The 57,671-nt window shown below is 52.0% G+C and carries 42 protein-coding genes, 4 tRNA genes and 3 rRNA genes (2 of these 49 cut by a window edge); 45 read left to right on the top strand and 4 right to left on the bottom strand.

All coding sequences use genetic code 11. The features are described 5' to 3' along the window. The 3 genes in view from trkA to P159_RS0103670 are tightly spaced (at most 17 nt apart) and all read left to right on the top strand, a layout consistent with a single transcriptional unit that may run on beyond the window. Positions 1-1,308, top strand: the 3' portion of a protein-coding gene (gene trkA / locus P159_RS0103680) for a Trk system potassium transporter TrkA (RefSeq protein ID WP_029541527.1). 36 nt of this gene lie to the left of the window's left edge; only the last 1,308 of its 1,344 coding nucleotides appear in the window; its start codon lies off the left edge, out of view; its stop codon occupies positions 1,306-1,308. Positions 1,309-1,325: 17 nt separating this feature from the next. Further along, positions 1,326-2,780: a potassium transporter TrkG gene (locus tag P159_RS0103675; RefSeq protein WP_029541525.1), complete on the top strand. Its 1,455-nt coding sequence runs from the start codon at positions 1,326-1,328 to the stop codon at positions 2,778-2,780. Between the two features lies 1 nt (position 2,781). Further along, positions 2,782-4,233, top strand: coding sequence for a potassium transporter TrkG (locus P159_RS0103670; RefSeq protein ID WP_029541523.1), 1,452 nt, complete (start codon positions 2,782-2,784; stop codon positions 4,231-4,233). A 532-nt stretch (positions 4,234-4,765) separates the two neighbouring features. Here P159_RS0103670 and P159_RS21115 read toward each other — a convergent pair. Further along, positions 4,766-4,915: a hypothetical protein gene (locus P159_RS21115; protein ID WP_318253505.1), complete on the bottom strand. Its 150-nt coding sequence runs from the start codon at positions 4,913-4,915 to the stop codon at positions 4,766-4,768. Here P159_RS21115 and P159_RS21110 point away from each other — a divergent pair. From P159_RS21110 to P159_RS0103615, 8 genes are all read left to right on the top strand, one after another. Beyond that, positions 4,860-6,638 (top strand): flagellin, encoded by a 1,779-nt coding sequence (locus P159_RS21110; RefSeq protein WP_318253491.1) that lies wholly within the window; start codon positions 4,860-4,862, stop codon positions 6,636-6,638. The two genes, P159_RS21115 and P159_RS21110, sit on opposite strands and share 56 nt — an antisense overlap. Before the next feature lie 325 nt (positions 6,639-6,963). Next, positions 6,964-8,193, top strand: a complete 1,230-nt coding sequence (locus P159_RS0103650) for a glycosyltransferase (RefSeq protein WP_185753591.1) — start codon at positions 6,964-6,966, stop codon at positions 8,191-8,193. An 11-nt stretch (positions 8,194-8,204) separates the two neighbouring features. Continuing rightward, positions 8,205-9,392, top strand: coding sequence for a glycosyltransferase family 8 protein (locus P159_RS0103645; RefSeq protein WP_029541519.1), 1,188 nt, complete (start codon positions 8,205-8,207; stop codon positions 9,390-9,392). Between the two features lie 46 nt (positions 9,393-9,438). Further along, complete coding sequence (locus P159_RS0103640) at positions 9,439-10,158, top strand: methyltransferase domain-containing protein (protein WP_029541517.1); 720 nt, start codon at positions 9,439-9,441, stop codon at positions 10,156-10,158. Positions 10,159-10,664: 506 nt separating this feature from the next. Next, positions 10,665-11,531 (top strand): AmmeMemoRadiSam system radical SAM enzyme, encoded by an 867-nt coding sequence (gene amrS / locus P159_RS0103630; RefSeq protein WP_029541513.1) that lies wholly within the window; start codon positions 10,665-10,667, stop codon positions 11,529-11,531. Positions 11,532-11,625: 94 nt separating this feature from the next. Further along, positions 11,626-13,674, top strand: a complete 2,049-nt coding sequence (locus P159_RS0103625; RefSeq protein WP_029541512.1) for a methyl-accepting chemotaxis protein — start codon at positions 11,626-11,628, stop codon at positions 13,672-13,674. A gap of 163 nt (positions 13,675-13,837) precedes the next feature. Beyond that, positions 13,838-14,809 carry a bile acid:sodium symporter family protein gene (locus P159_RS0103620; protein ID WP_029541510.1) on the top strand — a complete coding sequence of 324 codons (972 nt, stop codon included), beginning with the start codon at positions 13,838-13,840 and terminating at the stop codon, positions 14,807-14,809. 196 nt (positions 14,810-15,005) lie between these two features. Beyond that, positions 15,006-15,082, top strand: a tRNA-Arg gene (locus P159_RS0103615). A 155-nt stretch (positions 15,083-15,237) separates the two neighbouring features. Here P159_RS0103615 and P159_RS20460 read toward each other — a convergent pair. Further along, the gene (locus P159_RS20460) at positions 15,238-15,705 is read right to left on the bottom strand and encodes a hypothetical protein (RefSeq protein WP_185753590.1); all 468 of its coding nucleotides are present in this window, start codon (positions 15,703-15,705) and stop codon (positions 15,238-15,240) included. A 377-nt stretch (positions 15,706-16,082) separates the two neighbouring features. On the opposite strand from P159_RS20460, the gene P159_RS0103605 reads away from it, so the two are divergent. The 24 genes from P159_RS0103605 (at position 16,083) to P159_RS0103490 (ending at position 42,991) form a co-directional block, all read left to right on the top strand. Continuing rightward, a complete protein-coding gene (locus tag P159_RS0103605) occupies positions 16,083-16,685 on the top strand; it encodes an IS607 family transposase (RefSeq protein ID WP_029541504.1) in 603 nt (200 codons plus the stop codon). Next, positions 16,669-17,931 (top strand): RNA-guided endonuclease TnpB family protein, encoded by a 1,263-nt coding sequence (locus tag P159_RS0103600; protein ID WP_029541502.1) that lies wholly within the window; start codon positions 16,669-16,671, stop codon positions 17,929-17,931. The genes P159_RS0103605 and P159_RS0103600 overlap by 17 nt, the downstream gene beginning before the upstream one ends. 126 nt (positions 17,932-18,057) lie before the next feature. Beyond that, positions 18,058-18,840 carry a glutamate racemase gene (murI, locus tag P159_RS0103595; protein ID WP_029541499.1) on the top strand — a complete coding sequence of 261 codons (783 nt, stop codon included), beginning with the start codon at positions 18,058-18,060 and terminating at the stop codon, positions 18,838-18,840. A 55-nt stretch (positions 18,841-18,895) separates the two neighbouring features. Further along, positions 18,896-19,324: a thioesterase family protein gene (locus P159_RS0103590; protein ID WP_029541496.1), complete on the top strand. Its 429-nt coding sequence runs from the start codon at positions 18,896-18,898 to the stop codon at positions 19,322-19,324. A 3-nt stretch (positions 19,325-19,327) separates the two neighbouring features. After that, on the top strand, positions 19,328-19,873 hold the full coding sequence (locus tag P159_RS0103585; protein WP_029541493.1) for a hypothetical protein: 546 nt from the start codon (positions 19,328-19,330) through the stop codon (positions 19,871-19,873). A gap of 13 nt (positions 19,874-19,886) precedes the next feature. Beyond that, positions 19,887-20,549, top strand: a complete 663-nt coding sequence (locus P159_RS0103580) for a hypothetical protein (RefSeq protein WP_029541491.1) — start codon at positions 19,887-19,889, stop codon at positions 20,547-20,549. 63 nt (positions 20,550-20,612) lie between these two features. Further along, positions 20,613-21,359 (top strand): ribonuclease PH, encoded by a 747-nt coding sequence (gene rph, locus P159_RS0103575; protein WP_029541488.1) that lies wholly within the window; start codon positions 20,613-20,615, stop codon positions 21,357-21,359. 173 nt (positions 21,360-21,532) lie between these two features. Next, positions 21,533-22,138: an XTP/dITP diphosphatase gene (locus P159_RS0103570; RefSeq protein ID WP_029541485.1), complete on the top strand. Its 606-nt coding sequence runs from the start codon at positions 21,533-21,535 to the stop codon at positions 22,136-22,138. Next, a complete protein-coding gene (locus P159_RS0103565; RefSeq protein ID WP_029541482.1) occupies positions 22,135-22,653 on the top strand; it encodes a YfcE family phosphodiesterase in 519 nt (172 codons plus the stop codon). The genes P159_RS0103570 and P159_RS0103565 overlap by 4 nt, the downstream gene beginning before the upstream one ends. 245 nt (positions 22,654-22,898) lie before the next feature. Beyond that, on the top strand, positions 22,899-23,741 hold the full coding sequence (locus tag P159_RS0103560) for a fumarate hydratase (protein ID WP_029541480.1): 843 nt from the start codon (positions 22,899-22,901) through the stop codon (positions 23,739-23,741). A gap of 18 nt (positions 23,742-23,759) precedes the next feature. Next, complete coding sequence (locus P159_RS0103555; protein ID WP_029541477.1) at positions 23,760-24,326, top strand: Fe-S-containing hydro-lyase; 567 nt, start codon at positions 23,760-23,762, stop codon at positions 24,324-24,326. A gap of 110 nt (positions 24,327-24,436) precedes the next feature. Beyond that, positions 24,437-25,063, top strand: a complete 627-nt coding sequence (locus tag P159_RS0103550; RefSeq protein WP_029541474.1) for a succinate dehydrogenase — start codon at positions 24,437-24,439, stop codon at positions 25,061-25,063. A gap of 12 nt (positions 25,064-25,075) precedes the next feature. Next, positions 25,076-26,905: a succinate dehydrogenase flavoprotein subunit gene (gene sdhA / locus P159_RS0103545; protein WP_029541473.1), complete on the top strand. Its 1,830-nt coding sequence runs from the start codon at positions 25,076-25,078 to the stop codon at positions 26,903-26,905. A gap of 187 nt (positions 26,906-27,092) precedes the next feature. Continuing rightward, a complete protein-coding gene (sdhB, locus tag P159_RS0103540; protein WP_029541471.1) occupies positions 27,093-27,845 on the top strand; it encodes a succinate dehydrogenase iron-sulfur subunit in 753 nt (250 codons plus the stop codon). A 131-nt stretch (positions 27,846-27,976) separates the two neighbouring features. Beyond that, entirely contained in the window at positions 27,977-29,704 is a 1,728-nt protein-coding gene (locus tag P159_RS0103535) for a GGDEF and EAL domain-containing protein (RefSeq protein ID WP_029541468.1), read from the top strand. A 364-nt stretch (positions 29,705-30,068) separates the two neighbouring features. Beyond that, positions 30,069-30,728 carry an SIMPL domain-containing protein gene (locus tag P159_RS0103530; RefSeq protein ID WP_185753589.1) on the top strand — a complete coding sequence of 220 codons (660 nt, stop codon included), beginning with the start codon at positions 30,069-30,071 and terminating at the stop codon, positions 30,726-30,728. Positions 30,729-30,929: 201 nt separating this feature from the next. After that, positions 30,930-35,441, top strand: coding sequence for an AAA domain-containing protein (locus P159_RS0103525; RefSeq protein ID WP_029541463.1), 4,512 nt, complete (start codon positions 30,930-30,932; stop codon positions 35,439-35,441). 554 nt (positions 35,442-35,995) lie between these two features. After that, a 16S ribosomal RNA gene (locus P159_RS18305) occupies positions 35,996-37,558 on the top strand. Positions 37,559-37,759: 201 nt separating this feature from the next. Next, positions 37,760-40,679, top strand: a 23S ribosomal RNA gene (locus tag P159_RS0103515). 183 nt (positions 40,680-40,862) lie between these two features. Next, a 5S ribosomal RNA gene (gene rrf / locus P159_RS0103510) occupies positions 40,863-40,979 on the top strand. The 16S, 23S and 5S rRNA genes sit together here with 3 tRNA genes alongside, the layout of an rRNA operon. Before the next feature lie 6 nt (positions 40,980-40,985). Then, positions 40,986-41,061: transfer RNA gene (locus P159_RS0103505), tRNA-His, on the top strand. Between the two features lie 6 nt (positions 41,062-41,067). Further along, positions 41,068-41,143: transfer RNA gene (locus P159_RS0103500), tRNA-Trp, on the top strand. Between the two features lie 15 nt (positions 41,144-41,158). Next, positions 41,159-41,249 (top strand) — tRNA-Ser (locus tag P159_RS0103495). Between the two features lie 68 nt (positions 41,250-41,317). Then, on the top strand, positions 41,318-42,991 hold the full coding sequence (locus P159_RS0103490) for an AAA family ATPase (RefSeq protein ID WP_037376947.1): 1,674 nt from the start codon (positions 41,318-41,320) through the stop codon (positions 42,989-42,991). 490 nt (positions 42,992-43,481) lie between these two features. Here P159_RS0103490 and P159_RS18300 read toward each other — a convergent pair whose 3' ends face one another. Together P159_RS18300 and P159_RS20455 are read right to left on the bottom strand one after the other, a co-directional pair. Continuing rightward, positions 43,482-44,717 carry a transposase gene (locus P159_RS18300; RefSeq protein WP_072004098.1) on the bottom strand — a complete coding sequence of 412 codons (1,236 nt, stop codon included), beginning with the start codon at positions 44,715-44,717 and terminating at the stop codon, positions 43,482-43,484. Beyond that, a complete protein-coding gene (locus P159_RS20455) occupies positions 44,665-44,922 on the bottom strand; it encodes a hypothetical protein (protein ID WP_051650084.1) in 258 nt (85 codons plus the stop codon). Before P159_RS20455 ends, P159_RS18300 begins: the two co-directional genes overlap by 53 nt. A gap of 189 nt (positions 44,923-45,111) precedes the next feature. On the opposite strand from P159_RS20455, the gene P159_RS0103480 reads away from it, so the two are divergent. The 10 genes from P159_RS0103480 to P159_RS18295 form a co-directional block, all read left to right on the top strand. Beyond that, complete coding sequence (locus P159_RS0103480; protein WP_029541458.1) at positions 45,112-47,049, top strand: hypothetical protein; 1,938 nt, start codon at positions 45,112-45,114, stop codon at positions 47,047-47,049. A gap of 2 nt (positions 47,050-47,051) precedes the next feature. Then, on the top strand, positions 47,052-48,011 hold the full coding sequence (locus tag P159_RS0103475; RefSeq protein ID WP_029541455.1) for a glycosyltransferase family 2 protein: 960 nt from the start codon (positions 47,052-47,054) through the stop codon (positions 48,009-48,011). Positions 48,012-48,055: 44 nt separating this feature from the next. Continuing rightward, positions 48,056-49,720 carry a hypothetical protein gene (locus P159_RS0103470; protein ID WP_029541453.1) on the top strand — a complete coding sequence of 555 codons (1,665 nt, stop codon included), beginning with the start codon at positions 48,056-48,058 and terminating at the stop codon, positions 49,718-49,720. 260 nt (positions 49,721-49,980) lie between these two features. Beyond that, positions 49,981-51,453, top strand: coding sequence for an undecaprenyl-phosphate galactose phosphotransferase WbaP (gene wbaP, locus P159_RS0103465; RefSeq protein WP_318253490.1), 1,473 nt, complete (start codon positions 49,981-49,983; stop codon positions 51,451-51,453). 138 nt (positions 51,454-51,591) lie between these two features. Next, complete coding sequence (locus P159_RS0103460) at positions 51,592-52,956, top strand: mannose-1-phosphate guanylyltransferase/mannose-6-phosphate isomerase (protein ID WP_029541449.1); 1,365 nt, start codon at positions 51,592-51,594, stop codon at positions 52,954-52,956. After that, entirely contained in the window at positions 52,946-54,061 is a 1,116-nt protein-coding gene (locus tag P159_RS0103455; protein WP_318253489.1) for a glycosyltransferase family 4 protein, read from the top strand. The genes P159_RS0103460 and P159_RS0103455 overlap by 11 nt, the downstream gene beginning before the upstream one ends. Before the next feature lie 13 nt (positions 54,062-54,074). Beyond that, the gene (locus P159_RS0103450) at positions 54,075-55,148 is read left to right on the top strand and encodes a glycosyltransferase family 1 protein (RefSeq protein WP_318253503.1); all 1,074 of its coding nucleotides are present in this window, start codon (positions 54,075-54,077) and stop codon (positions 55,146-55,148) included. Then, entirely contained in the window at positions 55,142-55,930 is a 789-nt protein-coding gene (locus P159_RS0103445; RefSeq protein ID WP_029541444.1) for an ABC transporter permease, read from the top strand. The genes P159_RS0103450 and P159_RS0103445 overlap by 7 nt, the downstream gene beginning before the upstream one ends. Next, the gene (locus tag P159_RS0103440; RefSeq protein WP_029541441.1) at positions 55,927-57,159 is read left to right on the top strand and encodes an ABC transporter ATP-binding protein; all 1,233 of its coding nucleotides are present in this window, start codon (positions 55,927-55,929) and stop codon (positions 57,157-57,159) included. The genes P159_RS0103445 and P159_RS0103440 overlap by 4 nt, the downstream gene beginning before the upstream one ends. Positions 57,160-57,172: 13 nt before the next feature. Beyond that, positions 57,173-57,671, top strand: partial view of an FkbM family methyltransferase gene (locus P159_RS18295; RefSeq protein WP_037376858.1) — the 5' end (the start) only. Its footprint extends 608 nt past the window's final position; the window shows 499 of its 1,107 coding nt (coding positions 1-499); its start codon is at positions 57,173-57,175; its stop codon lies beyond the right edge, outside the window.

The following is a 57,671-nucleotide window of genomic DNA, read 5'->3' as shown; positions in this document are numbered from 1 at the left end:
TATAGCATTGCCGAATTGCTTTCTAAGGAACAGTTTGAAGTAGTGGTCATAGATGTGGATGAGGCCCAGCTGGAGGCGGTGAAGAACACGCTGGATGTGCTGACTATCGCGGCGAGCGGTGCCAGCCCTGTCACCATGGCTGACCCGGATGTGAAGGGGGCGGATATCCTCATTGCCGTCACCGCTTCTGACGAGGTGAATATGGTGGCCTGCATCCTGGCCAAGAAGCACGGCATCACCCATACGGTGGCCCGCATCCGGGATATGCAGTTCGTCAGCGAGGGCAAGGACTATCTCAAGGAAAACTTCGATATTGACCTTATCCTGAATCCGGAGCAGATTACGGCAAACGAAATCAACCGCATCCTCATGACCCCGGCGGCCCTGGATGTGGAAGATTTTGCCAGCGGCAAGATACGCCTTTTCGAGACGAAGGTGCCAAGGAAGTCCAAATTTGCCAATGTGAAGTTCAAGGATATAAAACTGCCCCCCGGGGTGCTGGCGGGCATGATTTTCCGCGATCACCGCATGATCATCCCCCATGGCGATGACAGCCTGCAGCCCCATGACAATGCCTACTTCATCGGCATTCCCGAAGAAATAGAGAAATTCAGTCTGAACTTCGTGCAGCGCAATGCCCGCAAGCTCCACCGGGTCATGATCATCGGCGCAGGCCGCACCGGGCGCCTCCTGGCAGAGTCCTTCGACAAGCAGGGAGTAGAGGTGAAGATCATTGATCAGGACAGGGAGCGCTGTCGCATGGTGGCTTCCCATATGAATAAAGGCATGGCTATATGCGGAGATGGCACGGATCTGGACCTCCTCACTGAGGAAGGTGTGCAGGATGCAGATGTGATGGTGTGCTTGACTGAGGATGACAAGCTGAACCTGATGATGGCGCTGCTGGCAAGGCACCTGTCCGGCAACAAGACCCGCACGGTGGTGAAGGTGTCCCGCAATGAATATATCGAGCTGATGGAGAAAGTGGGCGTGGATATAGCCCTTTCCTCACGGTTGCTGTCAGCCAGCGAGGTGTTGGCCTTTGCCAGGCGAGGCGGCGTGGTGTCTGTGTCGCTTCTCGAAGGTGCCAAGGCAGAGGCAGTGGAGGTCATTGTGCAGCCCGGCGCCCCGGTGGCGGGCAAACCCCTGATGAAGGCCAGCCTGCCTAAAGAATGCCTGGTGTGTGCCTATGTGCGGAGCGAAGAAGCCAGCATTCCGAATGGCCATACCATACTGCAGCCCGGGGACAGGGTGATACTCTTTATACAGACGAAGTTTGCCCAAGAGGTCATGAAGTATTTTAAATAGCAGAGGGGAGGGGGAACATGGAACTTTTCTGGCATCTTATGAGCCGCATGAGCCAGATTTTTTTCTTTGCACTTATCCTGCCCTTTTTGCTGGCCTGCAGGCTCAAGGAGTGGGAGCCGGCGGGGGCGATCTTCATCACGGGTTTCCTTGCGGCAGCGGCGGCCTGGGAATTTGCCCTCAGGGCCCGCAGGCGGGAGCGCAGGGGGCAGATGTCCCTGAAAGAAGGGGCCATGTTCATGGTGATAGTGTGGTTTTTCCTGGGGATTTTGGGCATGATGCCCTTCTTGCTTTCGGGAATAACCCATAGCATCCCGGCGGCTTTTTTGGAAAGCATCTCGGCCCTCACCACTACGGGGCTGCCTGCCGTCACTGCCACCCGTGAGGGCTGGCCCTGGTCCCTCCTGCTCTGGCATGCCATCATGAGCTGGCTGGGGGGCTTTGGCTTCGTGGTGATACTGGTCACGGTCATGCCCCAGGTCAGCGGCTGCTTTGGCGTGACTTTGTCAGCCCGGCAGATGATATCTTTCAGCCCCATCTGGCAGAGGATGCGGACGTCTATCCGCCAGGGGGCGGCGGTGTACGGGCTTTTGACAGCTTTGGCAGTGCTGGCCTATTACCTGGCGGGGCTGTCTTTCGGCCGTTCTCTTGTCACGGCCATGCTGACCATTTCCTCCGGAGCTGATGCCTGGACTTTGGACTTCAGCAATATGCCCAATTCTGTCTGGATGGCAGCGGGGACAGTGATGTTTTTGGGAAGCCTGAACCTCCTGCTCTTATGGAAAAGCTGGAAGCGGCGCAGCCTCAGGATGCTGGTGCATGATACGGAACTGCAGTTTTTCCTGCTGGTGCTTTTGGGGGCAACGACTTTGATTGTGGTGAACCTCAGCGGCACAGGCATGTTCAAGCCTGGCGAGGCTTTGAAGGTTGGTTTTTTCCAGGTGCTTTCCTTCATCTCCACTTCGGGGCTGGCTGTGAATCCTTTCTGGGAGTGGCCGGGCTTTGAAAAATATGTGCTGCTGATGGTGTGCTTTGCCGGGGGGTGCATGGGCTCCCCCACGGGTGGCCTCAAGATGGTGCGCCTGCTGGTGCTGAACCGCCTGCTGGATGCAGGCCTGAAGAATTCACTGCACCCCAATATGGTGCCGGTGGTGAAGCTGGACGGCCTGGCCGTGGAGGAAAAAGTGGTGGGACGCATCCTGTCCTTTTTCTTTCTCTACATGGTGACCTTCGCTCTGTTTGCCCTGCTGCTTTCTATCTCCGGCATCAGTCTCCTGCAGTCAGCAGGCTATGCCGCAGCCTGCCTTACCAGCAACAGCTCAGCGGCCCTTCTCTACGGCGGCCCCGGGGCGGCGGCGCTGCCAGGCTGGAGCCAGCTCCTGATGGCTCTCCTGATGATAATGGGGCGGATAGAGGTGTTTTCGTTTATCTTGCTGGCTGGGTTTACGGTAGAATCCATGAGGGAGAAGTGGTAATTTGAAACAACAAATAATCTTCTACGTCCTCAGCCGCATGATCTTCGCGGAGGCAGTCGTCTTATTATTCCCCATGGCCATTGCCTGGTACAACCGTGACCACAATGTGGTGAGCTTCCTGATGGCTTCCGTCCTTGCGGGCACCGTGGCCCTGGTGCTGCGTTCCCGCACAAAGATTGCAGCGGAAAAGCTGACCCTCAAGGAGGGCATTGCCATCACGGGGCTGGCCTGGGTGGTGACTACCTTTCTGGGGATGCTTCCCTATGTCAGCGGCGGGTATCTGAATCCTTTGGATGCCTTCTTTGAAAGCATTTCCGGCTTCACCACCACGGGAGCCACTACCTTCACCAGCCTGGCTGACCTGCCCCAGAGCATTCTTTTATGGCGAGCCATGACCAACTGGCTGGGGGGCCTGGGTATCATCGTCATCTTTATCGCGCTTCTCCCCCAGGCAGGGGCAAGCACGGTGAATATGTACCGCGCCGAGGGTGCGGGGCCTACTGATGACCGTGTGCTGCCCAAGCTGCGGGATATGACGAAAGCACTTTTCATCATTTATATATCTTTTACAGGGGCGGCGGCCTGCCTTTACCTGATAGGCGGCCTGGACCTTTTCCAATCCCTGGTCCATGCTATGGCTACCGTGGCTGGGGGCGGCTTTTCCTCCTATGATGACAGCGCCATGCACTTTGACAGCGTGTGGCTGGAGGGCTGGATGGCCTTTTTCATGGCGGTGGCGGGAGGCAGTTTCGGCCTTTACTACCGGGCCTGGCACAAGGGCCTGCACCTACTCTGGCGGGACACGGAGTTCCGTGCTTATGTGTGCTGGCTGGCGGGCTGTTCCGTCCTCATAGCTCTGGTGCTGATGATGGAGCTGGGCTATACTCCGGGCTATGCCCTGCGCTTGTCCACCTTCCAGGTCAGCTCTGTGGCTACTACGGGTTTTGTGTCCACGGACTTCGACCTGTGGCCGGAGTTCACCAAGGGCCTGCTGATCCTACTGATGATCGTGGGGGGCTGCGGCGGCTCCACCGCCAGCGGCCTCAAGGTGGCCAGGATGGTGGTGCTGTTCAAGAGCACCTGGAATATCGTCCATCAGAAACTCTCCCCCCGGCGAGTAACCCCTGTGCGGCTGGGAAGCGCGAGAGTCGACGAAACCCAGGTGCTGCGCATCGGTCAGTATTTCTTCCTTTACATGGTGTGCCTGGCCCTCTGCACACTCTTCATGACCTGGGACGGTATAGGCACCTTCGACTCCTTCGGCATAGCCGTGGCCACCCTGGGCAACGTAGGCCCCGGCTTCGGGGTTATCGGGGCAACACAGACGTATGCGGGACTATCGGACTTCGCCAAGGTGACCCTCTGCGTCTTTATGCTTCTGGGGAGGCTGGAGATACTGACCTTGCTGGTCATGCTCCGGCCCAACTTTTGGAGAGGGGAGAGGTATTGGTGAGGAGTGTCTGCCTGCGGGCCCTTTGCTATTGAATTTCAAATCTGACTATGCTATACTTGTCTTAGGCAAACGCGAGGAAACATATAAACACAAACAGGAAGCCCCCGGAAGGACTGCTACTCCAACCGGGGGCTTCTTGCATACTTACGGCTATGCCGGACCGGGCTTAGCTACCCATGATTAACGTGATGGCAAGGTCTAAGCACTTGACGAGGTAGTAGGCAACTACGCTCGCCATGACCGCCAGCACAAAGTCGCGAGAAAACATACAACACACCTCCCTCCCATAAGGGGCTCCAAAGAGGCTTTGGGCAACGATTATATTATGAATCATTTGTTCTCTGACCGTCAAGCAAAATATATTTGAGAAATTTTTCTCCTCCCTCTTAAGAAATCCCAAAAACTTACGATATATAGGATAGAAATATATGTCAGATAAGGGCGGCGGGGCTTCCACCGCCCTTTAAGGGCAAGGCTGCATGAGCCTCGGGTCCGCAGGGACAGCAGGGCCGGGGCCACTGAGAATGTTTGACTAGGCGGCCCTGTGGCTGCCCACCAGGGAGGATGTGTCAACAATGGCAATGGTTGTAAAGAACAACATGTCGGCGGTGAACACGCTCAACACATTGAACGCGAACTCCGCCGCGCTGGCGAAAAGCCTGAAGAAGGTCTCCAGCGGCATGAAGATAAACTCTGCCGCAGATGACGCCTCGGGCTACGCCATTTCTGAACGCATGAGGGTCATGGTGCGCTCTCTGGACCAGGCGGACCAGAATGCGCAGAATGGCCAGAGTATGATGAAAGTGGCAGAGGGTGCGGTAAGCTCCACCGTGGATATCCTCAAGACCATGAAGGAAAAGGCTATCAATGCCGCCAACGATAGCAACACAGATTCCGACCGCGCTGCCATCCAGAAGGAACTTGACCAGTCCATAGACCAGATTGATGATAATGCACTTATCACCTACAATGGGAAGACGCTGGTGGACGGCAGCAAGATGGCTAAGGGGTCGGCGACCAAGACGTCTATGACCAATCAGAGCCTGCATGAGGACACCAATGGCGCTACCAAGCTGATAGATCTGCAGAACCGCAATGGTGAGAGGCTCAATATTCAGACCACTGATACGCTGACAATTTCTTATGTCATTCAAGGGCGCAATTATAGTGTGGATATTGATATTGATAAAAATACCACATTGGACAGTGCATTGATTGAGGCTAGTGAGCCGTATACTAGGAATAGTCCCGCGGCGGCTTCGGCTTATAGCGTGTATGATTCGTCCAAAGCGCAGGCTAATTCGATTTATTCTTCTTCGTATAGTCAAGCTGGTAGTACGTACGCCTCGTCTGTTGCCAATGCATCGTCTACCTACAATGGTGTCGTGCAGAATACGGTGAGTACGATGAATTCTGCATATGCTGCTATGTCTACTAACAATTCGTTGTACGACTCGGCTTATTCGGTGTGGCATAGTCAAAATCCAAATGCGAGTATTACTGATATTTTGAACTGGGCAGCATCGCCTACTGGTGGATCTACATACAATGCAAACTATAATTCAGCATCTGCAGTGTATGCATCTGCTGTGAGCGCATACTCATCAACAGAGGCATCGGCTTCTGCGGTTATGTCTTCCAGCATATCTTCGGCGGCTACAGTAAGGAATTCCGCGTACAGTTCAGCTTCTACAGTTCTTTCCGTAGCCCTTTCCACCGCTGCTTCCACTCTTGGCGAGGCCGTAGGCGAGTTGATACCTTATAAGCTAAGCGTAGATGCCAGCGACGTAGTAGGCAAGGCTGCGTCTGGTGACACGGTTTACACCGCTAACCGTGAGAAGGCCATCACCATCACTTCTGGTTCTGCTGGTACCAGATTCCAGATTTCCGGCATCACGTTCAGTGTGAAGGATTCGAAGGGCCAGGTAAAGAAGTCCGTCAACGCCGTGCTGGATGATTTTAACGAATCCGTGAGGGCGGTCAATAAATCCAATGACAATGCCATCACCCTCCAGGTAGGCACCAAGGCGAATCAGTCCATTCGCATAGGTCTTACGGATATGCGCACCGAGGCTTTGGGGTTGAAAGCTTCTACGGGTGAAACCATCAGCGTTGCAACCCAGAAGAATGCGAATGCTGCTATCAACGTGCTGGACAATGCTTTGCAGAAAGCTCTCGACCAGCAGACTGATATTGGTGCTGTCCAAGCTCGCCTGGAAATGACTTCAGCAAATCTCGTTCTCTCCAGTCAGAATGTCCAAGCCTCCGAATCTACCATTCGTGATGCAGACATGGCCAAGGAAATGACCGAGTACACCAAGAATAACGTCCTCCTGCAAGCCGCCCAAAGTATGCTGGCCCAAGCCAATCAGTCCAGCTCCAGCGTGCTGAGCCTGTTGCAGTAAGAAGGATTTGTGATGTTTCGTAACCCAGCCTCCCCCCGTTTACGGGGGGCGCGTAGCGCGGGAGTCCGGTGGACTCCTTGGAGGGGGACCGCCAAAGGTGGTGGAAGGGGTGCGAGTCATCGGATAAGTAAATATTTAGCAAGAAAAGTCTCCATACAAAGGGAGGCTTTTCTTGTTTTATGGCGTATTATACTATTAGAGAAGTCTCCCCCGTAAACGGGGGAGGCTAAATCGTGAAGCTGTGTTTGATTACTAAAAGCGGGGTGGGATAATGAATCGCAAGCGGATTGGGGAGGATGCGCGGATGGTGCATGTCTCCTATGCTATGACGGATAAGAACGGTACATATAGCAAATATATTGGCGCTTCTATGTGCTCCCTTTTTGAGCGCACGGATTCCTGGGTTACCATACATCTTTTGCATGACGATACCCTTACGGAAAAGAACCGCAATTACTTTGTCGAACTGACTCGTACTTATGGCCAGCAGATTTTCTTTTACAACGTAGCAGAGGAATGCAAGGATCTATTGGCTGAGGCCAGAGAAATCTTTAAGCGAGCTGTAGATACGGATTACTACACCCCAGCAGCGCTATATCGTCTTTTGGCCCCTATTTTGTTGCCCCAAGATGTGAAACGTCTTATTTATCTTGATGCTGATACCATTGTCAACATGGATATCAGAAAGTTCTGGGAGGTTTTTCTTGATGGCAACCCTTTGGGGGCTGTGACTGAGCGTACATTGATGGAGCATTATCAGAAGCAGATAGACAGGTCAATTGACGAAAAACTCTATCTGTTCAAAAACAGCTGGACGGATTTTGATACCTGCTTCAACTCTGGTGTACTGATTATGGACTTGGAGAAGATGCGTAATATGGGGGAAATTCTTCTGCCGGGACTGCGGTTCATTGTGCAGCACGAGGAAGAATGTCGCTTCTTCGATCAGGATATTTTGAACTATTTCTTTGCTAGAGATTTCCTACATCTTCCTTGGAATTATAATATTCTTCAATCCTGGGACAGGGAGTGGGGGAGCCCGGAACCTGTAGAAGGTATCTATCACTATATGGGGCGCACTTTAAGGTATAATTATGAAGAGCCGCGTGATAGAATTTTTTATGAAGCTTTCGTCAAAACCCCTTGGTGTGATGCTGAATTTATTTGCAAGAGCTACGCTGTCACCAGGAATATTTTGGCAGGTGAACTGAATAAGTGTGTTGAGAGAAATCGTAAGGCTTCAGCGGCCTGGGCCAGGAGTAAACGGGTTTTTGTGGGGCCAAAGAAAGATGAGAAGCAGCTTCGGGAGATGTTTATGCTGTCTGATGAAGAACCATATTTGGCTATGGATGATGGCTGGAAGAAAGGTTTGAATCTTCCATACGAATTGGGAACACATATTTATGTGTTTTTTATGAACAGCTTCCCAGAATTGAAGGTAAAATTAGATGAGGCAGGCTGGAAGGAATGGGAAGATTATATTGATGGCAAGTCCATTATCATTCCTCATCCTACCAGACTATTAGACGAGTATCGAATCTTCCTTGTTATGTGAGGTGGCTGAAGATGATACATGTTTGCTATGCAGTTTCAGATAAAAAAGGGACATATACCAAGTTTGTTGGAGCATCTATATGTTCCATATTTGAGCATACCAAGGAATGGGTGACGGTGCACTTTTTGCATGACTATACTCTTTCGACTGATAATCGTCGTTATTTGATGCAGATGGTGCGGGATTATGGTCAGCAGATAGTGTTTTATGATTTCGAGAGACTGTATAAAAAACGTTTCGCAGATCTGAAAGATGATTTTGAATGGCTGAAACAGCATTTGAAGCCAGGGGTCAGCTTGGCTACGTGGTATCGTCTTTTAATAGGTGAAGCTTTGGAGCGAGTTGACAGGGTAATTTATCTTGATGGTGATACAATTGTTAATATGGATATAAAGGAGCTTTGGGAGGAAGAAACGGGTAAAAATGGATTGGCTGCCGCCCCTGATACAATCATACAGCAGGAACATTACAGTGTGATGGTAAAAAGAGGCCTTTATCCTGAAGAGCGGTATTTTAATGCAGGTGTATTATTGCTTGATTTGGAAAAGTTTAGAAAAGAAGAAAATGTTTTGGAGCGTGGCCTGAAATTCCTCCGTAAGAAGAAATTGGTGGACTATTTGGATCAGGATGTGCTGAATTATTTCTTTGGCAAGGATTGCCGTATATTGCCAGAGAAATACAATACGCTGGTAATGCAGGAATTTGCTGATAGGCGGGAGAATGTGGAGGAACGCATCTATCACTATGCCGGACAGCGCTATGCCATAGATGCAGTAAATAATTTCCATCGTCTGTTTTTGGAGCATCTTGCTAAGACACCTTGGTGCAATGCGGATTTTTTAGCTAATATAGCTCGGCATATACATCAGTCTAGTCGTTCATTGCTGCTTGGCTATGCTAACTTTATTGCCGGTATGCATCGTGTTGTTGTAAGTGAAGAATCTGAAAAAGAGAAACTCACTAAAATGATGATGTTGAAAGATAAGGAGAAGTTCCTCACTTTGAAGGAGTTTGATAAACAGGGATTGCGCTTAGAGCCAGATGAAATACTTCTTTTCTTTATCAAGCCGGAAGCATTTGAGAATATAAAAAAACACTTGGAAGAGTGTGGCTGTATCGAAGGTGTTCACTTTATGAACGGCAATATATTCCTCTATCGTGATGGTGGGCAGGATGCGAAGATTTTGCGAGAGGCTTGAAGGATGCTCCTAAATTTATGTGACTTAAGAGAGGACGATGATTCCAGTGGATAATACTCCTTATGATGAAAACTTTTATCGTGCTCAAAAGGACGGTTCCTATCGCTCAGCAGAACTGACAATACCTGTACTCTTCAACTATATTCCAAAGCCAAAGACAGTAGTAGACGTTGGCTGCGGTCTGGGCACATGGCTGTCTGTGTTCAAACAGCATGGGGCAGAAGTAGCGGGGGTGGATGGTTCCTATGTCCAAAAGGATATGCTCTATATCGACAAGGAAGAATTCTTCGAGGCCGACTTGGAAAATGAATCCATCACCAATGGTGGTCAGCGCTTCGACCTGGCTGTGAGCCTGGAAGTGGCGGAGCACCTTTCTGCCAAACGTGCTCCTACTTTTATCCATGATTTGACTGCCCTTTCCGATATGGTTTTCTTTTCCGCTGCCGTGCCCCTGCAGGGGGGCACGAACCATATCAACGAGCAATGGCAGTCTTACTGGGCCAAGTTCTTTGCAGATGAAAACTACGTCTGCCTGGATTGCATCCGTCCGCAGATTTGGGGAGAGAATGAGATAAAGGTGGAATACAAGCAGAATATCCTGCTGTATGTGAAGGAGTCTGCCCTGAGCAACTATCCTCGCCTGCTGGAATTCTACCTGGCCCGCCGTCACGACAAGCAGCACTTGGACATGATCCATCCGGATAACTGGCTGGGAGTGGTGCATTATATGCACGAATTGATGCGGAAGCAACAAGGGCTGCAATAGCAAGGATAAAAGCAGTACTGTGGGGGGCGGCTGGTTTCGCTTTCTTATGTTTTCAACTCACCTATTACTGTGACAGCCACCAGGAGGCTGGAATACTGCGGGAGTCGTGAGGGGATAAGAAAAGCCACCCTGGACGGGTGGCCATGTTTGTTCAGCAAGATGCTCCATATTCATATATGGCATCACTTGGCAGGTCGATATCTTCGCTCCAATATACGCAGGTGCGACTTTCATCTAAATGCACATTTTTGAAAAGGCCATACTCAGTCATCAACGGGCGATATGTGGGAAGTGTATTTATGTCATCCTTCACATCGTATATGACATCTTTCCCGTCGTCAAAAATTACATGTAGCGTAAAGTCTTCGCAGGGTTGCAGATATTTTATACGGGGAATCATTGTATTCGCCTCCCTTACTTCAATGGTGGAAGTTTGCGTATATATTCGTGGTCTAATGTTATCATAATTTACTGAATTTGTCATTAGGTCTGTAGGAGGATGCACCATGCTTGATAATAAACTCACCTGCCGCCTCTGCCACCACGCCTGCCAGCTGTCAGATGGCGACACGGGCTTTTGCAGGGCCCGGGGGAATCGTGGAGGGCGGCTGGCTTCGCTTTCTTATGGTCTGCTGACTTCGGTGGCCTTGGACCCTATAGAGAAGAAGCCCCTTTACCACTTTTATCCCGGCAGTCGGATTCTTTCCGTGGGCAGCTTTGGGTGCAATCTGGCCTGTCCTTTCTGTCAGAACTACAGCATTTCCCAGGCGGGGGAGACTGACCTTTGCTATGAGGATGAGGGGGCGGGGCTGAGAGTTTATCGGCTGCCGCCGGAGGACTTGGTAGAGCTGGCTTTGGATACGCAGGAGAGGCATGGGAATATTGGCGTGGCCTTCACCTATAATGAGCCTTTGATGAATTACGAATATGTGCGGGACAGTGCAAGGCTGTTGAAAGAGGCGGGGCTGAAAGTCGTGCTGGTGACAAATGGGACGCTTTCCACAGGGCCCTTGGGGAGGCTCCTGCCGCTGGTAGATGCCTTGAATATCGACCTCAAGGGCTTTACGCCGGAATTTTACCAGTGGGTGAGGGGAGACTTTGAGCTGGTGCGCACGAATATACGCGCCGCTCATGAGGCAGGATGCCATGTGGAGGTCACGACGCTGGTGATACCGGGGCACAATGACAGCCCGGAGGAAATGGAAAGGGAGGCAGAGTGGCTGGCTTCTCTTTCTCCGGAAATTCCTCTGCACCTGTCCCGCTATTTCCCACGGTTCCATTTGCATGAGCCTGCCACTCCCGTAGAAACGTTGGTGCGCTTACAGGGAATAGCGGAAAAGCATTTGCGATATGTGCATCTGGGGAATGTGTGAGCGCAGAAAAATTAATATTTATTCCAGCAGGTATTTCCCCAAGGGATTTCGAATAGTACAGGCATTGGAGATTATTGAGAGGGAGGGTGTTTCTATGGCTGGAATCAACGTGAAATCCATAGGAGGACCAAAGACAGTGAAGGCCGAAATCCTGGCTTTCGTGCTGCCGGTGGTCATAGTTGGTCTCCTGCTACTTTCAGGCATTATTTTCAAGTACACCAGTTCTGCCTTTGAGGAACAGCTGGTGGCCGGCTCCGAGAAGACTACCGCCGAAGTGGCGGATGGTGTCTCTGACTGGATGGCGGCCCGCATGCTGGAAACCCAGATGACGGCCAATTCTCTGGCAGCCAGGGGGCTGCCTGCAACTCAGGCAGAGCTTATTGCCAACAATGAGCTGCGCCTGAAACTGATGGAGAAAATCTATCCTGGCGTCTACGACAGCGTCAGCTGGGGGCCCTTTGACGGTTCCGGCCTGCTGCATGGCTGGACCAAGGCTGGCTACAAGGAAATGCACAATGCCGACAAGGCCTGGTACAAGGAAACCATGAAGGGGGAGAAGGACTCCTTTATGGCGCCTCCTGTCATTTCCCAGGCTACTGGCAAGATCATAGTGAACTCTATCGCTCTGGCCAAGAATCCTTCCGGCCAGAATGTGGCCATGGTGCTGGCAGCTGTTTATGTGGATGCCGCCCGGGAGAAGGTGGGGGCCTTTAAGATTGGCAGCCAGGGCTACAGCTATCTGGTGGCACAGGATGGCACTTATATCGTCAATCCCAATGAAGAAGCCATCATGAAGGAGAAAATCACCGATGAAAAGGATCCGGCTCTGAGAGAGCTGGGCCAGAAGATGACTGCGGGAGAAGAAGGCTGGCTGAAGTTCACCCGGGCAGACGGGGAGAATATGATTGCCTTCTATGCTCCCGTGAAGGCCACGGGCTGGAGCATGGCAGCCGTCGCCTATGAGTCTGAGCTTTTTGCGCCTGTTTACAGCCTGCTGAAGATTGTGGCAGGCCTGTCCATTATCATTTTGGTGGTCATTTCCCTGGGCATTGTCATGACGGTGAACAAGGTCATGGCACCCCTGGGGGCTATGGTGGATGAGCTGAAGCTGCTGGCTTCCGGCAACTTTGAAGACCGTCCTGCCAAGGTCGTAGTGGAAAATGAATTGGGCATCCTGGCTCAGGCGGTGCGTGATATGCGCCAGAGCGTGGCCAAGGTCATGCGCTCTGTTCATGATTTCTCCCAGAATCTGGCTGCTTCCTCAGAGGAGCTCAATGCTACCACTGAGCAGTCCGCCCAGGCCTCTGATCAGGTGGCCAATTCCATTGTGCGGGTGGCTCAGGGCACCAACGAGCAGCTGGGAGCTGTAAGCTCCACCACCGAGGCTATCGAGCGCCTCAGCGGTACCATCCAGACAGTGTCCGGCGAGGCAAGCGCCGCCGCTGGCGAAGGCCGTCAGGCAGCAGAGATTGCCCGGGACGGCGGCAGGACCCTGGAGGAAGCCATCACCCAGATCAAGCATATCGAGGCCAGCAGTCTGGAGTCCATGAAAGTGGTGAAGGCTTTGGGCGAAAGGTCTTCGGAAATTGTGGCAATCGTTGAGACCATCACCGGCATTGCCGAGCAGACCAACCTCCTGTCCCTGAATGCAGCCATTGAGGCCGCAAGAGCAGGTGAGCAGGGCCGGGGCTTTGCGGTGGTGGCAGAGGAAGTCCGCAAGCTGGCTGAGTCCTCCCGTGAGGCAGCCCAGCAGATTGCAGATCTCTTGAAAGCTGTGGGCAGCGATATCGACAATGCCATCAGTGGCATGGAAGCGGGCAACGCCGAGGTGCAGAAAGGCGCCGCCAACATCATTTCCATGGGAGATTCCTTCCGCAAGATCATCGAGCTGGTGGAGAATGTCTCCGGCCAGATTCAGGAAATCAGCACGGATATCACCGGTATGGCCAGGAATGGCGAAGAGATTGTGGGCCATGTGCGCACCATCGATGCCGCCAGCCGCAGCGCCGCTGAGGAGTCTCAGACGGTATCTGCCGCTACGGAAGAGCAGAGCGCTTCCGTGCAGGAAATCGCCAACGCCAGCCGCAGCCTGGCCAAGATGGCCACGGATCTGCAGGCAGAGGTGCAGAAGTTCAAACTTTGATATTGATTACAGTCAGGGGAGGCCGCAAGGCCTCCTTTTTCATGTATGAACACAAATATCTTCTGCTTCAGAACTTGACAAAGTTACACGTGGGGTGTATCATACAAAACATCGTCGGATAAATATCTGTCCGTGTATGAAAAACATTTTGGAGGGATTTATTATGGAGAGAATGAAACAGGCAGCGCAATTTTTGGCATCGCACACGGCGGCTTTCGTCATTATTGCAGCCATTATTGCCTTCTTCGTGCCGCAGATGTTTGGCTGGGTGAAAGGGCAGAGCCAGATTATTATTCTCTTCATTATCATGTTCAGCATGGGGCTGACCCTCACTGCGAAGGATTTCAAGGTGCTGGCTTCCCGTCCTCTGGATATCTTCATCGGAGCCGCAGCCCAGTATCTCATCATGCCCTTCTCGGCATATTTCCTGTCCAAGAGCCTGGGGCTTTCAGATGAGATTGCCGTGGGCCTCATACTGGTGGGGTGCTGCCCCGGTGGCATTTCTTCCAACATCATGAGTTTCCTCTGCAAAGGGGATGTGCCCCTGTCTGTGGGCATGACCACTGCATCCACTCTTTTGGCACCTCTCATGACGCCTGCCATGGTGCTTCTCCTTGCGGGGGAACGCATTGAAGTACCGGCAGCAGGCATGTTCCTGACTATCGTGGAAGCGGTCATTGCTCCGGTGCTCCTGGGCTTCCTGCTGAATTATCGCTATGGCCAGACCCGTACCATGGATGATGTGCGCCAGGTGATGCCTTCTGTGGCTGTTATTGGACTGGCCCTCATCGTGGGCGGTGTCATTGCCCTGCAGGGCAGCAACTTCTTCACTGCCGGCATAGTTATCTTCCTGGCGGTGCTGGCTCACAATGCTGTGGGGTATTTCCTGGGCTACTTCGTGGGCCGCTTTACAGGCATGAACGAAGCCAAACGCCGCACTCTGTCCATTGAGGTAGGCATGCAGAACGCCGGTCTTGCCACTGGTCTTGCCGTAGCCCACTTCGCCATCTACCCCCACGCAGCTCTGGCCTGCGCCGTGTCCTGCGCCTGGCACTCCATCTCCGGCACCCTGCTGGCCGGCTGGTTTGTCCGCCGCGACGAAAAAACAGAAGCAGCAGTGGCTTCCATAAGCTAACTAAAAGACAATTGAAACTATAAATTGGGCCCCTGGATGGGCCCCGCGGACGCGGAAATCACACGATGTGATTTCAGTCCGCGTTTTCTTTTTGTTACTTTTTCTTTGCGACAAAGAAAAAGCAAGGAGGTAACGTATAGGATAAGCGTAAATTTTCCTTGAATAACCAACACATATATGTTAAAATATCTTGTATGCGGTTGTAGCTCAGCTGGATAGAGCATTCGCCTCCTAAGCGAAGGGTCGGGCGTTCGAATCGCCCCAGTCGCACCATTTGCAATCAAAAGCCTCCGGACTTCCGGAGGCTTCGTTTTTTGTATTCATGAATGAAACAGGCCGCGCAGTTTCCTGCACGGCCTGTTTCGCGTTTCGCTGTGGTTGTTGTAGTATGATGAAGTTGGTGTGTTGCACCTGTGGGGAGTTGTGCCTTACTTATGCTCAGGCTGGGTGACCTTCTGGCTGTCCTGAGGAGCTGCCTTCTGGCCGGCATCCTTTGCCTCAGCAGTCTTCTTGTCCTGGGGCACGGGGATTACCTTCACGTCAGGGGTCCTGGCCTGCTGGCCCTTGGCATCCTTGACGTCTTTGGCACCCTTAGCTTCCTTTACGTCCTTGGCGTCTTTGATGTCTTTGACATCCACATCCTTGACATCTTTAGCGTCTTTGACGTCCTTTATATCTTTCTGGTCTTTGCCGTCATAGTCACCCATCTGGTCAATCTGGATGACATCTTCCCTGGCGCCCAGCTTGTCTTTCTGGTCCTGCTTCAGCTGGGGAGCCGGCTGCTCGGCCTTGGGGAGCTCCTTCTGCTGGGGAACTGCTGCGTAAGTGGTGGCTGCTGCGCTGAAGGCGAATGCACCTATGGCAGCCATTGCGGTGAATTTTTTGAGATCGAACATATAACTCCTCCTTTTGTTTCCTGCGCCTTTGGGGCGCCTATCACGACTATCGCCTTGCTGACGATGATTTTATTATAAAGGGCGGTCCTTAGAGGAGTTTTAAAGGGCAATTAACTTTTGATTAAAAATTGATGTAAAGTGTATGAAAGGGATTGGCGGCTTGAACAATAGCAATCAAGCTGCTTTGACTTCCTTCCTATTAAGAGAATGTATTTTGCTATGGCAAATAACACTGATTTGAGTTATACTTAACGGGTTGTTAGTAAGTAAACTGCTTCCAAATTATATAGTGTAGTTATTTATTAAAAATGTTAAATTTCTGATTTATATTTTATATAACATATGGTATAATCAAGTCAAAGAAGGAGGATTGTACCATGTTAGCCAAAGATGTGCTTCGTGTTCTTGGAATAACACGTCCTACACTTACCAAGTATGTCAAAACTGGCATAATCCGAGTGACCGTCCTGCCCAATAAGCGATACGACTACAACGAAGAAGATGTATACGGCTTTCTGAACAAGGACATGAAGCGGAAAACTTTTATTTATGCCCGCGTATCAACAACCAAGCAGAAGCCAGACCTAGAGAATCAGATTTCTCTCCTGAAGCAGTTCTGCTTTTCCAATGGCTACACCATTTCAGGCATATATTCCGACATTGCCAGTGGAATCAGCTTTGAAAAGCGTAAAGACTTTTTTGAGATGCTGGATGAAGTGCTGGAAGGGCATGTGGAGAGAGTGGTCGTTACTTATAAGGACAGACTCTCCCGTGTAGGATTTGGACTTTTCCATCATTTGTTTCAGAAGTACAACTGTGAAATAGTGGTCATGAGCGAGGTTGGCTCCGTGGAACTGGACACCCAGGAGGTCTTTGAAGAAATTGTGAACCTCCTGCACTGCTACTCCATGAAGTTGTATTCCAGCCGCCGGAGGCTCAAGAAAATCAAGGAGGCGATTGACGATGTCGAAGAAGGCTGATGACTCGCTGACCAGAGCAGAGAAGCACTTCATTCGCTCATCCTCCCCTTGGTTTTCCATGATTGGAGATTTCTGCCACAAGGCCAAGAACCTTTATAATCACGGCAACTATCTTGTCCGCAGCAGGTTCATCAAAGATGAATATTGGACCAGGTACAAGGAGCTTGACCAAGTTCTAAAGCAGGATTTGGAATATCCCGACTACAGAGCCATGCCAACAGCCCAGTCTGCCCAGCAGGTGCTACGCTTGCTGGATAAGAACTGGAATTCTTTCTTTACTGCTATCAAAGACTGGAAACAGCACAAAGAAAAATACCTTGGTCGGCCCAAGCTGCCCAAATACAAAGAGAAAGACGGCAAATTCATCCTTGTTATGACAAACCAGAACTGCAAGCTGGAGAATGGCGAGATTCGTTTCCCTAAAACATTCAATGGTTTCAAAGTTAAGCCAGAATTTGTCAATAATCGAGATGATGGCAGGAAGTTTGATACCTTCCAGCAGGTAAGGTTCATCCCCCACGGTGCATACATTGTCATGGAAATTGTCTATACTATAAAGACCATGCCGCAAGTGGAGGACAACGGCAGATATGCGGGCATTGACATCGGCGTGGACAACCTACTGACAATGGCAACTAATACGGGTGCTGCACCGTTAATTGTAAACGGCAAAGTTCCCAAATCTGCAAACCAGTTCTATAATAAAGAGCTTGCCCACTGGAAAAGCGTCTGTATGATGACCTCTGGCAGATATTCTTCGGCACGAATCAACGGACTGACCGCCAAAAGGAACCGCCGCATAGACGATTACATGCACAAGGCAAGCAAACGGATAATCGAGGAGTGTGTCCGGCAGGACATCTCAACTATTGTCATAGGAAAGAATAAAGAATGGAAGCAGGAAAGCGGCCTGTCCAAACGAGTGAACCAGCATTTTGTCCAGCTGCCCTTTGCACGGCTAATCCAGATGATAGAGTACAAGGCTAAAGAGAAAGGCATAGCAGTCGTCCTCACTGAGGAGAGCTATACGAGCGGTACATCATTCCTGGATGGAGAAGAGCCAGTCAAGGAAAACTACGACAAGAGCAGACGAGTTCATCGTGGGCTTTTTAAGGCAAACGATGGCAGACTGATAAACGCTGATGTCAATGGTGCGTTCCAGATTTTGAGGAAAGTATTCCCGAATGTTTCGGCAGACGGGATAGAGGGCGTAGTGCTACGTCCAGTTGTAGTAGTTGCTGCGTAGACCGCTTGCTTGGTGAGGGCATGCCCTTACTTGGTTTGTCGAGAGTAGTTAATGAGCAATAAAGTTTATTAAAGACTTTAACATTATTTGTTAAGTTTGATTATAAACATAGCATGGAGGTTTTTCATGAAAATCGCAGTCTTTGATTCCGGCATTGGCGGCCTTTCTGTTCTTTATGAGGCCCGCAAGGCCCTGCCGCAGGAAGAGTTCGTCTTCTTTGCGGATGAAGATAATGTGCCCTATGGCACCAAGTCCAAAGAGGAAGTGCAGGCGCTGGTGGCAGATGCTTTTGACTTCCTGGTGGGCAAGGGGGTCAAGGCCATCGTGGTGGCCTGCAACACCGCCACCAGTGCAGCGGTGACGGAGATGCGCAGGCGTTATGACCTGCCCATCATCGGCATGGAGCCTGCTGCCAAGAAGGCGCTGGACATGGACGGGGAGCACAGGGTGCTGGTGGTGGCCACCCCCGTCACTGTGAAGGGCAACAAGATGAAGGTCCTCATTGAGCATGTGGACAAGCAGCATCTGGTGGACCTGCACCCCCTGCCCCGGCTGGTGGAGTATGCAGAAAGTCAGGAGTTCAATTCTCAGGCGGTGCTGGATTATCTGGCAAGAGAGCTTTCTGTCTATGACTTTTCCCAGTATTCTTCGCTGGTGCTTGGCTGCACGCATTTCAATTATTTCAAGGACACCTTCCGCGAGATACTGCCGGGGAATGTCTCTCTGGTGGATGGCAACGGGGGCACAGTGCGGGAGCTTATCCGCCGCTTGAAGGAGAGGAACCTTTTGGAGAAAAATGCTCCTTCCACTGAGTATTACTATTCAGGCCGCCGGGTGCAGGATAAGGAAGAACTGCACCGGCTGGAGAGCTACTTGCAGCGGCTGGGCCGGATGTATGCCTTAACTTGACTTTAAATGTCATTTGGTCTAAATTATATATGTTGTTTCTCGGGGAGGTATGGCTTTGGCTGTTTCTGTTGAATACAAGGTTAATTTCTTTGATACTGACGCCATGGCGGTGGTACATCATGCCAACTATATCCGCTGGTTCGAGATTGGCAGGGTGGCGTATTTGCGCCATTATGACCTGACTTTGGACGATATGATGGATGACGGCTATGTGTTCCCCATTACCAAGATTGATGCCAAGTATCTTTCTCCGGGGCGTTTTGATGATGTGCTCATCATCGAGACCAAGGCAACTGCACTTACCAAGGCCAAGATGGCCTTTGCTTACCGCATCCTGCGGAAAAGCACAGGCGAGGTGTTGGTTACCGGGCATTCACAGAATGTCTTCACCCACAGGGATACGGGAAAAATCACCCGCCTGCCCGACAAGTATTTTGAAATCTTTCAGCGGGCGATGGAAGATGAGGAAGCTAGGGAGGAATAAGTTTTGACGGTTTTGTATGTAATTCTCGGCCTGATAGTTCTGGCTGTGGTCTTTGTGCAGCTTTTTCTGGCTGTGGAAGGCAAGGAGAATGTCAAGGTCCACACCGGGGCAGCCTGGGAGCTGGACAGCAAAGATGAGAACAAACTGGTGCTGAAGAAGAGGCTGGTCTTTGCCAATGAGGGCAAGCAGTGTGCCACAATCATGGATGCCATCGCGCGTCCACAACTGCCTTATGAGCAGTATGACGGCATTGATGCACGGGGCAAGGCTGAGTTGGAGGGGGCACCACGCGAGGATGATTACTTCGAGGCTGTGCTTATCCAGCGCAAGGGCGAGGCGCCGGACAAGCTGGATATCTGGGCCAAGATTGCCCTGAGCCCCCGCAAGGGCCTTAGCCTGGAGGAAGCCCTGGCACACATGGTGGACATCGGCGTGGACTTCATCTGGATGGAGACGGGCCGTACACCCTGGAAATACAAGAAGGTGCGCCTGGAAATTACCGCTGAGGAAATTGCCCGGCTGGCAGGCGTGACATTGGTGAAGGATTAAGGAGGACACGGAAATGGCAGAAGAACTTGAACTGATCCCGGTGCCCACCCGCATCCTGACAGACAAGGACGATATTATTGAAGCTATTGAGCATTATACTGAAGGGAAGATTGGTCCCGATGATCTGGTCTGCAGCGCCGAGAGCGTGGTAGCCATCACCCAGGGCCGCTATGTGCGTCCGGAGGATTTGGAGATTTCCTGTCTGGCACAGCTTTGCTGCCGCTTCATTCCCGATTACGGCAGCCTGGCCAGCCCCCACGGCATGCAGAGCCTCATGAATGTGGAGGGCAAGTGGCGTGTGGCCTTTGCGCTGTTCGCAGGCTTCGTTGGCAAGATTTTTGGCCAGTCCGGCCTGTTCTACAAGTGGGGCGGGGAGCAGACGGCTATGATTGACGATGTGACGGGCACCATGCCTCCCTTCGACAAGTGCATTGTCTACGGTCCTGGGGACCCTTATGGCATGGCCCAGAAGATGAAGGACCGCCTGGGTTGCTTCGGCGCTATGATAGCAGATGTCAATGATTTGAAGCGTTCCCGCGTGGTAGGCGTGTCCTCCAATGTAAAGGGTGAGTTGGCAGCTCAGCTGCTCATAGACAATCCCTTCGGCAACGCTTCCCAGAAGACACCTATCTGCATTATCAAGAATTACAGACAGTATCAGGAGAAGAATAGCTGAGTCAGGCTTTTATATGATAAGGGACGCAAGTCCCTTATTTTCATATTACAAAAGGAGAACTATATGCCTAGAACAGACAGGCGCGGTGCGGGTGATCTGCGTCACTACCGCATGGAACGCCGCTTTCAGAAATACCCTGCTGGCTCGGTGCTCATAGAGATGGGCAATACCAAGGTCATCTGTGCTGCCAGCATTGAGGACCGCGTGCCTTTCTTCATGAAGGGCACCGGTGAGGGCTGGATCACGGCAGAGTATTCACTGCTGCCCAGTGCCACGGGCACCCGCAGTCCTCGTGAGGCCACCAAGGGAAAGCAGTCCGGCCGCACCCAGGAGATACAGCGCCTCATAGGCCGTGCCCTGCGCTCTGTGGTGGACACCAAGGCCCTGGGCGAGCGCACTATCATGATTGACTGCGATGTGATACAGGCAGATGGCGGCACCCGCACCGCTTCCATTACCGGAGCTTTCGTGGCTTTGGTGGAGGCCTGCTCCACCTTCTATCAGAAAGGGGGCATCTTCCCGGTGAAGGATTTCGTCTCCGCCATCAGCGTAGGCGTGAGCCATGAGGGGGAGCCTATCCTGGACCTCTGCTATGAGGAGGATTCCCAGGCCATTGTAGATATGAACGTGGTCATGACAGGGGAAGGCCGCTTCGTGGAGGTGCAGGGCACCGGTGAGGGCAGACCCTTCACCCATGAGGAGCTGAACGAGCTGCTGGCCCTGGGAGAGAAAGGCTGCCGCGAATTGATTTCCTATCAGAAAGATGTGCTTGGGGGGGAACTGGTTTGGCTGGTAGGACGTGAAGGGTAGATGTTACCTCCACCGCTTGCGGGGGAGGGGGACCGGCGAAGCCGGTGGAAGGGGGAATCGAAGCCGTAACGTTACCTCCGCCCCTTCCACCGCCTAGCGGCGGTCCCCCTTCCCCGTTTCACGGGGCAGGTAAGGTCGGCGATTAATGTTCCTGCTATCGAAGGAGGATTTTGGTGATTAAGATACTTATGGCTACAGGCAATCAGGGCAAGCTGCGCGAAATGCGCGAAATGCTTCAGGATTTGCCCGTAGAAATACTTTCCCTGAAAGATTTCCCGGAAATTCCCGAACCAATAGAGGATGGAACGACCTTTGAGGCGAATTCTCTTCTAAAGGCCCGTTACTATCGTGAGAAAACTGGCTGCGCTGCCATGGCGGACGATTCGGGACTTGAGGTAGAGGCTTTGGGGGGCGCCCCCGGGGTGCATTCGGCCCGCTTCTGCGGCCATCACGGGGACGATGAGGCCAACAATGCAAAGCTTCTGGCAGAGCTGGCGGCCAAAGGTGTGACTGAGTCCAGGGCTGCCTACCGCTGCGTGCTTGCCTTTGCCGGCCTTGACGGGGCGGAGCTCACAGCTTCCGGCAGCTGCGAAGGTGTGGTGAAGGAGCCCTGCAGGGGAGAGAATGGCTTTGGCTATGACCCCTACTTCTATGTGACGGAAGGGGAGCTTTCCGGGCGCACCATGGCAGAGCTGACTTTGGAGGAGAAGGGCACCATCAGCCACCGGGCCCGGGCTATGGAAAAGCTGAAGAAAATGCTGGAGGAAAGTGTCTTATGATCATAGGACTGGTAAGCGACAGCCACGGCAATACCGCCGCCATTGATATGATGCTGGCCATGCCGGGGATAAATGAAGTGGAATGCTGGCTTCATGCCGGGGATTTTGTGGTGGATGCGGAATACCTTGAGATGGCTTCCGGCAAGAAAGTCTACAAGGTAGCCGGCAATGGGGACTGGCCTCACAGCAAGGACCCGGAGGATTTGATGGTGGTACTGGAAGGATTCCATATCATGCTCACCCACGGCCATGAGCACGGGGTGCGCTATGGTACGGAGATTCTGGCGGAAAATGCTCTCAATATGGGAGCGGACATTGCTGTCTACGGTCATACCCATATCGCAGATATCAGCCCGGCAGGCAGTGACCGCCTCACCATCCTTAATCCGGGCAGCATCGGCCGGCCGCGGGATGATTCCTACGGTTCTTTCATGTTGTTGGAATTGGAGAAGGGCAGGGAGCCCCAGGTAAGGCTGCTCCGCCTTGAAGATACAGATGCCAGCATGCTTTACTGAGAGCAGTTTCTTAAAAAATACTCCTCATAAAGCAGGATTTTCCCAGGTTGAAATAGAATAAGCAGGTGATGTGGTAAGTATCGCATACCTGTGCCATCCCACCCGCGTAAAGGGAAGCGGAAAAGTGAATCCGCTTCAGTATTTTCGCGGGCTTCTCGCATTTGTGAATTGCTTGAAAACAAGGATAAAATGTGCTATTATGGAGCACGGATGTGTGATAAGTTGTATTTATGGGAGGGATTACTTTGCGAGAATTGGACGCAAAACAAATCACTGAAACCGTCGCACAGATGTGCAAGGAAGCAGCCTACTACCTGCCCCAGGATGTCTATGAAGGCCTCAAGCGCGGTCGCGAGACTGAGAAATCTCCCGTAGGCCAGAATGTGCTGGACCAGATCATCCGCAATGCAGAGATTGCAAGGGCAGAAGACAGGCCCTACTGCCAGGATACGGGCATGACCATTGTCTTCCTGAAGGTAGGACAGGACCTGCATATCACTGGCGGCAATCTGGAGGATGCCATCAACGAGGGTATCGCCAAGGGCTATACCGAGGGCTATCTCAGAAAATCAGTGGTGGCAGAGCCTCTCTTCAACCGCAAGAACACTCAGAATAATACGCCTGGTGTCATCTACACCGAGATTGTGCCCGGTGACAAGCTGGAGATCACTGTTGCTCCCAAGGGCTTCGGCTCTGAGAACAAGTCCGGCGTGAAGATGCTGGTACCTGCTGACGGCGTGGAAGGCGTAAAGAAGGCTGTCATGGACATCATCCTCCATGCCAGCATGAACCCCTGCCCGCCCATGGTGGTAGGCATCGGCATCGGCGGCACCATGGACCGTGCAGCCCTCCTGTCCAAGAAGGCACTCACCCGTTCCATCGACCAGCGCAACCCCATGCCTGAGTATGCCAAGCTGGAAGAGGAGCTTCTGGAGCTCATCAACCAGACGGGCATCGGCCCCCAGCTGGGCGGCACCACTTCCGCTCTGGCTGTGAACATCGAGTGGGGCCCCACTCACATCGCAGGCCTGCCGGTGGCAGTGACCATCTGCTGCCATGCTATGCGCCACAGCCACAAGGTACTTTGAGGAACGGGAGGAATAATAATGGCAGAACAGATTCGCATACAGACTCCGTTTACAGAGGAAATGTCCAGGAAGCTCAAAGCTGGTGATGCTGTGCTGATTTCCGGCACCATCATCGCTGCCCGCGACGCAGCCCACAAGGCCATGACCGAGGCTCTGGCCCGTGGGGAGGAGCTGCCCGTGGACTGGAAGGACCAGATGGTTTACTATCTCGGACCTACGCCGGCCAAGCCGGGTGACCCCATCGGTTCCTGCGGTCCCACCACTTCCGGCCGCATGGATGCCTACACTCCCACTATGCTGGATCAGGGCATCAAGGGCATGATCGGCAAGGGCTCCCGTTCCAAGGAAGTCATTGAGTCCATGAAGAAGAACGGCGTGACCTACTTCGCTGCCGTAGGCGGCGCAGCAGCCCTTATCGCCAAGTCTGTGAAGAAGTACGAAGTGCTGGCCTATCCGGAGCTGGGCCCTGAGGCCGTAGCCCGCCTGACGGTAGAGGATTTCCCTGCCATCGTGGTCATCGACTGCGAGGGCAATAGCCTCTATGAGACCAATCAGGCCAAGTATCGTACCCTGAAGGGTTATTGAGACATCTGAACTGGTGTAAGCGGTGTCCCTGCCGGTGCCTGACCGTTCCTCTGTGAGCGGTGGGGCGCCGGAGGTGGCGCCTTGGCATAATTATATTTAGGAGGTACAGAATGTTTCACACTACTTTTTATCTGCGCCGCCTGCACTCCATAGTTGGTTTGCTGGTGCTTGGCGGAGTCATCTTCGAGCACATTTTCACCAACTCGATGGCTCTGGGCGGTCCGAAAGCCTTGAATGGCGCTCTTGCTATGATGGAGCTCATTCCCCATCCTATTTTCCTGGGCATTGAAATCGGCGCTATCGCCGTGCCCCTGCTTTTCCATGCCCTGTACGGCATCTACATCTGCCTGCAGGCCAACAACAACCCTGGCCGCATGGGCTACATCCGCAACTGGCAGTTCGCCTTCCAGCGCTGGACGGCCTGGTTCCTGGTGGTCTTCCTGATCTGGCACGTGTTCTATCTCCGTGTCTTCACCAAGGGCATCACGGGCACGCCTATTTCTTATGAGCTCCTCCAGAGCTACTTCACCGGCAGCCCCATCGTGGCAGTTCTCTACATCATCGGCATGTTCGCTGCTATCTTCCACTTCTGCAACGGCATCACCACCTTCTGCATGACCTGGGGCATCGCCAAGGGTCCCCGCATCCAGAATGTGATCGGTGCTCTCAGCATGTGCCTCTGCGCGGCTCTGTGCCTCGTGACTCTGGCATTCATGGGCAGCTATTTCGTGATGTAAAGGAGAATATCAATGGCTAAAGCACCTGAAAATAAAATCATAGTCGTAGGCGGCGGTCTGTCCGGCCTTATGGCTACCATGAAAATCTGCGAAGGCGGCGGCAAGGTAGACCTGTTCTCCTACTGCCCCGTGAAGCGTTCCCACTCCCTCTGCGCTCAGGGCGGCATCAACGCCTGCATGGACACTAAGGGCGAGCATGACAGCATCTACGAGCACTTCGATGATACGGTTTACGGCGGCGACTTCCTGGCTGACCAGCTGGCTGTCAAGGGCATGGTTGAGGCAGCTCCGAAGCTCATCAAGATGTTTGACCGCATGGGCGTGCCCTTCACCCGCACTCCCGAGGGCGTGCTTGACCTCCGTAACTTCGGCGGCCAGAAGAACAAGCGCACCTGCTTCGCTGGCTCCACCACGGGCCAGCAGCTTCTCTATGCTCTGGACGAGCAGGTCCGTCATTGGGAAGTCAAGGGCAAGGTGACCAAGTATGAGTTCTGGGAATTCATCAAGGTCATCAAGAACAAGCAGGGTGTTGTCCGCGGCATCGTGGCGCAGAACATGAACTCCAACGAGATCGTGGCTTTCCCGGCTGACGTGGTCATCCTGGCTACCGGCGGCCCGGGCATGGTGTTCGGACGCTGCACCGCTTCCACTATCTGCAACGGCTCCGCTGTGACCTCTGTGTATAAGGATGGCGCACATCTGGCCAACCCTGAGTTTATCCAGATCCATCCCACGGCTATCCCCGGCCCCGACAAGAACCGTCTTATGTCCGAGGCTTGCCGCGGTGAGGGCGGACGTGTCTGGGTATGGCGTGACAACCCGGAGACCGGCGAGAAAGAGCGCTGGTACTTCCTGGAGGATATGTATCCGGCTTACGGCAACCTGGTGCCCCGCGACGTGGCATCCCGTGCCATCTACAAGGTCTGCGTCCACATGGGTCTCGGCATGCATGAGCCGAACCGCGTGTATCTCGACCTCTCCCATATCGATCGTGACTACCTCGAGCGCAAGCTGGGCGGCATCCTGGAGATGTACACTGACTTCGTGGGCAAGAGCCCGGCTGATGTGCCTATGGAGATCTTCCCCTCCGTCCACTATTCCATGGGCGGCATCTGGGTAGACCGCCTGCATCATACGAATATCCCCGGCCTCATGGCCTCCGGCGAGTGCGACTACCAGTATCACGGTGCAAACCGTCTGGGCGCAAACTCCCTGCTGTCCGCTACCTACTCCGGCACTGTTTCCGGCCCCGAGGCTCTGCGCTGGGCCCGCAGTGGCGAGCTGGGTGATCCCCTCACCGAGGCAGAGATGGAAGCAGCCCGCAAGGAGTGCGTAGCTGAGTTCGACAAGATCCGCAACATGAACGGCCCTGAGAACGCTCACAAGCTCCATCATGAGATGGGCGAGATCATGTACAAGTACGTGTCCATCGAGCGCGACAACATCGGCCTTGACCAGTGCCTCAAGGAGCTCAAGGAAATCCTCAAGCGCTGGGATAACATCGGTGTCACCGACCATGGCAACTGGGCTAACCAGGAAGCTATGTTCGTGCGCCAGCTCCGCAACATGATCCTCTATGCTATGGTGGTCACCAAGGGTGCCCGTTGCCGTGACGAGTCCCGCGGCGCACATGCCAAGATTGTCCTGGATGCGAATGGCAACCGTCAGACCGACGAGCAGGGCGAGCTGGTCTTCATGGGCCGCGACGATGAGCGCTTCATGAAGACCACCATCGTGGACTATGATCCGAAGACCGAGGAGCCCCAGGTTTCCTACATGGAATTCGATCATTCCCTTATCAAGCCCCGTGCCCGTAACTACGCTGTGGCTAAGAAAGAATAAGAAGGTTGATACTGACCGAGTGAGCCAGCCAGTATGACGAGATATTTTTTTGCCTGACAAGGAAACACGACGACGCATAGCGGTTGCTATGCGGAGGAGCGTTGACGCAGTAAGGCGGAAAAATAGCCGTCAGGCTGGCGGCGAATCCGGTCAGCATCAGCCTCTGCTCGAAGGAGGATTATAAGAAATGGCAGAACAGAAAATGGTCAGACTCATCATCGAGCGCCAGGACGGCCCGGAAAGCGCGCCGTATACCCAGGAATTCGATGTACCATACCGCCCCGGCCTCAACATGGTGGCCGCACTCATGGAAATCCAGAAGAACCCCGTCACCGTTGACGGCAAGCGCGTAGCTCCCGTAGTCTGGGAGTGCAACTGCCTGGAGAAAGTCTGCGGCGCCTGCATGATGGTCATCAACGGCATTCCCCGTCAGGCTTGCTGCTCCCTGGTGGACAACCTGCAGCAGCCCATCCATCTGGCACCGGCCCGTACCTTCCCGGTTATCCGCGACCTTCTCATTGACCGCTCCGTCATGTTCGAGAGCCTCAAGAAGATCCAGGGCTGGGTGGAAGTGGACGGCAGCTGGGACGTCAAGGACGCTCCCATCCAGAACCCCTACACCGCACAGACTGCTTATGAGATCTCTCACTGCATGACCTGCGGCTGCTGCCTGGAGGCCTGCCCCAATGTGGGACCCCAGTCCGACTTCATCGGACCTGCTCCTACGGTACAGGCTTACCTCTTCAACCTGCATCCCCTCGGAAAGTTCGACGCTCCGAAGCGCCTGAACGCCCTGATGGAGAAGGGCGGCATCACCAGCTGCGGCAACAGCCAGAACTGCGTGGAGGTCTGCCCCAAGCAGATCAAGCTGACCACTTACCTTGCTCAGCTGAACCGCGATGTGAACAAGCAGGCCCTGAAGAATATCTTCAACCACTAAGGCTTATTCCTTGCATAATGAACCCGCTTCTTTATAAGGAGCGGGTTTTTTCTTTTTCAGGCAGGAGAAAGGAGGGCCGGCCTTGAATGTATTAAAAAGCTGCAACTATAGAGAATAGTAGGATGATGACCATGAGAAAAATGAACAGGCTGCCGCTCAGCCCCAATCTAAAACGCTTCAAGTTCTTTTTTGACCTGCTGAAAAGGACCACTGACGACTACCTCTTTCTGGCAGATATGCAGGAAAACATGATGATGGTATCTCCGAACCTGGTGCAGGATTTTGAACTGCCCGGGGAAATTCTGGAGGATTTCAACCGTTGCTGGTTCGCGCTGATACACCCCGAGGAGCGGGAAAGCTATCGGAAATCCATCGAGACAGTCCTGCAGCACAAGTCACGGGAACATTTGCTGGAATACCGTGTGAAGAGCCGCAAGGATGGCTATGTGTGGATACGTTGCCGTGGCTGTGTTGGCCTTGACCGGGAGGGACGTCCCAGCATCTTCACCGGGGTCATGACCAGGCTGTCCCAGCGCAATCAGGCAGATGAGGTCACAGGCCTCCTGAACAAATACCAGTTTGAGCGGGCGGTGAAGTCTGCCCTTTCCTCCTACCGGTCCACCGGTGAAGGCGGTGCCATACTGGTCTTTGGTCTGGACAACTTCAAGATCATCAATGAAACCCACAACCGGGTGGTGGGAGACAGGGTGCTGAAAGAGGTGGCACGGCAGATAGAGGCCGTGCTGCCACAGGAACAGACCCTCTACAAGCTGGACGGGGATCAGTTTGCCATTGTCTGCCCGGGGGCAGAAGAAAAGGATGTGGCAGAGCTCTTTGCCACTATTCAGGGTTGTCTGGCTCATCCCTATACCGTGGATGGCCGCCAGTATTTCAATACGGTTTCTGCCGGCACTGTGCTCTATCCCCAGGGGGGGAAGGACTATCTGGTGCTGCACAAGCACGCCGAGGCCGCTATGGATCTGGCCAAGCAGGCGGGGAAGAACCGCAACTGCCTTTTCAGCAAGGAGCAGTACAATCGCTGGGTGCGCTCCATTACCATGCGGGATTCTCTCTGGGACTGCGTGGAAAATGACTGCGAGGGCTTCAGCCTCTTCTTCCAGCCCCAGGTGCGGGCCAGTGACAGGGAGCTTATCGGGGCAGAGTCCCTTCTGCGCTGGAGGAATCCCAAGGGCCGCATGGTAGCGCCTATGGAGTTCATCCCCATTCTGGAAGAAACCAAGCTGATTGTGCCTGTGGGCAAGTGGATTTTCCGGGAAGCCGTGCGAATCTGCAAGGAATGGCGCAAGGTGCGCCCCAATTTCCGCATTAGCGTGAACATGAGCTATGAGCAGGTGAAGGATCTTTCCTTCAAGAAATACGCTTTGGAGTGCCTGGAACGCTATGAACTGCCCACGGAGGCCATCGTACTGGAGCTGACGGAAAGCAAGATTGTGGCGGACTGGAGTTTTGTGAATCAGCAATTCGACGCCTTCCGCCAGGCGGGCATCAAGATTGCCATGGACGATTTCGGCACGGGCTATTCTTCCCTGGCTTCCTTCAAGAATCTTTCCTGCGATATCGTGAAGATTGATAGGGAGTTCGTGAAGAAGATCCTGGAGAATGATTTTGACAAGAAGCTGGTGGAGTATGTGGTGGCCCTCTGCCACAGCATGGGTATAGAGGCCTATATTGAAGGCGTGGAGGATATTGAGGAATACAAGCTGCTGACGGAGAAGTGCAAGGCAGATGCTATTCAGGGATATCTGTTTGGGCATCCGGAGAGCGAGGAGAATTTTGAGGAGAAGTTCCTCAAGGGGGATAAGTATCTGGAGCCTTGCTCGCCGCCGCAGTCACACTGATACTTTTGGGTATGGCTGATTTATAGAATTACCACGTATATTGTAGGCCTTACCTGTCCCGTGAAACGGGGAAGGGGGACCGGCGTAGCCGGTGGAAGGGGCGAGGAGGGTAAGAGACTTCGAAGGGTATAGACGACTGATCGTCTCCCCCTTCCACCACCTTCGGTGGTCCCACCTCCAGGGAGCCCACCGGGCTCCCGCGCTACGCGCCCCCCGCAAGCGGTGGAGGTAAGGCTGGCTATAAACGTAGCTCTCCTAAATGGAAAATTTACTGCTTGCAAGTATAAGTTATGGAGTGGAGATAATGACAAAACGAGTATTTATTTTTAGTTTATTAGCAGCAGTATTATTAGCAATAGCACCATTGCAATCAGTCTCTGCCATGGAAGGGCCGGGGCTTTCGGTGCAGGGGGCTGGGCAGGCTAAATTGGCTCCTGATCAGGCGGGGCTTAGCCTCAGTGTGATTACTGATGGCAGGTCGGCCCAGGAGGTGCAGTCGGAGAATGCCCGGAAGATGCAGGCTGTCACTGAGGCGGTGATGGCTCTGGGGGTGGAGGAGCGCTATATCAGGACCTCCAATATTTCCATGCAGCCCCAGTATGAATATAAGAATGGCGAGCGCAAGCTCAAGGGATATACGGCTGCCAACACCCTCAGGGTGGAGGTGAAGGACCTTTCCAAACTGGGCAGGATTATTGACCGGGCTTTGAATGCCGGAGCCAACAAGGTTGATTCCCTGGAGTTTGGCCTGCAGGCTCCCGAGCGTCTGGAGCAGATGGCCCTGAAAAATGCTGTGGCAGATGCCCGCAGCAAGGCTGAGGTCATTGCCGGCGCCCTGGGCAAGAGGATTGTGGGCCTTAGGCAGGTGTCAGAGGAGAACAGCGGCTATATGACCCGCAGCTACTCCATGTCCATGCTGGCAGCAGCCAAAGCAGATAATGAAATGGCAGTGGAGACGCCTGTCTCTCCGGGAGAACTGGAGCTTTCTGCTACGGTGCATATTGAGTTTATCTTGTCGGAGTAACTACTTTGTAAGCGGGATTTATAAAGCCTGCCCCGTTTACGGGGAAGGTGGCAGCCGTAGGCTGACGGAAGGGGGGCTAGGGGTCGTGCAATGCGACTTCGAGGCCCCCCTTCCACCGCTGACGCGGTCCCCCTCCCCCGTAAACGGGGGAGGTAAACGTACTATTTTACCTACTCTAATACATAAAAGGAGCTGCAGGCTGTGGATAATCAGAAGAAGATGCTGAAATTACTGGACTATTTGCGGCAGGTGGGCAATCTGCGCCAGAAGCTCGTGAAGAACTTGCAGGATGAGGACTGGTGTCTGGAATTTGGTTCCTTGCCCATGGATCCCAAGCGTATTCATCTTTATAGCCCGGAAGATGAACTGCCTCCCGGAGCTCCCGAGGGGCTGATTTTTGAGGTGGAAAAGCCGGAGTTTACCCCCTGTCCGGAGCTGCCCTTTGACCTGATTGGCTGGGTGAGGACACCTGACTGGAAGAACTTCGAGGTGACGGAAATCGAGGTGCGGGACGAGCGCAGCAGGAACGACCCGCGGCTGGGGGAAATCATCGAGCGCTTTGTGGATTCCGGAGTGCGTCTGGCTGCCTTTGAGGACTGGAAGCGCCACAGGAGTCTCTGGCGGGCTGGGGAAATGGTAAAGAGCCGCACCCAGAAGCTATTCATGTCCCTCTACGGCCTCTATGACAGGCTGCGGCAGGACCCTGAGGGGCTGGAACTGGTGGTGGGCAATGCCTGCTTCCTGAACGGCCTGGATACAGAGATAGAGCACCCCATGCTGCTGAAAAAAGTGCGCCTTGTCTACGACAAGCGGGGCAAGATGCAGGTGGTGGACGGCGAGAGCGCCACGGAGCTTTATACTGAGCTCTTTCAGGACCTGCCGGGCATCAAGGGGGAAGGAGTCAGGGAGTTTGCTGCCTGGATGGACGAGAAGGGCATCCACCCCCTGTCCGGGAAGCTCAAGGAGTTCTTTGACAGCACGGCCCCCATTCTTACGCCTAACTGCCGTTGGGCGGCTCAGCGCTTTGAGCTGCTGCCTACGGACTGGTATCTGATCTATCCCCGTCCCTGCCTCTACCTGCGCCGCCATAATGCGGGTCTGTCCAAGGCCATTGCGGCCATTGCGGAACAAATCGAGGTGGGCGGCGAGATTCCCCAGGCCATGCTGGAAATCGTGGACCCAGAGTTCAAACCCACCAAGGTCATCCTGCCGGAGCCTGAAGGGGAACAGCTGCTCTCTGATGCCAGGGGCGAGGCGGCAGACATCCTGCTTACCAAGCCTGCCAACGCAGAGCAGCTCTCCATCGCCAGAGAGATAGAGCAGGCTCCTGCCGTGGTGGTGCAGGGGCCTCCCGGCACGGGCAAGACCCATACCATCGCCAACCTTTTGGGGCATTTCCTGGCTCAGGGGCAGCACGTACTGGTGACCTCTGCCACCAGCAAGGCCCTGTCAGTGCTCAAGGACAAGCTGCCGGAAGGTCTGCAGAACCTCTGTGTTTCCCTGCTGGAGGGAGCCCGTGCGGATATGGAAAAGTCCGTGGCGGGCATCTGCGAGATGATGTCCCGGGAAACATCCGGGGAAATGCGCCAGAAAGCAGATGACCTCTCCAAGCGCCGTGATACAGTGCTGAAGAAACTGAATGGCAAGCGCCGCACTTTGGAAGAGGTGCGTCAGCTGGAAGCCAAGCGTGACTACTTCAACCTGGGGGGCAAGGCCTGGTCCCTTTCCCGCATGGCAGATTATCTGCATATACATGAGGAGCTGGCCGGGCGCCTGCCGCTGCCTTTGGTGCGGGGGCGGGATTTCCCTTTGGAGAGGAATGAACTGGAGGAACTCTACCTGCTGAACAGCGAGTTTGACGCAGAAAGCCTCTGCGAGCTCAGGGAGGAACTGCCGGATGTGTTCTCCCTGCTGCCCCCTGCCAGGGCCGGCGAGCTGTTGGAGCGGGAGCAGCGGATCATCAGGAATGAGAAAGAGCTTTTGGCAGCACTGCCCCAGGCAGTCATCGACCACAAGGAGGAGCTCCTCTGCGAAGGCCGCCGGGTGGTGGGAGAGGATTTGGTGCCGGATTTCCTGAAGCAGGCTCAGATCTATCTGGATTCTTTGGACTTGAAAAGATTATCTGTGCCCTGGGCCAGGGCCGCTGTGCTGGCCGGCAGCCAGGGTGGTGCCCGCCGGGAAGTCTGGGAGATGCTGGGCCGTGATATCGAGCGGGTGCAGCAGCTGAAATCCCAGTATATCAAGATGTTCTTTGGCCATGACTTCAAGTACACCTTGAATTTGCCTTTGGATAAGGCTCTGATTCAATCTTTGGCAGAGCTGGCGGAAATATTTGACGTCAGCGGCAAGCTGCCTTGGTGGACGAAGATGCGCCGTTCAGACCTCACCAAGGTACAGCAGGGCTTTCTCATAGATGGCAAGCCCCTGGGAAGCCGTCTGGACTGCCAGATGGCTATGCAGTACGTGTCCCTCCATGAGGCGAGAACTCAGCTCTCCCGGGAGTGGGAGCAGCTGCTGGTGCCTTTGGGCATGGATTCCTATGACGATATGGCGGCAGGTGAGGAGGATCTGGACGACCTCTGCCAGGCCCGCTGGCAGGAGTTCAAGTCCCTGCTGGACTGGCGGGAGGATACTATGCTGGAAATTCGCCGCCAGTGCGAGCAGGCGGGCATCATCTGGGACAATATCTGCATCAAGGGGGAGTTCCTGACCCCTGCCACTGCCCTGGACAAGGAGCTGGACTGGCTGCAGGAAGACCTGCCCCGCTGGTTGAAGCTGGTGCACCTTTCCTACGTGGAGCGCCGCTCAGACAGAGCCCTGGACAAGCTTTGGGACATCCTGAAGGATGCCACGGGCAAGGTATCAGAGGAACTCAGGAAAGCTGTGTCCAAAGGGGACAGCGCCCTCTACGAGGAAGCCTATAACCGCCTCAGGCACTATCAGGAAGTCAAGCCGCGCTGCCGCAGGCGGCAGGAACTGCTGGGCCGTTTGGCAGAGAGCGCTCCACACTGGGCAGAGCAGCTGGAAAATCAGGTGGGGTTGAAACTGGAGGCGCCGCAGGAGGCAGTGGCGGCCTGGACTTATGAGCAGCTGAAAATGGAAATGGATGCAGCCCCCAGGGTGAATGTGGCGCGGGTGGCTGCCGAGGTCAGGGACCTGACGGCAGAGCTGCAGGAAGTCACCACCCAGCTGGCCGAGGCCCTGGCTTGGTATCAGCTGCTGGAGAAAGTCGAGGGCACGGGACTGCAGGCCAGCCTTATGGGCTGGAGCAAGGCCGTGAAGAAGCTGGGCAAGGGCACGGGCAAGTATGCCGCCCGCCATCTGCGGGAGGCGAGAGCCTGCATGCTGGAGGCCCAGAGGGCGGTGCCCGCCTGGATCATGCCCCTTTCCCGGGTGTGGCAGAACCTGCCTGCTGATGCGCCTAAATTTGACCTGATCATCATTGATGAGGCCAGTCAGGCAGATATCCTGTCCCTGCCCCTCCTGTATTTCGGCAAGCGGGTGATCATCGTGGGTGATGACCAGCAGGTGAGTCCGGCTGATATCGGCGTGCAGGCAGAGGATATTCTCTCCCTGCAGTCTGCCACCATAGAGGGAGTCATTGACCATGCTTCCCTCTATACGCTTGATACTTCTATTTATGACCTGGCCCAGATGCACTTCCAGGCCCGGCTGCTTTCCGAGCACTTCCGTTCTGTGCCGGAAATCGTCGGCTACAGCAACAAGCTCTGCTATGATGGCCGCATCCGTCCCCTCAGAGAAGGTGTTTCTTCTCCGTTCATGCCTCTGATTGACTGGCAGGTGCCAGGGGAAAGGGAAGAGGGCACCAAGAAGAATCCCTGCGAAGCAGAGGAAATCGTGTCCTTGCTGGCGGCCTGCCTGGAGCAGCCTGAGTACGAGGGCAAGACCTTCGGCGCCATCTCCCTGTTGGGTGAGGAGCAGTCACGTCTTATCCGGGAACTGGCGGCGGAGAAAATCGGCATTACCGCGCTGGAGGACTGCGGCTTTATCGCAGGCAGTCCTGCCCAGTTCCAGGGGGATGAAAGGGATGTCATCTTCCTTTCGCTGGTGGACAGCGCTTCCGGGGAGGAACAGCTGCGGCTCCTGGGGGAAGGCCGGGGGGCGGACAATGTGAAGCGCTATAACGTTGCCGTCAGCCGCAGCCGTGACCAGCTCTGGGCAGTGCACTCCATGTCGCTGGAATCCCTCAAGTCAAATGACCTGCGCCGGGGGCTCCTGGAATACATCAGGGAAAATGCTGCTGCCAAGCCTCAGGAAAGCGCCCGGGAACTCAGCTCCTTGGAAGTTGCTGTGGGCAGGGCGCTGGAATTGGCCGGCTTTGAAGTTTACAACAACTGGCAGACCGGCAGCGGTCAGCTGGGGCTGGTGGTGGCCGGTAAGGGCAGGCTGGTGGCTATCGACTGCCAGGGCGAGCACTGGTATGCAGGAAATGAAGAGATTGTGGAAGAACAGCGCCAGCAGGCTGTGCTCATGCGCCTGGGCTGGACCTTCCTGCGGGTGCGGGGCAGCGAATGGTACGCGGCCCCGGACAAGGTACTGGCAAGGCTGCAAGGTTATCTCCAGGCCATGGGCATAGAGCCAATGGCTGGAGAGAAAGAACCTGCCAGCGCTTTGCGGCTGGGACTGATGCAGCGGGTCACGGAACGTGCCGAGGCTATCAGGGCTTCCTGGCAGCAGACGGAAGAAGCATAACTATAAGCCTTCCCCTCAAGGGGAAGGTTTTTTTATAACGAGTACAAGATGTCCCCCACTTCTATAAGTGGGGGCGGTAACTTACTAACAGGCGGCGAGTTAATATCTCCCGCCTCGTTGAAAGGCCAAGAGGAAGTTTTGCCTTCGGCAAAACTGGAACAATGGCCTTATAAAAAAATCAAAAATAAGTGTTGACAGGTGAACTGAAGGCGTGTATTATAATACAAGTCGCCGACAGACAGCACCGACAAGGAGCTGCTGAAGGGATGATATCTCAGAAAAACATCAAAAAGAATTTAAAAAAGTTCTTGACAGGATGAAGATAATGAGATATGATATAGAAGCTGATTCGCGAGAACATCCTAAAGGTTCTGATAACGATGAGGCGAAGTTGTTCCTTGAAAACTAAACAATGCAAAATGAATCATGCAACATGATTCAAGCCAGATGTTAGTCAAACCTTTTGGTTTGAAATAAAACATCGATTGGTATGAACAACATAGCAATCGGCAATTTCTTTAACAAATGAGAGCTTGATTAAGTTCTTCAATACTTTATTGGAGAGTTTGATCCTGGCTCAGGACGAACGCTGGCGGCGTGCTTAACACATGCAAGTCGAACGGGACTGATTGAAAGCTTGCTTTTGAAAAGTCTAGTGGCAAACGGGTGAGTAACGCGTAGGCAACCTGCCTCTAAGATGGGGACAACAGTCCGAAAGGACTGCTAATACCGAATGTTGTGAGTTTTCCGCATGGGAAGCTCATTAAAGATGGCCTCTACTTGTAAGCTATCACTTAGAGATGGGCCTGCGTCTGATTAGCTAGTTGGCGGGGTAACGGCCCACCAAGGCGACGATCAGTAGCCGGTCTGAGAGGATGAACGGCCACATTGGGACTGAGACACGGCCCAGACTCCTACGGGAGGCAGCAGTGGGGAATCTTCCGCAATGGGCGAAAGCCTGACGGAGCAACGCCGCGTGAGTGAAGAAGGTCTTCGGATCGTAAAGCTCTGTCGAAGGGGACGAACGTGGGTTCTATCAACAACGGAACCTAATGACGGTACCTTTCAAGAAAGCCACGGCTAACTACGTGCCAGCAGCCGCGGTAATACGTAGGTGGCAAGCGTTGTCCGGAATCATTGGGCGTAAAGGGAGCGCAGGCGGGAAATCAAGTCCATCTTAAAAGTTCGGGGCTCAACCCCGTGATGGGATGGAAACTGGTTTTCTTGAGTGCAGGAGAGGAAAGCGGAATTCCTAGTGTAGCGGTGAAATGCGTAGATATTAGGAGGAACACCAGTGGCGAAGGCGGCTTTCTGGACTGTAACTGACGCTGAGGCTCGAAAGCGTGGGGAGCGAACAGGATTAGATACCCTGGTAGTCCACGCCGTAAACGATGAGTGCTAGGTGTAGGAGGTATCGACCCCTCCTGTGCCGGAGTTAACGCAATAAGCACTCCGCCTGGGGAGTACGGTCGCAAGACTGAAACTCAAAGGAATTGACGGGGGCCCGCACAAGCGGTGGAGTATGTGGTTTAATTCGACGCAACGCGAAGAACCTTACCAGGGCTTGACATTGAGTGAAAGGGCTAGAGATAGCTCCCTCTCTTCGGAGACACGAAAACAGGTGGTGCATGGCTGTCGTCAGCTCGTGTCGTGAGATGTTGGGTTAAGTCCCGCAACGAGCGCAACCCCTATCATTTGTTGCCAGCACGTTAAGGTGGGAACTCAAATGAGACTGCCGCGGACAACGCGGAGGAAGGCGGGGATGACGTCAAGTCATCATGCCCCTTATGTCCTGGGCTACACACGTACTACAATGGGACGGACAGAGAGCAGCGAACCCGCGAGGGCAAGCGAACCCCATAAACCGTCTCCCAGTTCGGATTGCAGGCTGCAACCCGCCTGCATGAAGTCGGAATCGCTAGTAATCGCTGGTCAGCATACAGCGGTGAATACGTTCCCGGGCCTTGTACACACCGCCCGTCACACCACGGAAGTCATTCACACCCGAAGCCGGTGGGTTAACCGCAAGGAAACAGCCGTCTAAGGTGGGGGCGATGACTGGGGTGAAGTCGTAACAAGGTAGCCGTATCGGAAGGTGCGGCTGGATCACCTCCTTTCTAAGGATTATTCCTAGGTCGTTAGCATCTGGTTTTGCATTGTCTAGTTTTGAAGGTACAACACCTTCTAATTGATCTTTGAAAACTACACAGAAGAATGAAATGTATCAATTTCAACCAAGGTAACAATTGGTTTGAACGAACATTTTAGGATTCAAAAGCATAGACATCTGAAACAGATGAACTTAGTTGCTTATTTTAAGTTAAGCTACCAAGGGCATATGGTGGATGCCTAGGCGTTCCGAGTCGATGAAGGACGCGATAAGCTGCGATAAGCCAGGACGAGCCGCAAGTAGGCTTTGACTCCTGGATCTCCGAATGGGGCAACCCGATACGAGTCATGTCGTATTACCTACGCTAGGCGTAGGGGACACACCTGGTGAACTGAAACATCTAAGTAGCCAGAGGAAAAGTAATCAAAAGAGATTCCCCCAGTAGCGGCGAGCGAAAAGGGAAGAGCCCAAACCGGGAGACTTCGGTCACCCGGGGTTGTGGACCGGCATCAAGGGAAGAATTTCTAGCTGAAGCTTCTGGGAAGGAGCGGCACAGAAGGTGAAACCCCCGTAAGTGAAAGAGATTCCAACGGGCCGGTATCCAGAGTACCACGAGACACGTGAAACCTTGTGGGAAGCAGGGTGGACCACCATCCAAGGCAAAATACTACGGAACGACCGATAGCGCATAGTACCGTGAGGGAAAGGTGAAAAGGACCCCGGGAGGGGAGTGAAATAGAACCTGAAACCGTATGTCTACAAGCAGTCGAAGCACTTTATATGTGCGACGGCGTGCCTATTGAAGAATGAACCGGCGAGTTAATCTATGTGGCAAGGTTAAGCGGAAGACGCGGAGCCGAAGCGAAAGCGAGTCTTAACAGGGCGCAAGTCACATGGATTAGACCCGAAACCACAGTGATCTATGCATGGCCAGGTTGAAGCTCAGGTAAAAATGAGTGGAGGACCGAACCCGTGAGTGTTGAAAAACTTTGGGATGAGCTGTGCATAGGGGTGAAATGCCAATCGAACGTGGAGATAGCTGGTTCTCCCCGAAATAGCTTTAGGGCTAGCCTCAGGCGACACATACAGACGGTAGAGCACTGATCGGACGCGGGTCTGTAATGGATACCAACTCCAGTCAAACTGCGAATGGCTGTATGAGAAGAACCTGGGAGTCAGAGTGCGAGTGATAAGACCCGTACTCAAGAGGGAAACAGCCCAGACCGCCGACTAAGGTCCCCAATGCTGTACTAAGTGGAAAAGGATGTAGGACTTCATAAACAACCAGGATGTTGGCTCAGAAGCAGCCACCATTCAAAGAGTGCGTAATAGCTCACTGGTCGAGAGGCCCTGCGCCGAAAATATCCGGGGCTCAAGTACAGAACCGAAGTCGCGGCAGACGCAAGTCTGGGTAGGGGAGCGTTCCAAGGGCGTTGAAGGTTGACCGCAAGGACAGCTGGAGCGCTTGGAAGTGAGAATGCTGGTATGAGTAGCGAAACGGTCAGTGAGAATCTGACCCACCGAAAGCCTAAGGGATCCTGGGCAACGCTCGTCGTCCCAGGGTAAGTCGGGACCTAAGCCGAGGCAGCAAGCATAGGCGATGGACAACAGGCAAAAATTCCTGTACCGCATGGAACCGTTTGAGGATGGAGTGACGCAGCAAGGAGCTTGAGCCGGCGATTGGAAATGCCGGTCGAAGGCGGTAGGCTGGTGAGGAGGCAAATCCCCTCACTGCAAGGCCGAGAACCGATAGATAGGGATTCCTTCGGGATGAACAAATTCAAGCGTACTACACTGCCGAGAAAAGCTTCTAACGAGGTGAAATGCGCCCGTACCAAAACCGACACAGGTAGGCGGGGAGAGAATCCTAAGGTGCGCGGGAGAACCCTCGTTAAGGAACTCGGCAAAATGCATCCGTAACTTCGGGAGAAGGATGGCCGGAGCTGGTGAAGTGGCTAGCCCATGGAGCTGGAGCCGGCGACAGAAGAGAAGCCCAAGCGACTGTTTACCACAAACACAGGTGCCTGCTAAAGAGAAATCTGACGTATAGGTGCTGACACCTGCCCGGTGCTGGAAGGTTAAGAGGAAGGGTCAGGCGCAAGCTGAAGCTCTGAATTGAAGCCCCAGTAAACGGCGGCCGTAACTATAACGGTCCTAAGGTAGCGAAATTCCTTGTCGGGTAAGTTCCGACCCGCACGAAAGGTGTAACGATTTGGGCACTGTCTCAACGAGGGACCCGGTGAAATTGAAATACCTGTGAAGATGCAGGTTACCCGCGACTGGACAGAAAGACCCCATGGAGCTTTACTGCAGCCTGACATTGATTTTTGGCATGTAACGTACAGGATAGCTGGGAGACGGAGAACCCTGATCGCCAGATTAGGGGGAGTCATTGTTGGGATACCAGCCTTTGCGTGTTAGGAATCTAACTCCGGGATTAACAAAACCGAGGACAGTATCAGGTGGGCAGTTTGACTGGGGCGGTCGCCTCCGAAAGAGTAACGGAGGCGTCCAAAGGTTCCCTCAGCGCGGACAGAAATCGCGCGAAGAGTATAAAGGCAGAAGGGAGCTTGACTGCGAGACATACAGGTCGAGCAGGTACGAAAGTAGGGCTTAGTGATCCGGTGGAATGAGAGTGGAATTGCCATCGCTCAACGGATAAAAGCTACCCTGGGGATAACAGGCTAATCTCTCCCAAGAGTCCATATCGACGGGGAGGTTTGGCACCTCGATGTCGGCTCATCACATCCTGGGGCTGAAGCAGGTCCCAAGGGTTGGGCTGTTCGCCCATTAAAGTGGTACGTGAGCTGGGTTCAGAACGTCGTGAGACAGTTCGGTCCATATCCATCGCGGGCGCAAGATACATGAGGGAGACTGCTCCTAGTACGAGAGGACCGGAGTGGACGGACCGCCGGTGAACCAGTCATGCCGCCAGGTGTGCAGCTGGGCAGCTGCGTCCGGAAGGGATAAACGCTGAAAGCATCTAAGCGTGAAGCCCGTCCCGAGATGAAGTATCTCATAGCATAAGCTAGTAAGACACCTTGAAGAAGACAAGGTTGATAGGGTAGGTGTGGAAGCTCCGTGAGGAGTGAAGCTAACTACTACTAATATGTCGAGGGCTTAACTTAAGCAGAGAGCACGGTTTGAAGGAGCGAAGCGACGCGCAAAGCGTAGCGAATCGCTTATGCAAAATTCACGAAGTGAATTTTACGATCCGACAAAACTTAGCTCGCAAAGCACAAGAGGCCTAGAGTGTTCAATACAAATTATTCTTCTGTATAGTTTTGAAAGAGCAATCTTTCAACTGAATATCCAGTGGCGATGCCTAGATGGATCCACCTGTTCCCATTCCGAACACAGTAGTTAAGCATCTAGAGGCCGAAAGTACTTGCCTGGAGACGGGCTGGGAGGATAGGAAGCTGCTGGTTTTGATGGCGGCTTTGGTGAAGTGGTTAACACACTGGATTGTGGCTCCAGCATGCATGGGTTCGACCCCCATAAGTCGCCCCATATCATAGGGGTATAGCTCAATTGGTAGAGCAACGGTCTCCAAAACCGTAGGTTGTGAGTTCAAGTCTTACTGCCCCTGCCATCTAAATTTCATAACGGAGTGGTACTCAAGTGGCTTAAGAGGACGGTTTGCTAAATCGTTAGGCTGGGTAACTGGTGCGGAGGTTCGAATCCTCTCCACTCCGCCACTATGAAACATCAGGCTTCAGCTTTGGCTGGAGCCTTTTTCTTGTTATTTAATTGCGAGGTGTGTGATATGGCAAAACATCGCAGGATACCTGTGGGCGTTGATGATTTCAGACAGCTACGTGAAGAATGCTATTTCGTTGACAAGACAAGATTCATCAAGGAGTTGGTGGACGAACGCAGTAAGGTTACGCTTATCACACGGCCTCGTCGCTTTGGCAAGACGCTCACCATGAGTATGCTTTATTATTTCTTCACAAACGAGAATGCTGAGGAGAACCGCAAGCTATTTGCTGAGACGGATATTGCTTCTGGTGGCGGGAGGTATATGTCGGAGCAAGGGAGACGCCCTGTGATTTTTCTGACACTTAATGATGCGAAGCAGATGGATATGGGGTCCATGGTTCAGCGTATCGGTCGCATCATGGCAAGAACCTATAGAGCATTTCCTTTCCTTGCTGAGTCCGGATCGCCGCTGACACAGGCTGAAAAAGAATATTATGAGCGGATTAATGATATGAAGGCTACTCGTGAGGAACTGGAGGACAGCCTTCGTGCCTTATCGTCTTTTCTGTATCAATATTATGGGGATAAGACTGTTATCTTGTTGGATGAATATGATGTTCCTGTTCAGCAGGGGTGGCAGTACCACTTCCATGATGATGTTGTCTCCTTTATGCGTAACTTTATGGGAGCAGCCTTCAAGTCCAATGCCTCATTGGACTTTGGTATCATCACAGGGGTGCTGCGCATAGCCAAGGAGACCATCTTCAGCTCGTTGAATAATTTAGAAATCTCCAGCGTTGTACAGGGGCGATTTGCCGATATCATGGGGTTTACGGAAGATGAAGTTTGCACCATGGCAGAAAGCCTGGGACACGCTGACCGGGTTGAAGAAATAAGGCACTGGTATGATGGCTACACCTTTTCCGGGCAGGAAATGTACAACCCTTGGTCGGTAATCAACTACTTCCAACAGGGGTGCCAGCCACAGGTCTTTTGGCTGAATACTTCCGGCAATGCTATCATAGGCGAGATGATGGAACATGCCGATGCATCTGATGAAGAAAAGCTGCTATCCTTGCTGAGTGGCGAACCAGTGGATGCAGTAGTGGATGAAGCTGTGGTGTATTCTGACATATATACCAACAAGGATGCCTTATATACCATGCTGCTTACAGCAGGGTATCTGAAAGCTATAGAAAATCGGCTAGATGATGGAGAACATATATGCACCTTGGCTATCCCAAACAGGGAGATTGCCACGGTCTACCGCAAGGAAGTGGTGAACCGCTATCGTGGCAGGATGTCGCGTACTGACCTCCGCATGGTTCTTATGTCCATTGCCAATGGAGATGCGCAGAAGTTTTCTACCGGCCTACAGAAATATCTGGAACAGATTGCCAGCTTCCATGACACTGCTAATAAGGAAAGCTTCTATCATGGTTTCCTGCTAGGGCTGACGGCATGGTTCCTGCCCAAGTACCGTGTCAAGTCGAACCGTGAAAGCGGCTATGGTCGCTTTGACCTTGGGATTTTTCCAAATGAGCCGGGGCAGGCTGGCGTGGTCATGGAGTTCAAGGTGGCTGATAGTGAAGCTGACCTGGCCAAGGCTGCTGAAGAGGCATTGGCACAGATTGAACAAAAGGACTATCTGGCAGAGTTCCGGGAGCAGGGGGTTGATACTGTCTGGAAGTATGGCATTGCCTTCTACGGCAAGAAGCTGGAGATGGTTTGTAGATAGGCGAGCTCTTGGAGAGGGGGGCAACGAGGGGGCAGTTTGAAATGAAGCTACATGCTGCACCTGCTCTGAATGCCCTGAAATCGGCACCAAAACGTGCTCAGAGGAACCTCTGATACCACGTAAAACCTAGGTTCCCGAATTGCTAAATCGTTAGGCTGGGTAACTGGTGCGGAGGTTCGAATCCTCTCCACTCCGCCACTATGAAACATCAGGCTTCAGCTTCGGCTGGAGCTTTTTTTTGATATCGGATACTTGGGCCTCTTCCCCGACTCTTTGTGTATATATGAAAGATAGACGTTGTATTGCCTGTGTGCTAGAATATGGATATATGTGAATTAGAAAAGTCGACAGTCTAAATGAGAATGGGTAGCTGTTGGTGTTGAGGTGATGGGAAATGCTTTTACACAAAGCTGGAATACCGTAGCTTGAAAGCGTATGGGAAAATTGGCGCAGAAAACACCAGCCCTTGAAAAAATATTTTTTTCAGGGTTCAAGCACGCTTACGCCAGGCATCTACGTGGATGACGGATATTATGGCGAATAACCGAATATACCACATCATGGAAGAGTGATGGCGTCCTTCTTCCAGCAGCCCGTCGATCTTTATGCGTTTGTTGGCCCGTTCGGCAGCTGTGCGCTTGTTGTAGATTTGCTTCCATTGAGGTGAACCTCGTTGAGGATCGCAGAACAGCCGTGGATTATCCTTCGGGCTTATATGCACAACACGGCCATAGGTGGATTTGGTACAGCGCTTGTCGCACAGGCATAGTCTTTCAGCGTATTTTGTCTTCGGACAAATATATTTGGCTCTGTGCCGTTTCTTATCAGTGCCATCTGGTTTCATGGGAAGCCCAAGGGAACAGATTGGCACACCGTCATTTCCCACATCATAGTCTTTGTCCTCAGCTGGTTTTGTGCCACGAGGGTTCAAGTCTATGAAGGGCGTAATGCCGGTTTTGTTGCACATCTCGTACACAGCGATTGCATCGTGTGCAGAATCAAGGAGCAAAGCGGAAATATTCCAGTCTGCGAAGAACGTCTTGATGCAGGCAAGTCCGTGCAGCATGGCAGGAAGGTCGTGGCGGGAAGCACGCTCCAGGATAGGGAAGACAGGCAATCCGGAGTTAGCATCCGTGAAGAGATAGAGGTTATAGCCATAGAAAAAGAAATTTCTGGAGGAATCCCAGCCCCAATTGGCATCTGGTTGGGAAAACCAGCGCTTATGGTGGCAATTGTCGATGCCCTTTTCATGGCAATCGCACATCGAATGGCTGCGCTCACGGTTAGAAACCTGCACTGGAGTGCCGTCACCGGCCAGAACCAGTTTCCTGACATCCAGAAGATCTTTGTGAATAGAACTGGCCAGGAATACCCTGCTATAGATTTTACCGATGATGTGTAGCTTGGTCATGAGGATGCCTCCGGCACTGTGTCCATCAAAATACTTGATGACGGTGGCAGCATTATCTTTGTCGAAGGACGGAGACTTTTCGCCATTGCTCTTTCCTTTAGACGGTTTCTTTCTGCGGTAGCGCAGGTGAGGCAAGAAATTGTTGCATCCTGGCCATAGGCGATGAAAGAAGTCATAAAAAGCGCCGAATGATGGAGTATGGTCGTGTGAAAAGCCTGACAGTATGGCTAGAGACTCATCAGAGCGCAGACGTTCAGCCCAATCAACAAGAGAGGTGGACTTGAGCCAGATGGAAAGCAAGTAGGAACGCAGCATAGAGGAAGGCAGCCATGCAGGACGACCTTCCTCTGAGTAAAAAGGGGCGCATGATCTCGTCAACCGGTGAAAGGTCAAGAGCCATGAGCTTGACTGCCAGTTTGCGCTTCTTATTGTCGAAGCGCTTGAGGCGACTGTTGTGAATGCGTTGGGAGAGGAGCTGCTTATAGGCAGCGTGGGAGCCGATTTCAGGCAATCTCAGCATGATGTTCACCTTCTTTCAAGTACTATTGTACATGTGAACCATCAAACTGAGATGGGTGATACTCATTCGCAGCAGTATTTTGCCATAAAATATGGGGGCACATTGAATAATGTGCCATGACTCAAGTCAGACAAATAGAAGGCTTTGAGTTTTCTAATTTACATATATGTAATTGAAGGGGAGGTATAAATGTCATTTTTAAATAAAAAGAATTATTGGACAAGGTGGGTGATTGTATGGTGCGCCATCTTGTGGCTTTCTGCATTAGGTTGCAAATTACAGGAGCATTTGCCAGTTGTGTTTGTGGCGATGACAGGCTTTTTCCTGTGGCTGTCTGTGTCTGGCGCAATAGTTCTGGCACTGGCTTATGCTGCTTCACTCGTTGACTATAAGTTTTTGCGCAGCGAAAATAAGTTGCCAGCGTGCATCGGCATAGTGTCTATCTTTTTGGGAAGCTCGATGTTTTTTGGGTGGCTTTTGTCTCAGAATCAAACCATTTATGTATGGGATGACCTAAGCACTTGGGCACCGGCACTTGAGTATTCCCAAAAAATTTTCTGTGACCCGCATAGCCTTTTTAGAACATTTCGCCATAGCCTTATGTCCGATTATACACATGTTGTGCCCTTGCTTATGTCGGTACCAATGAATTTGCTGGGGCAAAATAGCTATGTGTCGATGTCAATGCTAATATATATTATTGTCATATTTCCTTCATTGGTATTCGTGGCCACTGCCTTGAAAACACTGATGTTAGAGACGGCAAAGGTTGAAGTGCCCATTTGCGGTTTGTTGCTGGGAGTGCTGTTTTTATATCCGTTGGCGACCATGCCGGCCTTGCTGGGGTTTAGTCAGGGCGGGCAAATCGTGGTGGAGGCAATGCTTTTGTTGCTTATCATATCAAAAGATTGGAGTCGATTTGAGGGGAAGCGTGTCCTTGCTGTCAGCCTAATGATTATTCTTGCTATTTTGATGGCACGCTCAGCAACATTCATGTATGCGGGATTTCTTGCAGGTACGGCCGTTTATGTTTTGTATGTCGCCTGGCAGCAAGATTGTATGGGGCAGAGGCTTAGGGTACTGGTTAAGGAGTATGCTATTTTTGCTCTTCTGACAGCAGGCATCATGTCGGTTTATTTATGGAAGGTGTACAGAACAGCCCATACGCTGGACTATAGTGTGGCCTATTCTGCCTATAGCAGTGGCTTTATGAAAAATGTGCTTGAGGTACCTATTGACTTTTTGGGGCTCCTGCTCATTCTTCTGGCAGTGGCAGGGGGCATCTATGCATGTGGTAAACGTGAAATGAGACCTTGGGTTCTGGGATTTGCCATTTGGGCCTGTGTGGCTGTATGCGGCATGAGCCGCATACAGGCGATGGGAGTTCAGCATTTCTCAGCTATTCTGCTTCCTGTTCTTGGGTTGATTGCGCTAGGGGGGGGGAGATTTGTATCTCGATTGGCACCTGCAGGCAGAATTGTTGCATGGCTTGTGTTGTTCATTCTGTCAGCAGTGCAGTTTTCACATGCATATATGGGGTTCTATCCTGATGCCAAAGTTGGAAGGGCATATAAGGTAATGCAAAGATTTGATTTAGCGGAAATAGATTCGCTAATTATGGATCTGAACCATTTAGCTGGAACAGAGAAAAAAGTGTATTTCGTAGCGTCTAGTTGGATGTACAATTCGATGACCTTGGCTTACGCTCATTTTCCATATGAGTCTGCAGCAATACCGAATCTCATGCAGACAGCTGATGTGGATTTACGTGACGGTTTTCCACTTCAATTCCTGGAGGCGAGGATAGTAGCAGTTGCAATGCCGGTACAACTGCATCTGCGAGCGGATGGCCAGAGAGTAGTATCAATGCTGGCAGCGGATGTTTGCGATGATACGCCTATAGGTCGAAGATTTGTGCAGATTGGGACACATATGCTGCACCCATTTAAAGACGGAAGCTATGACGTTGAAGTCAAGGTATACGAGCGTATGTCTGACTGGCAGTTGAATGACATAGACTGGTTGCAAGAGCAATTTGACGAGATTTATCCAGATAGCCGTGCCATGTTCCATGACCGCTTGGATAAATACAAGCGAGAGCATTATCATATTTCGGAAGGTGAGTGAGCATGACTGAAAAGACTGTCCCTGTTCTTTATCTGGTTTCTCCTTGCTATAATGAGCAAGAGGTTTTACTGGAGACAGGAAGGCGCTTGCTGGATAAGTTATCTGGGTTGATAGAAAAAAACAAAATCTCGCCTAAAAGCCGTATATTGTTGGTAAATGATGGCAGTAGAGATAAGACGTGGGAAATAATACGGAACCTGCACGATGCTGATGCACGCATCCAGGGAGTGTCACTTTCGCGTAACCAAGGGCATCAGAATGCCTTGCTGGCCGGTCTGATGACAGCTAAAGATAGGGCAGATATTGTAATTAGTTTGGATGCTGACCTGCAGGATGACATAGATGCCATAGATGAGATGGTACGCAAATATTGCGAGGAAGATTGTGATGTAGTGTACGGCGTAAGGAAAAAGCGGAGTACAGACACGGCATTCAAGAAGTTTACAGCTGAGGGTTTTTATAAGTTGGTCAACATACTAGGCGGAGAAATCGTTTATAATCATGCAGACTACCGTTTGCTTTCCCGCAGGGCTCTGGAGGGATTGGCTGAGTTTTCGGAAGTAAATCTTTTTCTGCGTGGAATTGTACCGATGGTGGGATTCAAGAGTGATATTGTCTACTATGACAGGCAGGAGCGCGTTGCAGGAGAAAGCCATTATCCTCTTGGCAAGATGCTCTCTTTTGCTGTGCAGGGAGTTACTTCTCTGACAGTGCGTCCCATAAGGCTGATAGCAGAAGCGGGGCTGGCTCTATTCCTTTTATCTATGTTTGTGCTATTCTGGTCTATCTTTAGGTGGTATCAGGGGGACACGATTGCTGGTTGGACTAGCATTGTGGTTTCGATATGGGCAAATGGTGGGCTAGTGTTGCTGTCTCTAGGTGTCATAGGGGAGTATATTGGCAAGATTTATCTTGAAAGCAAGCATAGGCCACGCTACATAATTGACGAGTACCTGCAGTGAGTGCCGCTGGGCGCTGGATTGGTTTGAAAGGAAATGGCATGAGGATGAAAAGCAATTTTTGGGTTGAGGATACGGGCTTTTGGGCGGCTATGCTGGTGTTTGTGCTGGCTGTCTGCTCCTTGCCAGTTATCCTGAGCGACAATCTTTACGGGATGGATGTGCTCTATCATTTGAACCGCATCGCAGGGATTGCGGCGGGGCTTGAGGGAGGGCAGTTCCCCGTGCGGGTGCATGGCTATCAGTTCAACGGCTATGGCAGTCTGGAGGGAATTTTCTACCCGGATTTATTGCTTTATCTGCCGGCCCTGTTGTGCCGATGGGGGCTTTCCGTGTACGATGCAGCCCGTTTTTATGTGGTGTTCGTAAATATCCTTACTGCAGCTGTCTCTTGCTATTCCTTTCGCGTGTTAGCAGGTACCTGGCGCATCGGGCTTATAGGCGCAGCGCTTTACAGTGTCTGCTGGCACAGACTGACCTGGCTTTACCTGGATTTTGGCTTAGGGGAGTTTACGGCGGCGGCATTCCTGCCCCTGGTTTTGGCAGGTGTCTTCTCGGTGCTTCGGGGAGACAGCAGGAAATGGCCCTTGGTCACTCTGGGCTTTACGGGCATCTTGACCGCCCATATCTTGACCAGCGTCTACACAGTGATTCTTTCTCTTTTTGCCTGTCTCCTGTGTCGACAAAAATTGCGGGAGAGTGACCGTCTGCTGGCCCTGGGCAAGGCGGCGGGGTTCACCGCCCTGCTCAATGCCTGGGTATGGTGTCCCTTTTTATATTTTTATGTCACGATGGCAGTCAATCATTCGCAGCCTTACCTATATAATAACTTCATGTTTACCTGGTGGGATGTCTTGCGGGTTCAGTTTTTGTTGGGGCCGCTTCTGCTTCTGGCTTTTTTGCTATACCTACGGCAACGCCACGCCTGCTTGAAAGCTATGGCTCCGGCCTTGTCTGATTGGGAAAAGGGGCTGTTGCTTTTTGCTGGACTGAGCCTGGTCCTGCCCTTCTTTCCCTTGCTGTGGGATCTTTTGACGGATTTGCCTGTGGTGGGACATATCGTTGCAGCAATTCAGATACCGGAGCGTATTATGAAATTCGGCAGCCCCATTTTTTGCCTGTTCGGTGCTATGGGGGTTGCGGCCTTCCTGGATTCCCGGCCTGGGAGTAGGAAGGTTATGGTTCTCGCCTTTGCCTGCCTGACCATTTTCGGAGTGTATTCAAATTATTACCTGTCTTATCATTGGTCGGGGCACCGCTATAGGGTGCATGATTTTGTCCAGCGGACTGACGTGTCGCTGCCCTCTGATTTTGCATCATATTACCTGTACAGGGGAATGCAATTCGCCGAGCTGCGCAATGGGGCGGGGGAGGCACTGTCCGTTTCTGATTTAGAGTCAGGGGGAGCTAGCGTATCAGACGTGCAAAAGGTTGGCGTGAGCATGGTCTTTTCTTATCGGGCCGGGACTTCCACGCAAGTCGTGCTGCCCCTCTTTTACTACCCCGGTTATGTAGCAGAAACGGCGGTAGGCGCGAAACTGCCTGTGACAGAACGAGAGGGCGATCATCGTTTGCAAATTGATTTGCCCGGCGGCTCTGGCGAGGTCAGGGTATTTTACAGGGGGATGCCATGGATGCACGTGCTGGATGTCCTTTCCCTTTTAGCCTGGTTTGCTTTTTTGCTAGCCTGCTTTCGTTCTAAGCGTAAATAGTGGCCTGAATGATTAATGAAGAAAAGGCTTTCATATTTTAGGGAGCAGGGAATCACTGCCGTCTGGAAGTATGGCAGTGCCTCCTATGGCGAGAAACTGGAATTGACTTGCAGATAGGTAAATCCTTCCACTCCGCCACTATGAAACATCAGGCATCAGGCTTCAGCTTCGGCTGAAGCCTTTTTCGTTGTTTTAGATACCCAGTTATGCTATACTTTGATAGACTATAGTAGTTTTGATAGAAAGGAAATCTGCGAACAATGATGCGCAAGCAGACTGACGATACGATAGATACGCAGGAAATGCGTCTTTCTTCCAGAGAGAGGCATTCTCATGCGCTTTTGCCGTTGTTGCTCATGTGCGGGGATTATCTGGCAGTGATACTTTCGGAAACATTTTCCTTGTTTTTGCGACGTTTCCTGCCCGGGCTTCCCAGTCCTGATTTTAATATACCTAATATTTACTTCTATATAATAGTTCCCGCTATCTTTGTGTGCTTTTTGCATGTTATGCGGACCTATATACCTACTATGGCTTTCTGGCAACTGGCCAGAAATGTATTCTATGCCGTGCTGTACTCCATCCTTATGATTCTAATGCTCATGTATTTCGGCAAGGTCTCGGCGGTGGTATCCAGGCTTTTTGTGGGATTTACCTGGTTTTTTAGCTTCAACTTGATACTTTCTTTCCGTTATGTCATCAAACGTTTTTTGAATAGTCATGGGCTGTTGCAGATTCCCGTGCTCTTTGTGGGGGCAGGCAGAACGGCGGAGCTAGTATTGAAATCCTTCCGTCACGATGCTGGCTACGGCTATAGAATAATCGGCTTTATAGATGACCATCCTGTTTCCAGGCAGTTGGCGAGAGACTACCCTATTTTGGGTGGCTTTGTTGATGTGGAGCGTATTGTTAAGGAAACAGCTGTTGATTATGTGATAATTACAGCTCCTGGTCTTTCCAATGAGGAAATGTTGACTATGGTCGATAGATTGCAGCCATATGTGAAGCATCTATCCTTCGTACCAGACTTTATAGGTCTTCCTGTGGGCAATTTGGAAGTAAGTTCCCTGGTTGACGAGAGTATGTTGGTAATTGGGGTGCGGAACAACCTAGCCTCGGTCTGGAACCGTGCCTTGAAGAGAGGGTTTGACCTGTTGGTGTCTCTGTTGGGGATGATTGTGGCTTTACCGATGGGAATTGTTATTGCTTTAGCCATATATATCGACAGTCCTGGGCCAGTCATTTTTGCTCATTTGCGCATTGGACAAAAGAAAAAAGTGTTTCCCTGTTATAAGTTTCGCACCATGGTGCCGGATGCTGAGGAGAAATTAAGGGAGTACTTATTGGAAAATCCCAGTGCTATGGAAGAATGGCAGGACTCTTTTAAACTGAAGGAGGACCCCCGTATCACTAGGGTGGGGCGTTTCCTCCGCAAGACCAGTCTTGATGAACTGCCTCAGCTTCTTAATGTACTTAAAGGGGAAATGAGCTTAGTGGGGCCACGCCCCATTGTGCGGAGGGAAATCATTAAGTACGGTGAGTACTTCCGTGACTTTGCCCTGGTGCCTCCCGGAATAACAGGTATGTGGCAGGTCAACGGTCGCAGCGATACCACTTATGCTGAGCGGGTGCGTATGGATTCGTGGTATGTGCGGAACTGGTCTGTATGGATTGATTTAGTGTATCTGCTTAAGACTATTAGGGTAGTAATAAGCGGTCGTGGGGCATACTAAATAGCAATTGGGGGGCAGTGTTTTACGGAACTTGTTTTATTGGTGAAAGCTGGCTATGTGCTTGGTTTTGGGGTATAATAAAAAAAGTTTTGGGGTGGTTGAAATTGCCATCCTTGGTAAAAGGAGTGTTATATCGTAATGAAGGTCATCATATTGGCAGGCGGTGGCGGCTCTAGGCTGTTCCCTCTTTCCCGCAAGGCGTATCCCAAACAGTTCTTGGCTTTGGAGGATGATAAGTCGCTGTTGGTGCATACCGTGGAAAGGTTTATGGCCTTGGTGCCTGCAGAAGACATCATTTTGGTTACCAATGAAAGCTATCAATACCATGTGCAGAATGAGCTGGAGCTTTGTCATGCTGACAAGGCGCACATTGTGCTGGAACCAGTGGCCAAGAATACGGCTCCGGCAATAGCGCTGGCAGCCAAGTATTGTGAAAGTGAGCTCGGCTGCAGTCAGGAGGAAGTTTTGATAATTGCTGCTGCTGATCATGTTATCAAGCAACAGGAAGAATTCTCTGAATGCATTTCTCGCGCGGCTGCTGTAGCAGAGAAGAATGCTTTCGTCACCTTTGGTATCAAGCCCCGCAATCCAGAAACTGGTTACGGTTATATAGAGGCAGGAGAAGAGACTGAGGGCAGTTTCCAGGTAAAGTCCTTCAAGGAGAAGCCGGATCTTGGATTGGCTGAGAAATATGTTGCGGCCGGCAACTATTATTGGAACTCTGGCATGTTTGCCTTCAATCTTGGCTGCATCATGGGCGAATTGGCTGCTTATCAGCCTGAGATACATAAACTCCTTGACGGGCATAGCTATCAGGAAGTTCATGATACATTTGAGGACATGCCTTCCATCTCCATTGACTATGCTGTGGCAGAGAACAGCAAGAAGGTGCGCATGGTGCCATTTTCCTGCTACTGGAATGATATAGGTTCCTGGGATGCCATGTATGATATACTGCCTAAGGACAAGCATGGCAATGCGGTCAAGGGTGACTGCATCACCATCGACTGCAAGGATTCACTCCTTATCGGTCATGACCGTCTCATTGCAGGTATTGGCATAGACGATTTGCTGTTGGTGGAGTCCGATGACGTCATTGTGGCCACCAAGAAGGGGAACTCCCAGAAGGTCAAGGACGTGGTGGAGACTCTCAAGAAGAACCACCGCAAGGAAGCTACTGAGCATACCACCCTCTATTATTACTGGGGGACGTCTTCCTCTCTAGGCAAGGGGAAAAATTATGTGATGCGTAAACTGCGCATCATGCCCGGCAAGACCTTGCCTCTGCGCATGCACTATCACCGCACAGAGCATTTTATTGTTCTTTCTGGTACAGCTGAAGTACAGCGTGATGAAAAAACTTCCATGATTCATGAGAATGAATCTGTGTTTATTCCCCAGACCTCCCGTTACCAGCTTTCTAATCCAGGCAGGATTCCTTTGGAAATCATAGAAATCCGCAACGGTACTTATCTGGGTGAGGATGATATAGTTGAATTTTGACAGGGTGGACAGGAAAATGAAAGTGGCGCTGGTCTGTGAATGGCTGGTCACTTATGCTGGTTCGGAAAGGGTTGCGGAAGCAATCCTGGAAATCTTTCCCCAGGCTGATGTGTACGCTGTGGTGGATTTCCTCCCGGAAGAGGAGCGCGGCTGGCTGCATGGCAAGAAAGTCCATACTACTTTCCTGCAGAAGTGGCCTGTTGCAGGAAAGCATTACAAATCATATCTGCCGCTGATGCCACTGGCTATCGAGCAACTGGATTTGTCTGGCTATGACCTGGTAATCTCCAGCAGCCATTGTGTAGCCAAGGGGGTTCTGACGGGGCCGGATCAGCTGCATATTTCCTACGTCCATTCTCCCATGCGCTATGCCTGGGATCTTACTCATGAATACCTGAGAGAAACCGGACTGGACCGGGGGCTGAAAGGCTGGATAGCCAGGTTGCTACTTCATTACATGCGAATCTGGGATACACGTACGGGCAATGGCGTGGATCATTTCCTGGCCAACTCTGGCTTTATAGCCAGACGCATCAGGAAAGTCTATGGACGGGAGGCACAGGTCATCTATCCTCCGGTGGACGTAGACAGATTCACCTGTTGTGAGGAGAAGGAGGACTATTACCTCACAGCTTCAAGGCTGGTGCCGTACAAAAGAGTAAAACTTATCGTCGAAGCCTTCAATGGCATGCCAGACAAGAAACTGATAGTCATTGGAGATGGCCCCGAATATGAGAGCATCAGGGCTATAGCAGGGAACAACATAGAAATGCTGGGTTATCAGCCAACAGAAGTGCTCAAAGAAAAAATGCAGCATGCCAGAGCGTTTGTCTTTGCCGCCGAAGAAGATTTCGGCATCACCCCTGTGGAAGCCCAGGCCTGTGGTACGCCGGTCATTGCATATGGAAAAGGCGGGGCTCTGGAGACAATTACCGCAGAGACGGGAATGTTTTTTACAGAGCAAAGCGCCGCGGCTATCAGGGAGGCTGTGCGCAGCTTTGAGAATCAGAATATCGCTCCGGCCAAATGCCGGAAGAACGCCGAGCGGTTCGCTCCGGAGGTGTTCAGGAACAGCCTGAGGGAATGTGTAGCCAAATGGAGTTGAGATCTTGCATATCGTGATAGATTGCCGCTACGAAGCTGCTTCTGGCATTGGCAGATGTATTCGGGAAATCGTTCCCCGTCTGCTGGATTATAAGGAACATAGGTTTACCCTGATCATGCCGGACGCACCTGGCGAAGAATTTATGCAAAGATGCCGGGGAAAGGCAGGGATAGTCCATTCCTCTGCAGGCATGTACAGCCTGCAGGCGCAGCTGGAACTGCCCCGCTTGATTCCTGAATGTGACATTTTTTGGGCTATGCACTACGATGCTCCTTTGCTACCTGTGAAGGCCAGGAAAAAGATGGTGACCATCCACGATGTATGCCATCTGGCACTGAAGCACGAGTTCGCCCTGCACAAAAGGCTTTATGCCAAAGCTATGTTAAAAGCTGTGGGCAGATGTTATGATCAGATAATCACGGACTCCGAATTCAGCCGTCGGGAGATAGAGCGCTATGTAGCTCCACAGGCCTCTATCGGGGTGGTATATATCGGCGTAACCAGCCTCAGAGATATAGGTGGTGATGCAGCATTGCCCTATCCATACCTGCTATGCGTGGGCAATGTGAAACCACATAAGAATATATCCCGCCTGCTGGAAGCATATGCCTTGTTCCGCAGTAGGACAGAAAAAGCCCCCAGGCTGCTTATAGTGGGAAAAAAGGATGGCTTTCTCACAGGGGTTGATAATCTGGAGGCAAGGCTGACAGAACTGGGAGTAAAGGATGATTGTATATTCACCGGCTATGTGGACGATAAGACACTGGCCGGGCTCTACAAGAGTGCAGTCGGGTATGTATGCCCATCCCTCTACGAAGGGTTCGGGTTGCCTCCTTTGGAGGCCATGTCATATGGTACGCCAGTCATAGCGGCCAGGGCTGCCTCCCTGCCGGAAGTATTGGGGGAGGGGGCCTTGTATATTGACCCTTATGACACAGAAGATATGGCAGCGGCCATGGCAAAACTGACAGAGGATGCCTCTCTGCGGCAGAGCCTGTCAGAAAAAGGCCTGATACAGTGCAGCCGCTATGATTGGGGTCGTACAGCCAAAGAGATAATGGAAAGAATGGTAGGACTTATATGCTAAAAAACATTTGGCACTACAGACATTTTATATACAGTTGCGTAAAGCGGGAATTTCAGGAACGATATACAGGATCTATTTTGGGTATATTGTGGTCTGTTTTTCAGCCTTTGGCCATGATCCTGGTCTATACGCTGGTTTTTACAGAAGTCATGAAAAGCAAAATGGCGGGGATGGAAAGCGTGCCGTTTGCTTACAGCATCTACCTGTGTGCAGGTGTGCTGACCTGGAATCTGTTCAATGAGACCCTCATGAATCTGGTCAATGTGTTCTTCAAGAACGCCAATCTGATGAAAAAGGTTTCTTTTCCCAGGGTGTGCCTGCCGACTATCACGGTGTTGTCGTCCTTCACCAATTTCATCATCGGCTTCATGCTTTTTTGGATTTTCCTCATCATTATAGGCAAATTCCCTTATATGCACATTCCTGAAGTAATCATTGTGTTGCTTGTGCAGTCAATCTTTACTGTGGGGCTGGGGCTGGGACTGGCAGTGCTCAATGTGTTTTTCCGTGATGTGGGACAGATGCTGGGGGTTGTCACCCAGTTCTGGTTCTGGTTTACCCCGGTGGTCTATCCAGTGGCAATTATTCCGGAAGCCCTGCGGTGGCTGCTGGACTTCAATCCCATGTATCGCATTATAAAATGCTATCAGGACATATTTGTCTACGGACAGCATATTGATTATATGGGGCTTGGCGTGGTCCTCATCCTGGGATTGGTTTTATGTGTCTGGTCCCTGAAGATATATCAGAAACATGTAGGAGAGTTGGTGGATGAGCTATGAGCAAGGAGACTAACAGCATCAGCATCTGTCATGTGGGGAAATGTTACAAGATTTATGCACGTCGCAATGACCGTCTGAAAGAGTGGTTGCTTCCCTTTGTTGGGAAAAAACACGAGGAAAAATGGGTGCTTAAAGATGTAAATATCGAGGTAGCCCCCGGGGAAGCTGTTGGCATTATCGGCATGAACGGTGCTGGCAAGTCCACCCTGCTGAAGATAATTACTGGTACCACCGTGCCAACCACTGGCAGCGTAAGCTTCAATGGCCGGGTATCGGCCCTGCTGGAGCTGGGGCTTGGCTTCCACGGTGATTTTACCGGCAGACAGAATGTCTATATGTCAGGACAGCTCCTTGGTTATACCATCGAGGAAATAAACGAGTGCATGGAACAGATAGAGGCCTTTGCCGAAATCGGGGCTGCTATCGATGCACCGGTGAGGACCTATTCCAGCGGCATGCAGGTCCGGCTGGCTTTTTCTGTGGCTACCATGAAGCGTCCGGACATTCTTATCGTGGATGAGGCTCTGAGCGTGGGTGACAGCTATTTTCAGCACAAGAGCTTTGGCAGGATAAAGGAGTTCTGTGAAGAGGGGACTACCCTGTTATTGGTATCCCATGATGCCACCGCCATACAGGCTGTCTGCGACAGGGCGGTGCTGCTTGACCATGGGGAAGTTCTTAAAATCGGGCAGCCCCAGGAAATCATGGATTATTACAATGCCATGCTGGGGGGCAATGATGGAGAGCCTATCCAGCAGGAAAAGCAGGAAGATGGCAGTGTCAGGACTATTTCAGGCAATGGGCAGGCCGTGATTGAAAACATTGTCCTGAGCAACAGGGATGGAAGCGTGGCTGAGATGTTCAACGTTGGGGAGCAGGCAACTCTGACGATAGAGGCTGCAGCCATGGAGAACCTGCAGGATATGTCCTGCGGTATCCTGATTAAGAATACTTTGGGGGAATCAGTTTATGGGGTTAATTCTTATGACAGCCAACTTGGGGGACGTCCCATTGAAAAGGGCGCTCGCAGGAAGTACATTTTTTCTATCCCCATGAATATCGGTCCGGGAAATTATTCCGTTACTGTGGCTCTGCATAGCGGGGATACCCATGTTGAAAGTAATTATGAGTGGCGTGATATGGCTGTCATCTTCCAGATCGTTCGTCCTGCTGGCCTGGAATTCGTAGGGGCAGCATATCTTAATGCCAGCATAGATATAGTTGGTTGATAGAGGTATATTTATGAAAAATGATTTTTTCCATAGATTGAAGCAGATTCTGCTGCCGAATTATTTTCATGCCCTGAGACAGAATCTGGAGCATGTGGTGGCGAGGGTTGATGAAATATCTGACAGTAACAGGAATCAAACCCATCGTATGGAGGAACTGCAACAGGAAATTGACCAGAAACTCGAACTGCAACAGGAAATTGACCAGAAACTCGAACAGCAGCAGAAGCAGATGTTACGAGAAATTGAGTCCCTGCGCAATCAGCTTATGGCAGTTGACAAGCGTCTGGATGAGACCTTTTGGACTACGGCCAACACTGAGGGCAAACTGGAGTCCCTTCGTGCCATGTGGGTGGCTGAAACCATGTCCAAATATGAGGATATAAGCTCATCAAAGCTGTTCCGTAGCATAAGAGGACTTAGAGAATTGATGCATACGAAGCGTCCTGTTGACAAGCAGCTCATAAGGACAGGTCGTGGCGAAGATGGTGGCTATATCATGTTGGATGATT

It is taken from the genome of Selenomonas sp. AB3002 (assembly GCF_000702545.1).
GTDB lineage: Bacteria > Bacillota > Negativicutes > Selenomonadales > Selenomonadaceae > Selenomonas_B > Selenomonas_B ruminantium_A.
This window is presented reverse-complemented; position numbering and strand designations above follow the sequence as displayed.

Coding starts and splice junctions, on each gene's coding strand:
- P159_RS0103675 (WP_029541525.1), top strand. CDS start 1,326: ATGGAACTTTTCTGGCATCTTATGAGCCGCATGAGCCAGATTTTTTTC.
- P159_RS21115 (WP_318253505.1), bottom strand. CDS start 4,915: ATGCCGCTGGAGACCTTCTTCAGGCTTTTCGCCAGCGCGGCGGAGTTC.
- P159_RS0103650 (WP_185753591.1), top strand. CDS start 6,964: ATGACGGATAAGAACGGTACATATAGCAAATATATTGGCGCTTCTATG.
- P159_RS0103645 (WP_029541519.1), top strand. CDS start 8,205: ATGATACATGTTTGCTATGCAGTTTCAGATAAAAAAGGGACATATACC.
- amrS (WP_029541513.1), top strand. CDS start 10,665: ATGCTTGATAATAAACTCACCTGCCGCCTCTGCCACCACGCCTGCCAG.
- P159_RS0103625 (WP_029541512.1), top strand. CDS start 11,626: ATGGCTGGAATCAACGTGAAATCCATAGGAGGACCAAAGACAGTGAAG.
- P159_RS0103620 (WP_029541510.1), top strand. CDS start 13,838: ATGGAGAGAATGAAACAGGCAGCGCAATTTTTGGCATCGCACACGGCG.
- P159_RS20460 (WP_185753590.1), bottom strand. CDS start 15,705: ATGTTCGATCTCAAAAAATTCACCGCAATGGCTGCCATAGGTGCATTC.
- P159_RS0103605 (WP_029541504.1), top strand. CDS start 16,083: ATGTTAGCCAAAGATGTGCTTCGTGTTCTTGGAATAACACGTCCTACA.
- P159_RS0103600 (WP_029541502.1), top strand. CDS start 16,669: ATGTCGAAGAAGGCTGATGACTCGCTGACCAGAGCAGAGAAGCACTTC.
- murI (WP_029541499.1), top strand. CDS start 18,058: ATGAAAATCGCAGTCTTTGATTCCGGCATTGGCGGCCTTTCTGTTCTT.
- P159_RS0103580 (WP_029541491.1), top strand. CDS start 19,887: ATGGCAGAAGAACTTGAACTGATCCCGGTGCCCACCCGCATCCTGACA.
- rph (WP_029541488.1), top strand. CDS start 20,613: ATGCCTAGAACAGACAGGCGCGGTGCGGGTGATCTGCGTCACTACCGC.
- P159_RS0103565 (WP_029541482.1), top strand. CDS start 22,135: ATGATCATAGGACTGGTAAGCGACAGCCACGGCAATACCGCCGCCATT.
- P159_RS0103555 (WP_029541477.1), top strand. CDS start 23,760: ATGGCAGAACAGATTCGCATACAGACTCCGTTTACAGAGGAAATGTCC.
- P159_RS0103550 (WP_029541474.1), top strand. CDS start 24,437: ATGTTTCACACTACTTTTTATCTGCGCCGCCTGCACTCCATAGTTGGT.
- sdhA (WP_029541473.1), top strand. CDS start 25,076: ATGGCTAAAGCACCTGAAAATAAAATCATAGTCGTAGGCGGCGGTCTG.
- sdhB (WP_029541471.1), top strand. CDS start 27,093: ATGGCAGAACAGAAAATGGTCAGACTCATCATCGAGCGCCAGGACGGC.
- P159_RS0103535 (WP_029541468.1), top strand. CDS start 27,977: ATGAGAAAAATGAACAGGCTGCCGCTCAGCCCCAATCTAAAACGCTTC.
- P159_RS0103490 (WP_037376947.1), top strand. CDS start 41,318: ATGGCAAAACATCGCAGGATACCTGTGGGCGTTGATGATTTCAGACAG.
- P159_RS18300 (WP_072004098.1), bottom strand. CDS start 44,717: ATGCTGCGTTCCTACTTGCTTTCCATCTGGCTCAAGTCCACCTCTCTT.
- P159_RS20455 (WP_051650084.1), bottom strand. CDS start 44,922: ATGCTGAGATTGCCTGAAATCGGCTCCCACGCTGCCTATAAGCAGCTC.
- P159_RS0103480 (WP_029541458.1), top strand. CDS start 45,112: ATGTCATTTTTAAATAAAAAGAATTATTGGACAAGGTGGGTGATTGTA.
- P159_RS0103475 (WP_029541455.1), top strand. CDS start 47,052: ATGACTGAAAAGACTGTCCCTGTTCTTTATCTGGTTTCTCCTTGCTAT.
- P159_RS0103470 (WP_029541453.1), top strand. CDS start 48,056: ATGAAAAGCAATTTTTGGGTTGAGGATACGGGCTTTTGGGCGGCTATG.
- wbaP (WP_318253490.1), top strand. CDS start 49,981: ATGATGCGCAAGCAGACTGACGATACGATAGATACGCAGGAAATGCGT.
- P159_RS0103460 (WP_029541449.1), top strand. CDS start 51,592: ATGAAGGTCATCATATTGGCAGGCGGTGGCGGCTCTAGGCTGTTCCCT.
- P159_RS0103445 (WP_029541444.1), top strand. CDS start 55,142: ATGCTAAAAAACATTTGGCACTACAGACATTTTATATACAGTTGCGTA.
- P159_RS0103440 (WP_029541441.1), top strand. CDS start 55,927: ATGAGCAAGGAGACTAACAGCATCAGCATCTGTCATGTGGGGAAATGT.